At 74.1% G+C, this 41,125-nt stretch carries 38 protein-coding genes; 21 read left to right on the forward strand and 17 right to left on the reverse strand.

Annotated elements, in window-relative coordinates:
* Positions 1 to 171 precede the first annotated feature (171 nt).
* The 4 genes from ACWGN5_RS04070 to ACWGN5_RS04085 all read left to right on the forward strand — a co-directional run bounded on the left by ACWGN5_RS04070 (position 172) and on the right by ACWGN5_RS04085 (position 5,128).
* Complete coding sequence (locus ACWGN5_RS04070; protein ID WP_453511081.1) at positions 172 to 849, forward strand: response regulator transcription factor; 678 nt, start codon at positions 172 to 174, stop codon at positions 847 to 849.
* Between the two features lie 6 nt (positions 850 to 855).
* Positions 856 to 2,238, forward strand: a complete 1,383-nt coding sequence (locus tag ACWGN5_RS04075) for a sensor histidine kinase (RefSeq protein ID WP_453511082.1) — start codon at positions 856 to 858, stop codon at positions 2,236 to 2,238.
* Positions 2,239 to 2,313: 75 nt separating this feature from the next.
* Entirely contained in the window at positions 2,314 to 3,684 is a 1,371-nt protein-coding gene (locus ACWGN5_RS04080) for a hypothetical protein (protein ID WP_453511084.1), read from the forward strand.
* Between the two features lie 166 nt (positions 3,685 to 3,850).
* A complete protein-coding gene (locus ACWGN5_RS04085) occupies positions 3,851 to 5,128 on the forward strand; it encodes an FUSC family protein (protein ID WP_453511085.1) in 1,278 nt (425 codons plus the stop codon).
* On the opposite strand, the gene ACWGN5_RS04090 is transcribed toward ACWGN5_RS04085, so the two are convergent.
* From ACWGN5_RS04090 to ACWGN5_RS04100, 3 genes are all read right to left on the reverse strand, one after another.
* The gene (locus tag ACWGN5_RS04090; RefSeq protein ID WP_453511086.1) at positions 5,091 to 6,290 is read right to left on the reverse strand and encodes a lactate 2-monooxygenase; all 1,200 of its coding nucleotides are present in this window, start codon (positions 6,288 to 6,290) and stop codon (positions 5,091 to 5,093) included. The genes ACWGN5_RS04085 and ACWGN5_RS04090 overlap by 38 nt on opposite strands.
* A gap of 408 nt (positions 6,291 to 6,698) precedes the next feature.
* A complete protein-coding gene (locus ACWGN5_RS04095) occupies positions 6,699 to 7,472 on the reverse strand; it encodes an NPP1 family protein (RefSeq protein WP_453511087.1) in 774 nt (257 codons plus the stop codon).
* Positions 7,473 to 7,729: 257 nt separating this feature from the next.
* The gene (locus ACWGN5_RS04100) at positions 7,730 to 8,296 is read right to left on the reverse strand and encodes a TetR/AcrR family transcriptional regulator (RefSeq protein WP_453511088.1); all 567 of its coding nucleotides are present in this window, start codon (positions 8,294 to 8,296) and stop codon (positions 7,730 to 7,732) included.
* 80 nt (positions 8,297 to 8,376) lie between these two features.
* On the opposite strand from ACWGN5_RS04100, the gene ACWGN5_RS04105 reads away from it, so the two are divergent.
* The 7 genes from ACWGN5_RS04105 to ACWGN5_RS04135 all read left to right on the forward strand — a co-directional run bounded on the left by ACWGN5_RS04105 (position 8,377) and on the right by ACWGN5_RS04135 (position 16,151).
* Positions 8,377 to 9,540, forward strand: coding sequence for an FAD-dependent monooxygenase (locus ACWGN5_RS04105; RefSeq protein WP_453511089.1), 1,164 nt, complete (start codon positions 8,377 to 8,379; stop codon positions 9,538 to 9,540).
* Positions 9,541 to 9,583: 43 nt separating this feature from the next.
* Positions 9,584 to 10,810, forward strand: a complete 1,227-nt coding sequence (gene mgt / locus ACWGN5_RS04110; protein WP_453511091.1) for a macrolide-inactivating glycosyltransferase — start codon at positions 9,584 to 9,586, stop codon at positions 10,808 to 10,810.
* A 74-nt stretch (positions 10,811 to 10,884) separates the two neighbouring features.
* Positions 10,885 to 12,390, forward strand: a complete 1,506-nt coding sequence (locus ACWGN5_RS04115) for an ABC transporter substrate-binding protein (RefSeq protein ID WP_453511160.1) — start codon at positions 10,885 to 10,887, stop codon at positions 12,388 to 12,390.
* Entirely contained in the window at positions 12,387 to 14,132 is a 1,746-nt protein-coding gene (locus tag ACWGN5_RS04120) for an ABC transporter permease subunit (RefSeq protein ID WP_453511093.1), read from the forward strand. Before ACWGN5_RS04115 ends, ACWGN5_RS04120 begins: the two co-directional genes overlap by 4 nt.
* On the forward strand, positions 14,113 to 15,051 hold the full coding sequence (locus ACWGN5_RS04125) for an ABC transporter ATP-binding protein (protein ID WP_453511094.1): 939 nt from the start codon (positions 14,113 to 14,115) through the stop codon (positions 15,049 to 15,051). The genes ACWGN5_RS04120 and ACWGN5_RS04125 overlap by 20 nt, the downstream gene beginning before the upstream one ends.
* The gene (locus ACWGN5_RS04130; RefSeq protein ID WP_453511095.1) at positions 15,048 to 15,731 is read left to right on the forward strand and encodes an ABC transporter ATP-binding protein; all 684 of its coding nucleotides are present in this window, start codon (positions 15,048 to 15,050) and stop codon (positions 15,729 to 15,731) included. Before ACWGN5_RS04125 ends, ACWGN5_RS04130 begins: the two co-directional genes overlap by 4 nt.
* Before the next feature lie 21 nt (positions 15,732 to 15,752).
* The gene (locus tag ACWGN5_RS04135; RefSeq protein WP_453511096.1) at positions 15,753 to 16,151 is read left to right on the forward strand and encodes a DUF4440 domain-containing protein; all 399 of its coding nucleotides are present in this window, start codon (positions 15,753 to 15,755) and stop codon (positions 16,149 to 16,151) included.
* A gap of 54 nt (positions 16,152 to 16,205) precedes the next feature.
* Here ACWGN5_RS04135 and secD read toward each other — a convergent pair whose 3' ends face one another.
* Together secD and ACWGN5_RS04145 are read right to left on the reverse strand one after the other, a co-directional pair.
* The gene (gene secD / locus ACWGN5_RS04140; RefSeq protein ID WP_453511098.1) at positions 16,206 to 18,488 is read right to left on the reverse strand and encodes a protein translocase subunit SecD; all 2,283 of its coding nucleotides are present in this window, start codon (positions 18,486 to 18,488) and stop codon (positions 16,206 to 16,208) included.
* A 142-nt stretch (positions 18,489 to 18,630) separates the two neighbouring features.
* Complete coding sequence (locus tag ACWGN5_RS04145) at positions 18,631 to 19,089, reverse strand: hypothetical protein (RefSeq protein WP_453511100.1); 459 nt, start codon at positions 19,087 to 19,089, stop codon at positions 18,631 to 18,633.
* A 173-nt stretch (positions 19,090 to 19,262) separates the two neighbouring features.
* On the opposite strand from ACWGN5_RS04145, the gene ACWGN5_RS04150 reads away from it, so the two are divergent.
* Positions 19,263 to 19,943, forward strand: a complete 681-nt coding sequence (locus ACWGN5_RS04150; RefSeq protein WP_453511102.1) for a lysophospholipid acyltransferase family protein — start codon at positions 19,263 to 19,265, stop codon at positions 19,941 to 19,943.
* Between the two features lie 25 nt (positions 19,944 to 19,968).
* Here ACWGN5_RS04150 and ACWGN5_RS04155 read toward each other — a convergent pair whose 3' ends face one another.
* The 6 genes from ACWGN5_RS04155 to ACWGN5_RS04180 form a co-directional block, all read right to left on the reverse strand.
* Positions 19,969 to 20,898 carry a glutaminase gene (locus ACWGN5_RS04155; protein WP_453511103.1) on the reverse strand — a complete coding sequence of 310 codons (930 nt, stop codon included), beginning with the start codon at positions 20,896 to 20,898 and terminating at the stop codon, positions 19,969 to 19,971.
* Positions 20,895 to 21,959: an enoyl-CoA hydratase/isomerase family protein gene (locus ACWGN5_RS04160; protein ID WP_453511105.1), complete on the reverse strand. Its 1,065-nt coding sequence runs from the start codon at positions 21,957 to 21,959 to the stop codon at positions 20,895 to 20,897. Before ACWGN5_RS04160 ends, ACWGN5_RS04155 begins: the two co-directional genes overlap by 4 nt.
* A 262-nt stretch (positions 21,960 to 22,221) precedes the next feature.
* On the reverse strand, positions 22,222 to 22,905 hold the full coding sequence (locus tag ACWGN5_RS04165) for a GNAT family N-acetyltransferase (protein ID WP_453511107.1): 684 nt from the start codon (positions 22,903 to 22,905) through the stop codon (positions 22,222 to 22,224).
* 287 nt (positions 22,906 to 23,192) lie between these two features.
* The gene (locus ACWGN5_RS04170) at positions 23,193 to 23,894 is read right to left on the reverse strand and encodes a ribonuclease H family protein (RefSeq protein ID WP_453511109.1); all 702 of its coding nucleotides are present in this window, start codon (positions 23,892 to 23,894) and stop codon (positions 23,193 to 23,195) included.
* A gap of 66 nt (positions 23,895 to 23,960) precedes the next feature.
* The gene (locus ACWGN5_RS04175; protein WP_453511111.1) at positions 23,961 to 24,878 is read right to left on the reverse strand and encodes a phosphatase domain-containing protein; all 918 of its coding nucleotides are present in this window, start codon (positions 24,876 to 24,878) and stop codon (positions 23,961 to 23,963) included.
* A gap of 2 nt (positions 24,879 to 24,880) precedes the next feature.
* Positions 24,881 to 26,086, reverse strand: coding sequence for an RNA ligase (locus ACWGN5_RS04180; RefSeq protein WP_453511113.1), 1,206 nt, complete (start codon positions 26,084 to 26,086; stop codon positions 24,881 to 24,883).
* Between the two features lie 191 nt (positions 26,087 to 26,277).
* Between ACWGN5_RS04180 and ACWGN5_RS04185 the strand changes: the two genes are divergently transcribed.
* The 3 genes from ACWGN5_RS04185 (at position 26,278) to ACWGN5_RS04195 (ending at position 28,723) form a co-directional block, all read left to right on the forward strand.
* Positions 26,278 to 26,610 (forward strand): hypothetical protein, encoded by a 333-nt coding sequence (locus ACWGN5_RS04185; RefSeq protein WP_453511115.1) that lies wholly within the window; start codon positions 26,278 to 26,280, stop codon positions 26,608 to 26,610.
* Positions 26,611 to 26,715: 105 nt separating this feature from the next.
* A complete protein-coding gene (locus ACWGN5_RS04190) occupies positions 26,716 to 27,297 on the forward strand; it encodes a dienelactone hydrolase family protein (RefSeq protein ID WP_453511117.1) in 582 nt (193 codons plus the stop codon).
* A 247-nt stretch (positions 27,298 to 27,544) separates the two neighbouring features.
* On the forward strand, positions 27,545 to 28,723 hold the full coding sequence (locus ACWGN5_RS04195; protein ID WP_453511118.1) for a YncE family protein: 1,179 nt from the start codon (positions 27,545 to 27,547) through the stop codon (positions 28,721 to 28,723).
* Positions 28,724 to 28,735: 12 nt separating this feature from the next.
* Here the strand turns inward: ACWGN5_RS04195 and ACWGN5_RS04200 are convergent, their stop codons facing one another.
* Positions 28,736 to 29,308, reverse strand: coding sequence for an NADPH-dependent FMN reductase (locus tag ACWGN5_RS04200; protein ID WP_453511120.1), 573 nt, complete (start codon positions 29,306 to 29,308; stop codon positions 28,736 to 28,738).
* A 124-nt stretch (positions 29,309 to 29,432) separates the two neighbouring features.
* Between ACWGN5_RS04200 and ACWGN5_RS04205 the strand changes: the two genes are divergently transcribed.
* The gene (locus ACWGN5_RS04205) at positions 29,433 to 30,815 is read left to right on the forward strand and encodes an NAD(P)/FAD-dependent oxidoreductase (RefSeq protein WP_453511122.1); all 1,383 of its coding nucleotides are present in this window, start codon (positions 29,433 to 29,435) and stop codon (positions 30,813 to 30,815) included.
* A gap of 52 nt (positions 30,816 to 30,867) precedes the next feature.
* Here ACWGN5_RS04205 and ACWGN5_RS04210 read toward each other — a convergent pair whose 3' ends face one another.
* Positions 30,868 to 31,665: a hypothetical protein gene (locus ACWGN5_RS04210; RefSeq protein WP_453511124.1), complete on the reverse strand. Its 798-nt coding sequence runs from the start codon at positions 31,663 to 31,665 to the stop codon at positions 30,868 to 30,870.
* Positions 31,666 to 31,818: 153 nt separating this feature from the next.
* Here ACWGN5_RS04210 and ACWGN5_RS04215 point away from each other — a divergent pair, with 153 nt between their 5' ends.
* The 3 genes from ACWGN5_RS04215 to ACWGN5_RS04225 all read left to right on the forward strand — a co-directional run bounded on the left by ACWGN5_RS04215 (position 31,819) and on the right by ACWGN5_RS04225 (position 33,905).
* Positions 31,819 to 32,259: a GNAT family N-acetyltransferase gene (locus ACWGN5_RS04215; protein ID WP_453511125.1), complete on the forward strand. Its 441-nt coding sequence runs from the start codon at positions 31,819 to 31,821 to the stop codon at positions 32,257 to 32,259.
* A gap of 81 nt (positions 32,260 to 32,340) precedes the next feature.
* Entirely contained in the window at positions 32,341 to 33,420 is a 1,080-nt protein-coding gene (locus tag ACWGN5_RS04220; protein ID WP_453511127.1) for an NAD(P)H-dependent amine dehydrogenase family protein, read from the forward strand.
* Positions 33,417 to 33,905, forward strand: a complete 489-nt coding sequence (locus tag ACWGN5_RS04225; RefSeq protein WP_369142370.1) for a carboxymuconolactone decarboxylase family protein — start codon at positions 33,417 to 33,419, stop codon at positions 33,903 to 33,905. Before ACWGN5_RS04220 ends, ACWGN5_RS04225 begins: the two co-directional genes overlap by 4 nt.
* Before the next feature lie 55 nt (positions 33,906 to 33,960).
* Here the strand turns inward: ACWGN5_RS04225 and ACWGN5_RS04230 are convergent, their stop codons facing one another.
* The 4 genes from ACWGN5_RS04230 to ACWGN5_RS04245 all read right to left on the reverse strand — a co-directional run bounded on the left by ACWGN5_RS04230 (position 33,961) and on the right by ACWGN5_RS04245 (position 39,421).
* Positions 33,961 to 35,610, reverse strand: coding sequence for a GMC oxidoreductase (locus ACWGN5_RS04230; protein ID WP_453511128.1), 1,650 nt, complete (start codon positions 35,608 to 35,610; stop codon positions 33,961 to 33,963).
* 82 nt (positions 35,611 to 35,692) lie between these two features.
* A complete protein-coding gene (locus ACWGN5_RS04235; protein WP_453511129.1) occupies positions 35,693 to 36,484 on the reverse strand; it encodes an aminoglycoside adenylyltransferase family protein in 792 nt (263 codons plus the stop codon).
* 56 nt (positions 36,485 to 36,540) lie between these two features.
* The gene (locus ACWGN5_RS04240; protein WP_453511131.1) at positions 36,541 to 37,974 is read right to left on the reverse strand and encodes an aspartate ammonia-lyase; all 1,434 of its coding nucleotides are present in this window, start codon (positions 37,972 to 37,974) and stop codon (positions 36,541 to 36,543) included.
* Between the two features lie 325 nt (positions 37,975 to 38,299).
* On the reverse strand, positions 38,300 to 39,421 hold the full coding sequence (locus tag ACWGN5_RS04245; protein WP_453511132.1) for an asparaginase: 1,122 nt from the start codon (positions 39,419 to 39,421) through the stop codon (positions 38,300 to 38,302).
* A 118-nt stretch (positions 39,422 to 39,539) separates the two neighbouring features.
* Between ACWGN5_RS04245 and ACWGN5_RS04250 the strand changes: the two genes are divergently transcribed.
* Together ACWGN5_RS04250 and ACWGN5_RS04255 are read left to right on the forward strand one after the other, a co-directional pair.
* Positions 39,540 to 40,004 carry an Lrp/AsnC family transcriptional regulator gene (locus tag ACWGN5_RS04250; protein WP_024757018.1) on the forward strand — a complete coding sequence of 155 codons (465 nt, stop codon included), beginning with the start codon at positions 39,540 to 39,542 and terminating at the stop codon, positions 40,002 to 40,004.
* A 174-nt stretch (positions 40,005 to 40,178) separates the two neighbouring features.
* The gene (locus tag ACWGN5_RS04255) at positions 40,179 to 40,982 is read left to right on the forward strand and encodes an endonuclease I family protein (protein WP_453511134.1); all 804 of its coding nucleotides are present in this window, start codon (positions 40,179 to 40,181) and stop codon (positions 40,980 to 40,982) included.
* The last annotated feature ends 143 nt before the right edge of the window (positions 40,983 to 41,125 follow it).

Genomic DNA, 41,125 nt, shown 5'->3' on the forward strand with positions numbered 1-41,125 from the left:
CGTCCCCCCCCGCTGGTGCCGGCCCCCCCCCCGCCGGGGGCCCCCGGGCGGGGCCGGGGGCCCGGGCCCGCCCGTTTCACCCCCCCCGCCGGGGGGGCCGCCCCCCCGGGGGGGGGCCGGCACCGCGCGCCCTTCAGCCCGGGTTCAGGTGACGCGGGTCACAATCGGGACATGCGGGTTCTGATCGTGGACGACGAGGAGCGCTTCGCCGAGGGTCTCCGCAACGGTCTGGAGGCGGAGGGCTTCGCCGTCGACGTCGCCGCGGACGGCACGGACGGCCTGTGGCGGGCGCGCGAGCACGCCTACGACGCGATCGTCCTCGACATCATGCTCCCCGGCCTGAACGGCTACCGCGTCTGTGCCACCCTGCGCGCCGAGGGGAACTGGACCCCGATCCTCATGCTCACCGCCAAGGAGGGCGAGTGGGACGAGGTGGAGGGGCTCGACGCCGGCGCCGACGACTACCTGACGAAGCCCTTCTCGTACGCCGTGCTGCTGGCCCGGCTGCGGGCGCTGCTGCGCCGCGAACCGCGCGAGCGGCCCGCCGCCCTCACCGCCGGCGACCTGCGGCTCGACCCGGCGGCCAAGGAGGTGACACGGGGCGGGGTACGGGTCGAGCTGACCGCCCGCGAGCTGGCGCTGCTCGAGTTCCTGCTGCGCCGGCGCGGCGAGACCGTGTCGAAGCGCGAGATCCTCGCGCACGTCTGGGACGACGCCTTCGAGGGCGACCCGAACATCGTCGAGGTCTACGTCCGGCACCTCAGGAACAAGCTGGACCGGCCCTTCGGCCGGACGTCCATCGAGACCGTACGGGGCTGCGGCTACCGCCTGGCCCCCGACGGAGGGTAGGCGGCCATGGGCGTACGGTTCCGGTCGACCGTCGCGGCCGTCCTCGTCGTCGCGGTGGGCGTGGTCGCCGGGGCGGTGGCCCTGGTCGCGCTCCTGCGCGCCGAACTCACCGACGACGTACGGCAGGCGGCGCGGGCCCGGGCCGAGCAGGTGTCGGCCGTCATCGAGGCGGGGCGCGGGGTGCCGTCGCTGGCAGTGAGCGAGCCGGACGAGGAGTTCGTCCAGGTCCTGGATGCCAGGGGAGACGTGGTCGCGGGCAGCCAGAACATCAAGAACCTGCCGGCCCTGGCCGACCCGCGACAGGGCTCCGAGTCCACCGTCGCCACGCCGCTGGACGAGGAGCGGTTCCTGGTGGTGGCGGTGACCGCCGAAGGGCCGGACGGGGACCGGACCGTACTGGTGGGGCGGACGGTGATCGCGGTCGCCGAGTCGGCCCGGATCCTCACACGGTTGCTGCTCGTGGGGCTGCCGCTGCTGATGCTGGTGGTGGCCGGCACGACCTGGATGGCGGTCGGGCGGGCGCTGGCGCCGGTGGCGGCCATCCGGAGGGAGGTGGAGGCGATCTCGGCGGCGGAGCTGCACCGCAGGGTGCCGCTGCCGCCGGGCCGCGACGAGATCGGACGCCTCGCCGCCACGATGAACCGCATGCTGGACCGGCTCGAACGGGCGCAGGGCGCCCAGCGCCGGTTCATCTCCGACGCCTCGCACGAGCTGCGGTCCCCGGTGGCGTCCATCCGCCAGCACGTCGAGGTCGCGCTCGCGCACCCCGAGCGGCTGACGGACCGGGCGGCGAGCGAACGGCTGGCCAGGACCGTGCTCGCCGAGGACCTGCGGATCCAGCGGCTCGTCGAGGACCTGCTGCTGCTCGCCCGCGCCGACGAGGACGCGCTGCGCCCCCGGCTGCGGCCGGTGGACCTCGACGATCTGGTCCTGGACGAGGCGCGCCGGCTGCGGGGGGCGGCGCCGGGGCTGCGGATCGGGACGGCCGGGGTGTCGGCGGCGCGGCGGCACGCGGACCCCCGGGGCCTGGGCAGGGTGGTGCGCAACCTGGGCGAGAACGCGGCCCGGCACGCGCGCTCGGAGGTCGCCTTCGACCTGGCCGAGCTGCCGGACGGCCGGGTGGTGCTCGGCGTGGAGGACGACGGTCCCGGGGTGCCGCCTGCGGACCGCGAGCGGGTCTTCGAACGGTTCGTACGTCTCGACGAGGCGCGGTCCCGTTCGGCGGCCGACCGCGGGGATCTCGGCGAGGCCGTCGGCGGCGGTCTCGGGCTCGCCATCGTCGCCGAACTGGTCGCGGCGCACGGCGGCACGGCGAAGGTGACCGATGGGCGCCTCGGCGGCGCCCGCTTCGAGGTGGTGCTTCCGGCGGACCCCGGGCCGGGGTCCTGAAGGCCGGTTCAGGTCCGTTCAGGCTCCCTTCAGGACCCGCGTGGCAGCGTCGGAGTCGGGGCCGAGGAGGCAGCCATGAGGAACAGACATCCGGCGGCCGCGACGAGCGCGGTCCTGGTCGCGGCCCTCGCGACCGGCCTCTGCACCGCGTGCACCGCCGGTGCCGTCGGCGGCCGGGCCGCGAGCGGGGTGCCCTCGTCGAACGGCGACTGCATCCGGGCCGTGGACACCGAGACCGGCAAGAAGGCCGGTGGGTGCCTGCCGCTGGCCCCGGAGCAGGACCGGGTCGACCGGGTCACGCCGGTGTTCAGCCGGTCGACCGAGATCACCAACCCGCTCCACGCCAGTTCGCAGCTCCAGCAGGTGATCTACGGCGGTCAGGTCGACGGGAAGCCCTTCCGGACCGAGCTCACGCTGCTGCCCGACATCAAGACCATCACCGTGAACGGCGAGCAGGTCCGGGCACGCACGCTCCAGTACCTGTCCTTCTCGGACGGGCGGATCAAGGAGTTCGCGCACGACTGGTTCGCGCAGGCGGACGACGGATCGGTCTGGTACCTCGGCGAGGACGTCTTCAACTACGAGGACGGCGTGGTCGCGGACACCGGCGGCACGTGGCGGTCCGGGACGTCGGGGCCGGCCGCGATGATCATGCCCGCGCATCCGAAGCCCGGTGATGTGTACCGGCCGGAGAACAGCCCGGGGGTGGTCTTCGAGGAGGTCACCGTCAAGGCGGTCGGGGAGACGGTCTCCGGGCCGTACGGACCCGTCGAGGGCGCGATGCGGACGACCGAGATCCACATGGACGGCACGCACGAGGAGAAGGTCGTGGCCCCCGGGTACGGCGAGTTCGTCATCGACGATCCGGGCCCCGACCTGGAGGCGGTCGAGCTGGCCGTCCCGACCGACGTCACCCGGGGGCCCGTACCGGCCGAGCTCGCGGCCCTCTCGGCGGCCGTCCGCGCGGCGCACACCGGGGCGACCGAGGCGAACGTGGCGAAGGTGCGCGCCGCCTGGGACGCGTACCGGGCCGCCGACCGGGTGCCCGAGCTGCTCGTCCGGCAGATGGACCGGGATCTCGACTCGCTGACCACGGCCGTCAAGGCACGCGATGCCGACCTCGTCCGCGGCGCGGTGCTCCGGGTCGCCCAGAACGATCTCGACCTGCATCTGCGCCACGAGCCGCTCGCGACGGTCGAGGCCGCCCGGATGGGGCTGTGGGCGCGCCAGTCGGCGCTGGACGGCGCCGCCCGGGACGCGGGTGCGATCGCCGGTGACGTGTCCAGCCTCGAACTCACCTGGGACCGCGTCAAGCACGGCACGGATCCCGCCCGCGCGGACCGGATCGCCGCCTCGCTGCGGGCCCTGCGCGACGCGGCCGACCGCGAGGACACGACCGTCGCCCAGCAGGCGGTGGACCGGCTCACGTCCGCCCTGTCGGGCTGACCCCGGAGGACCGATCGACCCCGGCATCCGGATGACCTGAACCCCGTGGCGCCGGGGTCTTCGGCGCGTCGGCACGCCTGCGGCCGCGGCAGCACGGAGCATCGCGGTTCGATGGCGTGGGGCGGGCACGCGCACCCGCAGGTCCCCGACCGCCGGAGGAGGATCCATGCCGCACGGCTCCGTCCGACACGTCCTTCCGCGCCCGTGGCGCCGCTGGAGGTGGTGGCAGCGGTGGCGGCGGGACCCGGTGGTGGTGCAGACGGTGCGGTCCACGGCCGCGGCGACGATCTCGTACGTCGTGGCCCTCCAGCTCAGTACGGAACCGGCGCCGCTGACCGCTCCGCTCACCGCGCTGCTCGTCGTCCAGGTGACGCTGTACTCGACGCTCACGACGAGCCTGCGGCGGGTGAACTCCGTCGTCGTGGGCGTGCTGATCGCCATCGCCTTCAGCGCGCTCGTCGGACTCAGCTGGTGGAGCCTCGCCCTGGTCATCCTGGCGTCCCTCGTGGTGGGCCGGTTCGTGCGGGTGGAGGAGTTCGTGCCCGAGGTGGCCATCAGCGCGATGCTGGTCCTCGGTGTCACCCAGGTCGCCGACACCGCCTGGGACCGCGTCCTCGAGACGCTGATCGGTGCCGTGGTGGGCCTGCTCTTCAACGTGGTGCTCGTCCCGCCGGTCTGGGTGGACACCGCCGGGGACTCGATCGTGGACCTGGCCCGGCGGATGCGCCACCTGCTCCTGGACGTCGGCGACGAGCTCGCCGACCCGGACGCGGGGACCGAACCGGCCCCGGTTCCGGAGGCGGCCTCCTCCCCCGCTCCGGTGGAGCGCGCGGCGGCACGGCTGCACGAGGCGCGGCGCCTCGACAACGACGTCGCCGACGTCGACGCGGCCCTGCGGCAGGCCGAGGACAGCCTCCGGCTCAACCCGCGGGTCAAGGAGGGGCTGCTGCACCGGATCGTGCTGCGCACGGGCCTGGACACCCTGGAGATCTGCGCGGTCGTGCTCCGCGTCCTCACCCGCTCCCTGACCGACCTCGCGAAGGAACGGCGCGGGGCCGCCCTCGTACGCCGGGAGACGGGTGCCGCGCTGCGGGAGACCCTGCAGCACCTCGGGGACACCCTCGTGAGCTTCGCCGTCCTCGTGTCCTCGCCTTCGAGCGCGGGGGCGGAGACGGCGGAGGGCCGCCTCGGCGAGGAGCTCGGGGCGGCCCGCGCCGCCCGTGGCCACGCCGCGCGGCTGCTGAGGGAGGAGGCGGCGCACGATCCGGAGAGCTGGCAGCTGTACGGCGCGGTGCTCGCCGAGATCGACCGCGTCCTCGACGAACTCGAACCGGATCACCGCGGCCGCCGCCTCATGGAGGAGCTGGACCGGCACACGCGCGCGCGTGAGGAGCGGCGCCGCCGCGTCACCTCCCTCGCGGGCCGGGCGCGCCGTACGGCGTGACGGGGCGCAGGGCACCGTCCGCGCGGAGGTCGTCGAGGGTCGGATAGCCGTCGACGGCCATGATCAGATCGGTCTCGGCGAGCAGGGAGCGCAGGACGTGGACGATGCCGTCCTCTCCGCCGAGGGCGAGGCCGTACGCGTACGGGCGGCCGATGCCGACCGCCGTGGCCCCGAGGGCCAGGGCCTTCACGATGTCGGCGCCGGTGCGGACGCCGGAGTCGAACAGCACGGGCAGGCCCTCGGCCGCGGCGACCACGCCGGGTAGGGCGTCGAGGGCGGGCAGGCCGCCGTTGGCCTGGCGTCCGCCGTGGTTGGAGCAGTAGATGCCGTCGACGCCGCCGTCCCGGGCGCGGCGGACGTCCTCCGGGTGGCAGATGCCCTTGAGGAGGATCGGCAGGTCGGTGAGGGAGCGCAGCCAGGCGAGGTGTTCCCACCGGAGCGGCTTGCCGAAGATCCCCGCCCATTCCGCGACGGCGGCGCGCGGGTCCTCCTCGGGGGCCTTGGCGAGGCGCGCGCGGAAGACCGGGTCGGAGGTGTAGTTGGCCAGGCAGTGTCCGCGCAGCTGCGGGAAGTTGCCGGTGGCGAGGTCCCGGGGGCGCCAGCCGGTGATCCAGGTGTCGAGGGTGACGACGATGCCCCGGAAGCCGGCCGCCTCGGCGCGGTGGACGAGGCTCTCGGCGAGGGCGCGGTCGGTGGGGGTGTAGAGCTGGAAGAAGCCGGGGGTGTCCCCGTACGCGGCGGCGACGTCTTCCATGGGGTCGACGGTGAGGGTGGAGGCGATCATGGGGATGCCGGTACGGGCGGCGGCCCGGGCCGTGGCGAGGTCGCCGTGTCCGTCCTGGGCGCAGAGCCCGACCACTCCGACAGGCGCCATGAACAGCGGGGACGGCAGGGTGAGGCCGAAGAGGTCGACGGAGAGGTCGCGTTCGGCGGCGCCGACCATCATGCGCGGGACGAGCCCCCACTGCCGGAAAGCGGTGACGTTGGCCTCCTGGGTGTGCTCGTCGCCCGCGCCGCCGGCCACGTACGACCAGAGCGACGGCGGCAGCGCGGCGCGTGCCTTCGCCTCCAGGTCGGCGAAGGTCATCGGCAGGGTGGGGGTGACGCCGAAGAGCCCGTTCAGGTAGATCTCGTTCTGGTAGTCGCCGTACTGCTGGGGCATGAGGGGCGTCGTCCCTTCCGGTGGCCGGGTGCTGTCCGGGCCACCCTGCCCCAGCACGCGCGCGCGTGACCAGGTGCTGTGCCCGGGTCGCCGCAGGCGGGTCAGGGGCGGCCCCGGGCGATGACCACGATCTCGTCCTCCGGGTGCCAGTACCGGACGTGTGCCTTGGGCGGGTTGAGGCGCAGGCCGTGGTCCGGGGCGGTCGTGGCGCGGTAGCCGAGGGGGCCGGCGGGGCGATGAGCCGGTTGCGGTCGTCGCTCATCTCGGTCACCGCGGGGAGACGCAGGCCGTTCGCCCGCTCTCCGGCCCGCAGGTGGAGCAGGGTGACGAGCGTCCGGTCGTCCGGGTCGGCGTGCCGCCCCGCCGTCGGCGGCGGGGCGGCATCGGGGCATGTTCATCCCTTCGTGATCAGGCGTAGGGATCGAAGGGGATTCCGGCCGGCTTCGCCTTGGCGAGGTGGGAGGCGAGGTTCCCGTCCTTGAGGCCGAAGACCGCGCTGCCGAAGTCGGCCTGGGTGAGCTTCTCGCGGATGCCCGCGGGGTAGCCGTTCCAGCCGACCAGGGCCGGGAACTGCCAGGTGTGCTGATGGTTCTCGGGCGGTTCGTCGTTGGTGTTCGCCGGGCGGAAGCAGTGGGTGCCGATGCCGTCCTTGTGGTAGACGATCTTCGGGTGGGTGCCGTCCCAGCGGATCCGGTCGCGCGCGTAGATGTCGAAGTCGCCGTGGGCGGAGGTGGAGACGTACTGCGCCTGGTCGTTCTGCACCCAGACGACGACGTGTTCCCAGTCGTGGCGGTGTCCGCCGAGGCTGCTGCCGGCCACGGCCTGGTCCTTCTCGAAATAGAGCCCGTAGATGACGGCGCACCAGCCGTTGTTGCACTTCGCGCGCGCGTACCCGTTGGTGTTGGTGAGGTCCCAGGCGTCGCGGCACTGGCCGTTGAGGGCGCCGGAGGGGTTGAGGCCGCCGTTGAGCGTCCCGTCGGGGCCGATCGCGGGGGTGGGGTAGCAGCCGTCCGTGTCGTAGTCGTAGGCCGGCTGGAAGGTCTGCTCCAGGCCGTCGGCGTTGGCGGGCAGGGCGGTGGGCGGTGCGGCGAGCGCGCTGCCCGGCAGGGCGATGATCAGCGCGAGGGCGCCCCTGGTGGCGTACGCGGGTGTCTTCACTGCGTCCCCTGGGTCGGTGGGCATGGACCGACCCGCATCCTGGCATGCACATCACAAGCACGCGAGGGTGCCCGAGCCGCCCGGGCAAGCTTTCACCCCGCCGCCACCTCCGGTTGGTCACCCTCGCGCGGCCCTGCCTCAGCGTTGGCGACCCTCGCGTGCGGTCCTGCCTGAGCGGTGGTCACCCTCGCGCGCGGTCCTACCTCAGCGTTGGCCACCCTCGCGCGCGGCCCTACCTCATCGCAGCCTCACCTCGGCGCGGCCTTGACCTCAGTGCGGCCTCACCTCAGCGCGGCCGCCACCAGGCGGCGGATCTCCTCGGCGGGGACGGTTCCGCCGTTGACCAGGCGGTCGAAGACCAGGCCGTCCACGCAGGTGAGCAGGGTGACCGTGCGCGCGGGGGCGTCCGCGAGCCCCCGGGCGGCGAGGAAGTCCTCGACGGACCGCCGGGCCGCGTTGTCCCGCGGCACGAGGATCTCCCGCAACTCGGGGTGGTGGACGCCCTCCAGGGCGCACGCGTAGCGCGCGAGGGAACGGCGGCGGCCTTCCCCGGTGAGCCGGAGCCCGGCGAACGCGGTGAGTCCGGCGACGAGTTCCTCGGCGTCGCGCGGCGCACCGGCCCGCTGCCCGGCCTCCTGGATCTCCGCCTGGTCGCGCTCGACGAGCCGGCGGACCAGCGCGGTCAGGAGCGACTGACGGGTGCGGTGGTACGCGGACGTGGTGCCCGGCGGCAGGCCGGCGGCCCGGTCGACCGCGCGGTGGGTGAGCCCGCGCATGCCGTGCTCGGCGAGCACGTCGATGGCGGTGTCGGCGAGGAGGGTGCGTCGGGCGGTGGCGTCGGCGGGCATCCCCCCTTTCTACACCTGTAGAGGCGAGGAGTACGGTTCTTCTACAGCTGTAGAAGAACCGTGAGAGGGAGGTGCCCGGCATGGACGGCGGGAACGCGGTGGTGGTCGGCGGCGGGATCGGTGGCCTCGCGGCGGCGACAGGACTGCGGAGGATCGACTGGGAGGTGATCGTCCTCGAACGCGCCGCCGCCCTCGGTGACGCCGGCGCGGGGATCTCCCTCCACGCCAACGGCATCCGCGCCCTGGACGCGCTGGGTGTCGGCGCGGGCGTACGGGAGGCCGCCCGGCCCCAGTACACCGGCGGCACCCGCGTCCCGGGCGGCGGCTGGCTGGCCCGGATGGACGGAGCCGCCCTGGAGCGGGCGCTCGGCACCCCGATCGTCGGGATCCCGCGCGCCGACCTGCACCGACTGCTCCGCGCGGCGCTGCCCGACGGGTGCCTGACCGTCGGGGCCGAGGTGACCTCGCTGGATCCGACGGGGCCGGACCGGGTGGGGGTGGTCACCGGGGACGGGGTACGGGAAGCGGATCTGGTGGTCGCCGCGGACGGCGTGAACAGCGGCCTGCGCAGGCTGCTCCTCCCCGGCCACCCGGCTCCGGCGTACAGCGGATCGACGGTCCTGCGCGCCCTCACCGACTCCCCCGTGACCCTGGTGTCCGACTTCGAGCTGACCTGGGGCCGGGGCGCCGAGTTCGGGCACATCGCCCTCGCCGACGGGCGGGCCGAGTGGCACGCCGTGCTCAACTCCCCGCCGGGAGTGCGCCATCCGGATCCACTGGAGGTGCTGCGGCGGCGCTTCCGGGACTGGCACCGGCCGATCCCGGACCTGCTCGCGGCCACCCGCCCCGAGGCCGTGCTGCACCACGACATCCACGAACTGGCCACCCCCCTGCCGACGTTCGTCGCCGGACGGGTCGCCCTGCTCGGCGACGCCGCCCACGCCATGACCCCGAACCTCGGCCAGGGCGCCTGCCAGGCCCTCGAGGACGCGGTGTCACTGGCCGCCGCGCTCGCCGCCGCACCCGACATCGAGACGGCGCTCTCCCGGTACGACACCGAGCGCCGCCCGCGCAGCCAGTCCGTCGCCCGCGCCGCCCGCCGGGCCGGCCGGATGGGCCAGCAGCTCGCACATCCCGTCGCCGTCGCCGTACGCAACACGGCCATGCGGGCGGCGCCGGACGGTGTGACCCTGCGCGCCATCCTGCGGCACGCCGACTGGACGCCGCCGAGCCTGCACCCGTGAAAATACGTAGACGATACGTATCGTCTCGCCTAGGGTGGTCGTCATGACCACCCCCGCACACATCGCCATGTTCTCCATCGCCGCCCACGGTCACGTGAACCCGAGCCTGGAAGTCATCCGCGAGCTCGTCGCCCGTGGCCACCGCGTCAGCTACGCCGTCCCCGCGTCCTTCGCCGAGAAGGTCGCGGAGACGGGGGCGACGCCGGTCGTCTACACCTCCACCCTGCCGACCGACGACGACCCGGACGCCTGGGGCACCGAGCTGATCGACAACCTGGAACCGTTCCTCGCCGACGCGACGCAGGCGCTTCCGCAGCTCGCCGAGGCCTTCAACGGGGACCGGCCGGACCTGGTGCTCCACGACATCACCTCCTATCCGGCCCCCGTCCTCGCCCACGGCTGGGGCGTGCCCGCCGTCTCGCTCTGGCCGAACCTGGTGCCGTGGGAGGGGTACGAGGAGGAGGTCGCCGAGCCGATGTTCGCCCAGCTCAAGGCCTCGCCGCGCGGCAAGGCCTACCACGCGCGCTTCGAGGAGTGGCTCGGCGCGCACGGGATCGACACCGACCCGGACCGTTTCGTCGCCCGCCCGCGCCGCGCGATCGTCCTCATCCCCCGGGCCCTCCAGCCACAGGCCGACCGGGTCGACGAGTCCGTCTACACCTTCGTCGGCGCCTGCCAGGGCTCCCGCGCCGAACAGGGCGAGTGGCGGCGGCCGGCGGAGGCGGAGAAGGTGGTCCTGGTCTCGCTCGGCTCCTCGTTCACCAAGCAGCCCGGCTTCTACCGCGACTGCGTGGAGGCCTTCGCCGGCCTGCCGGGCTGGCACGTCGTCCTGCAGATCGGCAAGTTCGTCGACCCCGAGGAACTCGGCGAACTGCCGGAGAACGTCGAAGTGCACTGCTGGGTCCCCCAGTTGGCGATCCTTCGACAGGCCGACGCCTTCGTCACCCACGCGGGCGCGGGCGGCAGCCAGGAGGGGCTCGCGACCGCCACCCCGATGGTCGCCGTGCCGCAGGCCGTCGACCAGTTCGGGAACGCCGACACGCTCAAGGCCTTGGGCGTGGCGCGGCATCTGCCGATGGAGGAGGTCACCCCCGAGCGACTGCGGGAGGCAGTGCTCACGCTCGTCGACGACCCCGAGGTGGCGCGCCGCGCACGGGAGATCCAGGCGTCGATGGCGCGCGAGGGCGGCACGCTCCGCGCCGCCGACCTGATCGAGGCGGAGCTCTGCCGAAGCACCCGAGGGACCCGAGGGACCCGAGGGACCCTCTAAATGAAAACGATTGTCATGATGCTAGGGTCGGGGCGTCCCCGCACGTCGCTCCCCTGAGGACCCCTGTGTCGCACCTGCCCCCGCACCCTCCCCGCCGCTCCCGGCGCGGGCCGCTGTCCGTCGTCGCCGTGATCTCCGCGACCGCCCTGCTCGGCGGCTGCTTCGCCGGGAGCGGGGCGGGAGGTGACGACGCGAGCGGGCGGATACGGGTCGCGATGATGCAGCCGCCCCGGTCCGGGCTCTCCCCGCTGTCCGACGACGCCTTCAAGCTGTCGCGCTGGTCCACCGCCGAGACCCTGGTCCGGCTCGACCGCGACGGGAACGCGACCCCGTCCCTGGCCACGGGGTGGCGGCAGGCCGGGCACACCTGGACGTTCACCCTGCGCGAGGGGGTGACCTTCCACGACGGGACGCCCCTGACCGCCGAGGCCGTCGTCCGCTCCCTCACCGCCGCCGTAAGGGCCTCGCCGAAGCCCCGCATCCTCGACGGGGTCGACCTCACCGTCCGCGCGGCCGGCCCCCGTACGGTCACCGTCACGACGGGCGCCGCCGACCCCCTCGTACCGCAGCGGCTCAGCTCGCCCCAGCTCGCGATCCTCGCCGCCAAGGCGTACGCGGGACGGACGGTGAACCCCGTCGGCGCCGGGACGGGACCCTTCGTCCTCGTCCGGGCCGACGGGACCTCGTCGGCGACCCTCGACCGGTACGAGGGGTACTGGGGCGGCCGCGCCAAGGCCACCGGCATCGACGTCCGGTACGTCCCCGACGGCACCGCCCGGGCCGCCGCCCTGCGCACCGGTGAGGCCGACATCGTCGAGGCGGTCCCGGTCGCGCAGGCCCGGCTGCTCGACCAGGAGCTGCTCACCGAAGTGCCGATGCCCCGCACCAACACCCTCTACCTGAACACCCGGCGCGGCCCGTTCAAGGACCCGGGTCTGCGGGCCGCCGCCCGGGCCGCCGTCGACGCGCGCGGTCTCGTCACCGGGGTGTACGAGGGCCGGGCGGATCTCGCCACCGGGCTCCTCGGCCCCGCCCTGCCGTGGGCGGCGCCCCTGCGCGCACCCGTACGGCGCGCGCCCGCGGCCGACCCGAAGGGCGCCGCGATCACGATCGGCACGTTCACCGACCGGGCCGAGCTGCCCGAGGTCGCGCAGCTGCTCCAACAGCAGCTGGAGAAGGCCGGGTTCAGGGTGCGGCTCGACGTGCGGGAGTACGCCGCCGTCGAGGCGGACGCACTGGCCGGGAAGTTCGACGCGTTCGTCCTGTCGCGGGCCACCGTCCTGGACTCCGGCGACCCCGCCGCCTACCTGTACAGCGACTTCGCGAGCGACGGCTCCTTCCACCTCTCCCAGCTCGCCGACCCGGGCGTCGACCGGGCGCTCGCCACCGCGTCGGCGGCCCCCGTCGGCGAGGTCCGCCGCCGGGCGATCGTCGCGGCGGAGGCCGCCGTGCTCGCCACCGACGCGGCCGTGCCGATGCTGCACGAGCGGGTCGTCCAGGGCGACGCCGCCGATGTCGTGGGCGCCGCGCACGACCCGCGCGAACGCGAACTCGTCACCCTCGACACGTACGTACGGTGAAGGCCCTCGTCATCAGGGCAGGAGCGGTCCTCGGCGTCCTGGCCCTGGTCGGGCTGCTGCCGCTGCTCTCCGGCGAGGACCCCGCGCTCCGGGTGCTGCGCGCCCGGTCCGCCGAGCAGGAGCCGACCGCCGAGGCACTGGCCGCGATCCGCGCCGACCTCGGCCTCGGCTCCGGTCCCTGGGCGCTGCTCGGCGACTGGGCCGGCGGGCTGCCGCGCGGCGACCTCGGGACCTCCTGGGTGTCGGGCGCCGAGGTGCTGCCGTCGGTGACGGCGGGGCTCGGCGTGTCGCTGACCCTGATGGGGGCGGCGCTGCTCGTCGCGCTGATCGTCGGCGCGCTGTTCGCCGCCCCGGTGCTGCTGCGGGGGCGGGCCACGGGCGGCGCGGTGGCGGCGGTGCTGACCTCGGTGCCGGAGTTCCTGCTGGCCCTGGCGCTGCTGATCGTCGTCGGGGTGTGGCTCGGGTCGCTGCCCACCTCGGGCTGGGCGGACCCGGCCCACGTGGTGCTGCCCGCGCTCGCCCTCGGCCTCCCGGCGGGCGCGCTCCTCGGCCGGCTCGTCGCCGACGCGCTCCCCGCCGTCCTGGCGGAGCGCTGGGTCGAGCTGTGGCGCGGGGCGGGCACCGGCACGGTCCGGATCCGGGCGGCCGCGCTCCGGCGGACGCTGCCCGCGCTCGCCGGCCAGTTCGGCATGGTCGTCGTCGGTCTGACCGGCGGGGCCGTCGCCGTGGAGACCGTCTTCGCCGTGCCGGGCATCGGGCGCACGGCGCTCGGCGCGGCCCGGTCGCAGGACCTGCCACTGCTCCAGGGCTGCGTCCTCGTGCTCCTCGCACTCGGCCTGCTCGCGGGCGGGCTCGCCTCACTGGTGCGGCGCGTGCTGCTCGGGCCCGCGCTGCGGGAGGCGGGCCTCGCTCCGCCGCCGCCCCGGCCCCGGCGGATCCCCGTCGCCGTACCGGTGGCGCTCGCCGCCGTGCTCGCCGGGGTGATCGGCTGGGGGCTGCTGCGCGATCCGTACGCCGTCGACCTCGGCGCGCGACTCGCCGGGCCCTCGGCCGAACGACCCCTGGGCGCGGACGCGTTGGGCCGCGACGTGCTGGCCCGCCTCGGGCACGGCGCGGCGGCCACGGTCGGCACCGCCGCCGCCGTGACCCTCGCCGCGCTGGTGGTCGCACTCGTCCTCGGACTCCTTCCGGGGCCCGCGGCGGCGCTCGCGGACGTCGCCAACGCGCTGCCGCCGGTCGTCCTCGGGCTCCTGGTGGCCGCCGCGACCGGGCCCGGCGCGGAAGCGGCCGCGCTCGCCGTGACGCTCGGCGCCTGGCCGCCGCTCGCCTCCCACACGGCGGCGCTCGTCCAGGAGGTACGGGCCTCCGGCTTCCTCGTCGCGCAGCGGGCGCTCGGCGCGGGGCCGTGGTGGGTGTGGACCCGGCACGTCCTGCCGTCGGTGGCCGGTCCGGTCGCCCGGAACGCGGTGCTGCGGCTGCCCGGGGTGGCCCTGGCAGTCGCCTCGCTCGGCTTCCTGGGGCTCGGCGCACAGCCGCCGTCGCCCGAGTGGGGGCTGCTCCTGGACGAGTCGGCCGACTACGTGGAGCGGGCGCCGGTGGCGGCGCTCGCCCCGGCCGTGGCCCTCGCCCTGCTCGCCGCGCTCGCCGTCTCCCTGTCGCAGGGCTCCCCGGGGCTCCGGCCCGCCCGCCCCCGTACCCGTACTGCCCGAAAGGTCTCGTCCGTTGCCGCTCCCTCCCTCTGAACCCCTGCTCGCCGTCGAGGGACTGCGCGTGTCCTTCGCGGGCGTCGAGGCCGTGCGCGGGGTCTCCTTCGACGTCCACCCGGGTGAGGTCCTGGCGCTGGTCGGCGAGTCCGGCGCGGGCAAGTCCCTGACGGGCCGGGCCCTCCTCGGCCTCGCGCCGCACGGGGCCACCGTCTCCGGCCGGGTGCTGCTGCGCGGCGCCCCGGTCGCTCCGGCCGATCTGGGGCGGCGGGTCGCGTGGATCCCGCAGGACGCGATGGCCTCCCTCTCCCCCGTCCACCTGGTCGACGCCCAACTGGGCTTCGCGGCCCGGACTTCGGCGGGGAGGCGGCGCGGTGCGGCCCTGGCGGTCGCGCGGCGGGCCCTCGCGGAGGTCGGGCTGGAGGGCGATGCGGCGTCCGCGTATCCGCATGCCCTGTCGGGCGGGATGCGGCAGCGTGCGGTGATCGCGATGGCGCTGGTCAACGGGCCGGACCTGGTGGTGGCCGACGAGCCGACGACCGCGCTCGACGCCGAGCGGCGGGATCAGGTCCTCGGGCTGCTGCGGGAGCGCTGCGCGGCGGCCGGGGCGGCGCTGCTGCTCGTGAGCCACGACCTGGAGTCCGTACGCCGGCACGCCGGCCGGATCGCGGTGATGCACCTGGGACGGATCGTCGAACTCGGTGCGGCCGGAGTCGTGTTGGGGCGTCCGGCCGCTCCGTACACCCGGGCCCTGCTCGCCTCCCTGCCGACGGCCGGGTTGCCGCACCGCTCGCGGCTCCCCTCGTTCGAGGGTGTTCCGCGGCCCTCCGCCGTGGGGTGCGCCTTCGCCCCTCGGTGTCCGCGTGCGGACGCCCTGTGCCGGTCCGAGGATCCCGGACCGAGGGCGTACGGGGACCGGCTGGTGGCCTGCCATCACCCGGGGGAGGTGGCGGCGTGAGCGCCCTGCTCGACGTGCGGGACCTCGTGGTCCGGCGCGGGGCACGGACGGTCCTGGACGGGGTGTCGTTCACGGTGGCGGCCGGGGAGACCGTCGGGCTGGTGGGCCCCTCGGGGTGCGGGAAGTCGACGACGGTCGCGGCCGTGCTCGGACTGCTGCGGCCGGACGCCGGTTCGGTCCGCTTCGACGGGGTCGAGCTGACGGCGCTGCGGGAGCGGGAACTCCGGCCGCCGCGGCGCCGGTTCCAGCCGGTGTTCCAGGATCCGTACGGTTCGCTCTCCCCCCGGCGCCCGATCCGCGGGCAGCTCGCCGAGGCCCTGCGCCTGCACGGCCTGTGGTCGGCCGCGGAGGGGCCCGCGCGGGTCGCCGAGCTCCTCGGGCTCGTGGGCCTCGACCCGGCGCTCGGGGAGCGGCTGCCGCACGAGCTGTCCGGCGGCCAGTGCCAGCGGGTGGGCATCGCCCGGGCCCTGGCCGGCCGGCCGGAACTGCTTGTGCTCGACGAGCCGACCTCGGCCCTGGACCCCACGGTGCGTGCGGGCGTCCTCAATCTGCTGATGGACCTTCAGGACGACCTGGGGATCGGCATGTTGTTCATCTCCCATGACACGGCGACCGTGCGGCACCTGTGCCACCGCGTGCTCACCCTGCGCGGAGGACGGATCTCCGCCGAGGGGCGGTGAGCCGCGGCGTAGGGTCGTGTCATGTCCAAGTCCGAGATTGACCAGGTGACCGCCGAGTTCTACGGCGCGTTCGACAACCGGGGCGGCAAGGCACCCGATGTGGACCGGATCCGGCGGCTCGTCCTGCCCCAGGGGGTCATCGTCTGCACGGCGCCCACGTTCACCGCGTACTCCGTGGAGGAGTTCGTCGTGCCGCGCGAGCGGCTGCTCTCAGACGGGCGGCTCGTCGAGTTCTCCGAGTGGGAGACCTCCGAGGAGACGCGGATCGAGGGCGACATCGCCGCGCGGTTCGGCACCTACCGCAAGTCCGGGGTCTTCGACGGGAAGCCCTACGAGGGCGAGGGCACCAAGACGATCCAGTTCGTCCGGACGCCGGACGGCTGGCGGATCGCGGCCCTCTCCTGGTTCGACCACCCCTGACCGGGACGCCGGCCCGCCGCCCCCCTGTACGAGGAGGGCGACGGGCCGGCTCCGTCAGACCATGGCGCCCGCGCGCCGGCGCGGCGCGGTCGCGGCGGGCGCCGGGTTGCGGGTCTCCAGGCCGACGGCCAGCGGCATCGCCGTGAACACCGTGGACGCCATGCCGAGGACGACGCCCGCCAGGAGTGCGACGGAGAAGTCCGTGAGCGAGTCCCCGCCCAGGGCCGCGAGCGCCACCAGGACGAAGAGCGCCCCCATGCCGGTGTTGACCGTACGGGGCAGGGTCTGGGCGACGGCCCGGTCGGCGAGGTCCGCGAGCGGCACGCCCCCGCCCCTGCGGCGCAGCTCCCGCAGCCGGTCGAGGACGACGACGGAGTCGTTGACCGAGTAGCCGACGACGGTGAGCAGCGCGGCGAGGAACACGCTGTCCACGGGCTTGCCCAGCCACGCGAACAGGCCGACCACCAGCAGGACGTCCTGTGCCATCGCCGCCACGGCCGCCGTGGCGTACGTCCAGCGGAACCGCACCGTCAGGTACAGGAGTTGGGCCGCCACCGCCAGGCCGAGCGCGAGGAGGGCGTGGGTGCGGAGCTCGCCGCCGAGGCTCGGGCCGATCAGGTCGTCGCGCTCGACCTCCACCGGGCCGGCGACCCGGGTGAGCGCCTCCCTGATCTCCCGCTGCTCGCCGTCCCCGGCCTCCCGGACCCGCACCGAGACGTCGGTGTCGCCGGTCGTCTGCACGAGGGCGTCGGGGAAGCCGGCGGCCGCGACGGCCGCACGGGCCGTGTCGGCGTCCACCGGGCGTTCGGCGGTGTACTGGACGACCCGGCCGCCGGTGAACTCGACGCCGAACTCCACTCCGCGCACGCCGATTCCGGCGAGGGCCACGAGCAGCAGCCCGGCGCAGCCGGTCAGCCAGCGGCGGCGGTGCGCCATCAGGCGCGGCACGCGGCGGGTCAGCCGGGTCCGCAGCCTGCCGAGCGCGGCCATGCCGGTCACGGCCGGGCGCCTGCGGACGGCGGGCAGGCCCAGCGTCAGGTCGGCGAGGAGCCGGGTGACCACCATCGCGGTGATCAGCGAGGTGAGGACGCCGATCGCGAGCGTCACGCCGAAGCCCTTGACGGGTCCCGTGGCGAAGACGAACAGCAGTCCGGCGGCGAGCAGGGTGGTGATGTGGGAGTCCGCGACCGCGCTCCACACCTTGCCGAACGCCGTCGCGACCGGCCGCCGCAGGTCCCGCCCGGCGGACCGGCCGAGCAGGGCGTACTCCTCCCGGGCCCGTTCGAAGACCAGGACGTTCGCGTCGACGGCGATGCCGATGGCCAGGACGAAGCCGGCGAGACCGGGCAGGGTGAGGGTGGCTCCCACGGCGACGACCGCGGCGTATGAGATCAGTCCGTACAACAGGAGCGCGACCGTGGCGAGGACGCCGAGGAGCCGGTAGACCACCATCACGAAGAGTCCCGTGCAGGCCAGGCCGATGGCGGCGGCCAGGGCGCTGGCGCGGATCGCCTCGGCGCCGAGCGTCGGGCCCACCGTGGACTGCTCGACCGTCGTCACCGGCACGGGCAGCGCGCCGCCCTGCACGAGCGCCGCGAGGTCGCGCGCCTCCTGGGCGGAGAACCCGCCGGTGATCTGCGCGGAGCCGCCGCCGATGCCCGCCCCGCAGGGGACGCCGGCCTGCATGCCGGGTGCGGAGACGATCCGGTCGTCCAGGACGATCGCGACGCGGCGCGCCGGGTCCGTCGGGGCGGCGCAGGCGGCGTCGCCGGTCAGCTTGGCCCAGCCGTCGGCGGCCCGGTCGCGGAAGACGAGGTCGACGGTCCAGCCGCGGCCGGTCGCCGGGTCGAGGACGGCCTCGGCGCTCTTCACGCCGTCGCCGGTGAGGGCGGGTGCCGCGAGGGCGAGGAAACTGCCGGGGGCGTCCGGGTCGGCCAGGACGCGCGTCCCGTCGGCGGCCGCCGGTCCCGCCGGTCCCCGCACGGTGCTTGTGACGGCGTGGAAGGTGAGCTGCGCCGTACGGCCGATGGTCTCGGCGGCCTGGCGCGGGTCGCGGAGGCCGGGCAGTTCGACGACGATGCGGCGCTCGCCGGAGCGGGCGAGGGAGGGTTCCGCGACGCCGAGGCCGTCCACGCGTTTGCGGAGCACCTCCAGGGCGCGGTCGGTGGCGGTGGCGTCGGCGCGGGTGGTGGGTCCGTCCTCGGTCTGCAGGACGATGCGGGTGCCGCCGCGGAGGTCGAGTCCGAGGCGGGGCGGGGTGGTCAGGGTGATCCAGAGGGAGAGCGCGACGACGGCGAGCGCGAGGAGCGCGCGCCGGAGCGAGGCACGAGAGGACATGGGTTCTCCACGGGCGTGCGCACGGCCGGGCGGGCGCCGCCTCGGTGAGGGGCGCCCGCTGTCCGTGCGGGGCGTGCGGTCGGATACGCGTCGGGGGCCGGGCCGTGGACATGCCGAGGGGCCGGGCGGCGACGCGGGGACGTCAGCTGTGCCGGGTGGAGGGTGGTCCGCGCGACTCGCGCGGGGCGTGGGGGCCGCCGGGCGGCGCGCGCTCACGGCGCGGGTCGCCTTCGAGGAGGCCACGCGCCGGTACGGAGAGGTCGACGGGCGCGGCGGGCGGGGCGGCGGGTGCCGCGGGGAACCGCACGGGGTTCTCGACGGCGGCCGGAAGCCCCACGACGGCGGCGGGCGCGAGACGCGGCTCGGCCACGTCGGCGCGCGGGACGCCGGACGCCGGGACGCCCTGCACGAGGGCGGCAGTTGCCAGGAGGCCCTGCGGGGCGGCCTGCGCCTGCGCGGATGCCGCGAGTCCCTGCGGTGCGGCCGTCGACGTCGGGGCGGCCTGCGCCGGCGCCGCGGAGGGCGGGACCAGCAGGAAGGACCAGAGGACGCACAGGATCGCGGGCACGAGGGTCGCGAGCCGACGCACCGGACTCCCCACCGTCCCCTCCCCCACCCCTGGTCGCCACCCTGTCAGGCCCCAGCGTAGACGGGGCTCATGACGAGGCGGTACCCGGTACGCACGGCAGTTGAGTACGGATGCTCATGTCCGCTCCCCGGCGTCCCCGGACGATGGTTCCGTCACCGTTCCTCCTCGGCTCCAGGGGGCCTCCCGTGCTCAGCCGTCTCGCCGCCCACGTCGTCCCGTTCTTCGGACGGCTGACCGTCACCTCGGACCCCGGTGCCCGGGTCGAGCCGGGCAGCATCCTCGTCGTGAACCACACCTCGCTCGCCGACCCGGCGCTCGTGCTGGCCGCGCTCCGCAGGCGACTCGCCGTCGAGCCGGTCCTCCTCGCCACCTCGGGGCTCTGGCGGATCCCGCTGCTCGGCCGGGCGCTGACCCGCGAGGGCCATGTGCCGGTCCACCGCAACTCGGCGCGCGCCGCGGCGGCCCTGGACCACGCGGCGGTCGCGCTCGCCTCGGGGCGGCACGTGATGCTGTACGCGGAGGGGCGCATCCCGCCGCGCCGGGACGCCGCCGAGAACCCGCCGGAGATGTTCCGTACCGGACTCGCGCGGCTCGCGCGGGCGACGGGTGCGCCGGTCGTGCCGATCGGTCAGGCGGGGGCCCGGCGGATCACCTCGGGCGGGCGGGCGAAGCAGCTCGCCGGAGTGCTCACCGCGCCCGTCCGCCGGCCGGGCCTGCACGTCCACATCGGTGCGCCGCTGTACCTGCCCGAGGACGTGGCGGCCGCGACGGAGCTGGCGCACGGCGCCGTGACCGAGGCCTGGCGGACGGCGGCGGGCGCCCTGGGCGAACCGGCGGCCCTCGGCGGCGGGGGGACGGCCGGCTGACCACGGGGCGCGCCCGTGCCGCCCGTCAGAAGACCGAGAGGCCCGTGATCGTGGTGAACCGGTCGAGTGCCGTCACACCGGCCACCGAGTTGCCCCGGCTGTCCAGGCCGGGGCTCCACACGCACAGGGTGCAGCGGCCCGGGACGACGGCGACGACCGCCCCGCCGACGCCGCTCTTGCCGGGGAGCCCCACGCGGTAGGCGAAGTCCCCGGCCGCGTCGTAGGTGCCGCAGGTGAGCATGACGGCGTTGACCTGCTTGGCCTGACTGCGGGTCAGCAGGCGGCTGCCGTCGGCGCGGAGGCCGTGCCGGGCCAGGAAGCCGGTGGCGAGGGCCAGGTCGGCGCAGGAGGCCTCCAGGGAGCACTGGCGGAAGTACTCGCGCAGCAGGTCGGGGACGGGGCCCGTGATGTTGCCGTAGGAGGCCATGAAGTGGGCGAGGGCCGCGTTGCGGTCGCCGTGGGACGCTTCGGAGGCGGCGACGTCGGCGTCGAAGGCGAGGTCCGGGTTGCCGCTCTCGGCCCGCAGGAATTCGAGCAGGCTCCCGGAGGCGTCGCCGGTCAGGCGGTGCAGCCGGTCGGTGACCACGAGGGCGCCCGCGTTGATGAAGGGGTTGCGCGGGATGCCGTGCTCGTACTCCAGCTGGACGAGGGAGTTGAACGGGTCGCCGGACGGTTCCCGGCCGACGTGCGCCCACAGCGCGTCGCCCTCCCCGGCGAGGGCGAGGGCGAGGGTGAAGACCTTCGTGACGGACTGCGTGGAGAACGGGCGCCGCCAGTCCCCCACTCCGTAGACCGTGCCGTCGAGTTCCGCCACGGCCATGCCGAAGTCGCGCGGGTCGCCCGCCGCGAGGGCCGGGATGTAGTCGGCCGGGGTGCCCCGGTCGGTGAGGTCCGCGATCTCCTCGGCGATGCGGTCCAGGACGGGCTGGAACTGGAAGGTGGTGCTGGTGGTCACACGCCACCCCGTGCCGCGAGGCCGAGGTCGCCGCCGTCCGGCACGGCGAAGTAGCGGGCGACGTCGGCCTCCGTGACCTCGGCCAGGGTCGCCGGGGTCCAGTGGGGGTCGCGGTCCTTGTCGACGACCTGGGCGCGGATGCCCTCGACCAGGTCGGGGGTGGTGAGGGCCGCGCAGGAGACGCGGTACTCCAGGTCGAGGACCTCCTCCAGGCCGGGGAGGGCGCGGGAGCGGCGGAGGGTGGCCAGGGTCGCCTTGAGGGCGGCCGGGGACCGCGTGAGGAGGGTTTCGGCGGTCTCCTTGGCGGCGGGCACTCCGGTGTCGAAGAGCCGCTCGACGATCTCCTCGACGGTCGGGGCGGTGTAGCAGGCGTCGATCCACTCGCGCTGCTCGGCGAGGACGCCCTCGGGCGGCGCGACGGCGTGGCGGGCGAGGGCCTCCCCGGCCGGCAGCTCCGTCAGATCACGGACCAGGGCGAGGAGTTCGGCGGAGGGTACGAAGGCGTCGGCGAGGCCCGTGAGGATCGCGTCGGCGGCACCGACGGGGGCTCCGGTGAGGGCCAGGTGGGTGCCGAGCTCGCCGGGGGCGCGGCCGAGGAGATACGTTCCGCCGACGTCGGGGACGAAGCCGATGCCGGTCTCGGGCATGGCGACCCGGGAGTGTTCGGTGACGACGCGGACGGAGCCGTGCGCGGAGACGCCGACGCCGCCGCCCATCACGATGCCGTCCATGAGGGCGACGTAGGGCTTCGGGTAGCGGGAGATGCGGGCGTTGAGCCGGTACTCGTCCCGCCAGAACGCCGCGGAGGCGGAGCCGCCCGCGCGCGCGTCGTCGTGGATGGCGCGGATGTCGCCGCCGGCGCAGAGGCCTCGTTCGCCCGCGCCTTCGATGACGACGGTGGTGACGGCCGGATCCTGCTCCCAGGCGGTCAAGGCTTCGTCGGCCGCGAGGACCATGGCATGGGTGAGCGCGTTGATGGCGCGGGGCCGGTTCAGGGTGATGAACCCGGCGCGGCCCTCCGTCCGGAGGAGCACGTCGGGGGTTCCGGTCGGCACGGTCACTCGGTCCCTTCGGGTGGCACGACTCTGTGTCCCGGCCACCGTACCGGGACGCGTCGCACCCTCCGGAGCGGGGTGGAGGGGCGGGAAGGACTCATCCGCTTCTCGCGGATCCTGATTGCACGGTGCGCGGTCCGGTGACGGCCGCTACTCCGCGTCCTCACACCGAGTCCTTCCCGTCACCTCCATGGAACCACCGGTGGGACGGCGGCGCGAGCGCCGGTCACGGGACGTGGTCAACGGGTGACCACGTCCCGTCCGGGTCTCAGGCCGGCAGCAGGTCCTGCGGGATGCGCACCTGCCGGGGGGTGGAGAGACGCAGCTCGATGATGTCCCGGACGGTGGGCCATTCCTCGTCGAGGATCGAGTAGAAGGCCGTGTCCCGGACGGCGCCGTCGAGGCCGCGGGAGTGGGCGCGCCGGATGCCCTCGCAGGTCGCTCCGAGGCGCTCGATGGCGATTCTGGAGCGGGTGTTGCGGGCGTCGGCGCGCATGGTGATGCGGCGGACGCCCCAGGCCTCGAAGGCGTGCCGGAGCATGAGGTACTTGGCCTCGGTGTTGATGCCGGTACCCCGGGCGTCGCCGGCGATCCAGGTGTTCCCGATCTCGGCGGCGTCCGGGACGGCGGTCAGCGGATCGCCGTGGGGCATGCCGGGGACGGGAGGCCAGATCAGCGGGCCCCGCCAGTAGTCGAGTTCGAGGAAGCGGGTCGAGCCGATGACTCGTTCGTCGGCCGTACTGACCAGGGCGAAGGGCAGGCACCGGCCTGCCGCCTGATCGGTGAGGGCGCGGGCGATGTAGTCGAGGGCCGATTCGAGGCCGTCGGGTACGGGGGTGAAGGCGTAGGCCGATCGGTCCGCCCCGCCGGCCCGGGCGAGGGCTTCGGCGTGCCGCATCGCCAGCGGCTCCAGGCGCACGGAGCGCCCGGTCAGGAGAACAGGTACTGGCACGGAACCTCGGGTCTTTCACGGGCAGGGACGACTACCGCCGCGGGGTGGCCGCGGCGGCAGCAGGAGGGGGTTCTCGCCCGGTGCCGGAGGTGTCGTGAGAACGACAAATGAGCAGGTAAAACGGTTCGCCACCGGGTGCGAGGAGGATCAGTATGCAGCCACAACCGCTCCGAGAACAGAACCCGGGGAGAACCTGCGTCCACGCGGGGGTGAAGCCTGCCGTACGTCCGGTCCGGACGGTCTCACGGGCCGGACGGGGCCGCCCGCCAGTCGGACGGCCCCATGGTTCAGACGCAGGTGGGATGGCCCCAGCCGTCGGAGTTCTTCGCGATGGTCTCGCCCTTGTCGTAGGCACGACCACACCGGCAGCGGCCCGGGAATTTGGCGTTGAGGGTGCCGCCGGACGGGCGATTCCTGCGGGCGGATCCCCCTCCCGCGCTCGCGGAGCCCGTACGGGGCGCAGAGGAGCGTGCCCGGGGCGTGGAGGCGCGCGAGGCGGGCTCGGCCGGGGGCAGTTCGGCGCCGGCGGCGGAGGCCAGGGGCTCCTGCGTACGGGCGGAGTGGCTGGCCGCGCGGTCGGCGGCGTCGTTGAGGGGGTCGCCGTCGACCTGGTGCGCGGGCACGTACACGAAGTCGACGTCCCGGCCGGTGAGCAGCGCGTCGATCCGTACGACCAGGTCCTTGTTGGCGACGGGGGTGCCCGCGGCGGTCTTCCAGCCCTTGCGGCGCCAGCCGGGGAGCCAGGTCGTGACGGCCTTCATGGCGTACTGCGAGTCCATGCGGACCTCGGCGGGCACGGCGGCGTCGAGGGCCTCCAGGAGGCGTTCCAGGGCCGTGAGTTCGGCCACGTTGTTGGTCGCCCGGCCGAGGGGGCCCGCCTCCCAGCGGTCGATCGCTCCGTCGGCGCGGCCGATGACCCATGCCCAGGCCGCGGGGCCGGGGTTTCCCTTCGACGCGCCGTCGCACGCCGCGATGATCTTCTCCACCATCCCACGATCCTGACACGCCGACGGGGGTGGGCGGTCCCACCCCCGTCGGCGCCCGGCCGGGACGGGTCAGAAGGCCCCGTAGTTGACCTGCCAGGTGGGCAGGCCCATGCGGCGCCAGAGGGCGACGACCCGGTCGCGGTCGTCCAGGGAGACCCGGACCGCGTACCGGTGGCGGACATGGGCGTCGAAGAGCTCCGCCTTCACGAGGTCGTCGCCGCGGCCGTCGCCGGAGGCGCGCATCCACAGCTCGTCGTAGGGCACCTCGTGGTGGGCGAGCCAGCTCTCGGTGAGGGCGCGGTGGTCCTCGCTGCGCCCGGAGAGCAGCACGATCCTGTCCCGCTCGCTGTGCCGGAAGGCCCGCAGGGCGTCGCGCACGGAGGGGTTGATCAGGTCGCGGTCGCAGCGGCTGAAGTCGTACGGGCCCCGGTCCACGCGCAGCGCGAGGGTGCCGTCGATGTCGCACATGACGGCGGTGGGGAGCGCCGGGTCGGGGACGTAGGGCGCGCCGACGCTCGGGCGGTCGTTGAGCCAGTCCGCGGTGAGCCGCCAGCCGCCCCGGGTGGCCTTGGCGTGCTTCTCGGCGAGGATGCGGATGATCTCCTCGCCGACGGGCCGGTCGCGGGCGGCGTCGCGGCGGACGCATTCGTCGACGGGCACGTCGGTGAAGTCGTGGACGGCGAAGGTGGCCAGGCCGCCGACGGCCGCCTTGAGCCGCTTGGGGACGTGCGGGGTCAGGTGCGTGTTGTCGACGACGACGTCGAAGCCGTCGTCGACGGCGGCGCGGACGGCGGCGTCCTGGATGCCGAGCACGGTCTTCTCGTGCTGGTGGGACCGGCCGCGCTCCGGCGCGGGGACGTCGAGCATGGCGCGGAGGTCGTCGAGGTTGACGCGGCGCATCCGCCCTTCGGCCGCGGCCTGGAGGGCGCGCGCGGCCGTCGTTTTCCCGGAGGCCGGGAGGCCGGTCATGAGATGGACGATGGGCACGGTCAGTTCTCCTGGTCGTGGGCGAAGGGGTCGGTGGCCTCGGGGCGCAGCTGACGCCAGACGAGGAGGTCGGTGGGGCGCCCGTCGAGGCGCAGGAAGAGCAGGGCGCGCAGGGCCCGGTCGCCGAGGCCCGAGGCGGCGCGGGCGAAGGCGGCCCGGTCGCCGGCGAGGTGGGCCAGCCCCGCGTAGGCCTCGTCGACGGCCCGCTCGCGGTCCGCCGCGGCCGTTTCGAGCCGGTCGATCACCTCGCGGACCCAGGCGTCGAACTCGTCCGGAACCTGATCGAGGAGGGCGTCGAGGGGCTTGCCGCCGGAGGCCTCCACGTCGGTGACGGCGCAGCCGAGGCCCTTGGCCAGTGCGCCGGCGAGGCCGGCGAAGCGCTGGATGCCGTGGCTGCGCCAGATGTCCCGCTCGGTGACGCCGGTGAGCACCTTGTGCAGGCGCACGTACTCGCTGAGCTTGGCCTTGGCGCGCAGGCCGGAGGCGAAGCGCAGGACGAAGCCCTCGGCGTCGGTGCCGGTGGCCCGGTGGCCGCCGGGGAGGGTGTTGGACTCGGTGAGGGCGACGAGCTCGTCGACGCCCATGGCGGGCCAGGTGCGGACGACGGAGCCCAGGGGCCCCCACCCCTCGGCGGCCTCGGCGAGGGGGATCTCGGTGCCGTCCGGGCCGAAGGCCGCGAGCAGCACGAGGTCGCGGCGCTCGCCGTAGTTCACGACGATCCGGTTGCCGGGGTAGAGCATCTCGGCGAGGTAGGTGACGCCGGGGGTCAGGCCGGTGGTGTCGGCGGCGTCGAGGCGGCGCTGGGCCCAGGTGGCCTGGGAGCTGGTGAAGGAGCCCTTGGAGGCGACGTGCCAGCGGCCGTCGTAGTGGAAGAGGACGGCGAGGCTGCCGTCGACCTTGTCGTAGACCTCGAAGGGCTCGTCGGGCAGCGGGGGCGCGTAGGGGCGGCCTCCGGCGTGCTCGGAGAGGTTGAAGAACTTGGGGAGGGGGAGCGCGACGATCCGCCCGGTGGTGTCGTCGGCGACGAGCCCGCGGCACCGGGTGGTGGCCCGGTTCCAGTGCTGGGCGTACTGGCACGCGCGCGTGTACGTGTAGATCGACAGCGGCAGCTCGGGGTGCTGCTTGCGTGTGACGTGTCCGTCGGCGAGTGCGGCGGCGAGCTCGTCGGACGGCATCAGGTCATGGAGAGTCAGGGTCGCCTGGCTCATGGGGTCCCTCCCGTGTGTTCGATGGTCCATGATCGGGCGGGAGCTCCGCGGAGGACAACGCATTTCGCAGGGCGGGCACGCGCGCGGGGGTGCCGACCGGGCTCCCGAGCCCGGTCGTGTCGGTGGCGCCCCGTAGACTCGCCGTCTGCCCGTCGGTGACGGATCCGGCGCAGTCACAGGAAGCGAGTCCCATGAACCACGCGGACGGCACGGCACCGATCTATGCCGAGCTCATACGGGAGCGGGGGGACGTTCCCGGTGACGTCCGCCAGGTCGCCGAGGAGGTTCTGCGGGACCTGAGCCGTGTGATCCAGATGCCTCCGCAGGGGATCCCCGCGGCGCCGCAGGGCGCCGTCGCGCACGCCGGTGCCGGCGCTCCGATGGGTGCGCCCGGGCCGATGGGTGCGCCCGGACCGATGGGGGCCGCCGGACCGATGGGGGCCGCCGGTCCCATGGGCGTCGGCGGGCCCGGGGGCATGGTGGGCCAGGCGGGCGCCGTCGTCCCGCACCGGCCGATGCTCTGACCTCGTCCTCGGCGCCGTTGTCAGTGGCGTCCGTCATGCTGCCTTCCGCAGTGGTCCGTTCCGCGACGCGGGCGGGCCTGGTACGGCGACACAGGGGATGACGACATGGCCGAGGTACTGCTCTTCCACCACGCGCTCGGGCTGACCGAAGGCGTCGGCGCGTTCGCCGACGGGCTGCGGCGGGCCGGGCACACGGTGCACGTGCCCGATCTGTACGAGGGGCGTACGTTCGACGACCTGGAGGCCGGCGTCGGGTACGCCCAGGAGGTCGGCTTCGACACCCTCACCGCCCGGGGCGAGAAGGCGGCCGAGGGGCTCCCCGAGGAGATCGTGTACGCCGGTTTCTCGCTGGGCGTGGTGCCCGCGCAGAAGCTGGCGCAGACCCGGCCGGGCGCCGCGGGCGCCCTGCTGCTGAGCGCCTGCCTGCCGGCGACCGCCTTCGGCCCGGCCTGGCCGGAGGGCGTGCCCGTGCAGGTGCACGGCATGGACGCCGATCCGTACTTCGTCGGCGACGGGGACCTGGCGGCGGCCCGCGAGCTGGTCGCGGGCGCCCGGGAGCGGGAGCTGTTCCTGTACCCGGGGACGGCCCACCTGTTCGCCGAGCCGGGGACGCCGGAGTACGCGCCGGAGGCGGCCGCGCTGTGTGCCGAGCGGGTGCTGTGCTTCCTGGACGGCCTCAAGGGATAGGTCCCTCGGGGACGGCCTCAAGGGATAGGTCCCTCGGGGACGGCCTCAAGGGGTACGTCCCTCGTGGACGGCCTCAAGCGGTAGGTCGATCGGGTCAGCCGATCGGTGGACCCCCGGGTCGGCCGTCCCGCCGTCCGGGAGGGGCCGGGCGGCCGAACGGCCGGGGGCGGCGGCGGGCGGAGGATCGGGGCAGGGCGCGGACCCCCGGCGGGGCCGTCCGCGCGGTCGCCGTACCGAGGAGTCCGTCATGCCGAAGTTCCGCCGTTCGTCCCGTGCCGCCCGGGTGCTCGTGCCCGGGGCGGTGGCCGTGGTGCTGCTCACGGGCTGCGCCCGGGGCTCCGGGGACACGGCCTCCGCGACCGGTACGGGGACGCCCGCCGGGACTTCCCCGTCGGCCGGATCGCCCACCCCCGGCTCCCCCGTCACCGTGGCGCCGGATCCGGCCGGCACGGTCGCCCCTGGCACCCTGCTCGTCACGGACTTCGGCTCCGACACGGTCACCTTCGTCGACCCCGCGCGCGGCGCCACCGGCTCCGTGCGGGTCGGCACCGCGCCGTACGGTCTGGTCGTCGGCGCCGACGGCCGCGCATGGGTGGCGACCGCCGAGGGCGTGGCGGTCGTGGACACGGCGAGCCGCGAGCGCCTCGCGCTGATTCCGTACCGGACCGACACCGGCCCGCTGGCCACGGACGAGTACCGGGGCGGCGGCATGGGCATCGCGCTCGCGCCCGACGGGCGGCGGGTGTACGTGGGGGTCAACGTGCCCGGGGGGAACGGCACCCTGGAGGTCGTCGACACGGCGTCGCTGAAGGTCACGGACGTCGTCCCGGTCGGCCGGCGGCCGTTCGACGTGGACGTCTCGAAGGACGGCGCCGAGGTGTACGCGACGAACCACGACTCCTTCGACGTCACGGTCGTCACGGCGGGGACGCTGGAGCCGCGCCGGATCGAGGTCGCCCCGTACGGCACGGAGGGCGGGCTCGGTTCCTGGCTCAAGCCGCACTACACGGCCGTGCGGCCCTCGGACGGGAAGCTGCTGCTGCCCTTCGAGGGCGAGCGGCTCGCGGTGGTCGACCCCCGGACGGGCCGGACGACGATCGAGCCGATGACCGCGAACACCCATCAGCACGGCACGACGGTGACCGCCGACGGGACGCTCCTGACCGTGGGCACCGGGCCGATCGACCCGGACGTGGACGAGGGGCCCTCCCTGACGGTGCGCACGCCCGGCGGGGCCGAGCGGGTCTACCCGCTGGAGGGCCCGCACGAGAACGTGGCGGTGTCCCGGGACGGCCGCACCGCCTATGTGACGGGCGGCTTCACCCGGGACGGGTACTGGGACGGTCTGACCGTCGTCGACCTCGGCACCGGCGACACCCGCCGTCTTCCGGCCGGCTCGCGGCCGCTGGGGATCGCGGTCCTCTGACGCGCGCGGGGCTCAGCGCTGGGGCGGCAGGACGGTGAGGACGCGCTCCACGAAGGCCTTGAAGTCGGCCATGAAGTCGCTCAGGAACTGCTGGGTCGTCGGATCGGTGACCTCGCCGTCCTCGTCGAACAGCCCCGGGGTGAACTGGATGTACGCCTCCGGGGCGTTCATCTGCGGGGAGTTGCAGAAGGAGAGCACCGACCGGAGGCTCTGCTGGGCGACGGCCGTGCCGATCTTGCCGGGCGAGGCGCCGATGACCGCGGACGGCTTGTGGGTGAAGGAGTTCGTGCCCCAGGGGCGGCTGGCCCAGTCGATGGCGTTCTTGAGGGCGCCGGGGATGGAGCGGTTGTACTCCGGTGTCACGAAGAGGACCGCGTCGACGGCCGCGATGGCCTCCTTGAGGGCCCTGCCCTCGGGCGGGTAGTCGGCGTCGAAATCGTGGTTGTAGAGCGGGAGGTCCTTGATGGGGATCTCCTGGAAGTCCAGGCCGGGGGGCGCCACGCGGAGGAGGGCGCGGGACAGGATCCGGTTGATGGACTTCTCCGACAGGCTGCCGATGAAGTAGCCGACCTTGTACGGGGTCATGCGCGCTGTTCCGCCTTCCCTGGGGGGTCCGTGGGATCTCCTTCGGCAACGTAACCCGAAGGGCGATACGTCACCAATCACGATAGAAAGGGTGAAACGACGCTCCTAGGGAAGGGCGGACAGCGTGACGCGACCGAGGATTCTCGTGGTGGGCGCCGGTTTCGCCGGAGTGGGCTGTGTGCGGCGGCTCGAACGGCGCCTCGCGGCACGGGAGGCGGTGATCACGCTCCTCTCGCCGTTCTCGTACCAGCTGTACCTGCCGCTGCTCCCCCAGGTGGCCGCGGGCGTGCTGACCCCCCAGTCGGTCGCGCTGTCGCTGCGGCGCAGCAAGCGGCACCGGACCCGGATCGTGCCGGGCGGTGTGGTCGGGATCGACACGGCGGCGAAGGTCTGCGTGGTACGGACGATCTCCGGCGAGTTCGTGACGGAGCCGTACGACCATCTCGTCCTCGCGCCCGGCAGTGTCACCCGCACCTTCGACATCCCCGGACTCGCCGAGTACGCGCGCGGGATGAAGACGCTCGCGGAGGCCGTCTACATCCGGGACCACGTCATCGCCCAGCTGGACCTGGCGGACGCGAGCGACGACGAGGAGGAACGGGCCGCGCGGCTGCGGTTCGTCGTGGTCGGCGGCGGTTACGCCGGGACGGAGACGGCGGCCTGCCTCCAGCTGCTCACGGCGAACGCGGTCAAGCGGTATCCCCGGCTCGACCCCGACCTCATCAAGTGGCATCTGGTGGACATCGCGCCCAAGCTGATGCCCGAACTGGGCGAGAAGCTGGGCGCCGCCGCCCTGGACATCCTGACGAAGCGCGGCATCGAGGTGTCCCTCGGCGTGTCGGTGGCCTCGGTGGACGAGGAGACGGTGACCCTCACGGACGGGCGGGTGCTGCCGAGCCGGACGCTGATCTGGACGGCCGGTGTGGCCGCGAGCCCGCTGATCGGCACGCTCGGCGCGGAGACCCTCCGGGGCCGGCTCGTGGTCTCGGCCGAGATGGACGTGCCGGGCCTCGACGGGGTGTGGGCGCTCGGCGACGCGGCGGCGGTCCCGGACCTCGCCAAGGGCGAGGAGGGGGCGATCTGCCCGCCGACCGCGCAGCACGCGATGCGGCAGGGCAAGGCCGTCGCCGACAACCTGGTGGCGAGGCTGCGGGGCGAGGCGACCCATCCGTACACCCACAAGGACCTGGGGCTCGTGGTGGACCTGGGCGGGATGGACGGGGTGTCGAAGCCGCTCGGCGTGGAACTGCACGGGGCGCCCGCCCAGGCCGTGGCCCGCGGCTACCACTGGGCGGCGCTGCGGACGAACGTGGCCAAAACCCGGGTGATGACGAACTGGCTGCTCAACGCGGTCGCCGGCGACGACTACGTACGGACCGGGTTCCTGGCCGCGAAGGCGGGGACGCTGCGCGACTTCGAGTACACGGACGCGTATCTGACGCCGGAGCAGGTCCGCGAGCACACGGCCTCGTTCCGCGGGGCGGTCGGCTCGAACGGCGGGAGGTGACTCCGTACGGCGCCGGGAATCGGGCGGTGGACTCCCGGCGCCGCACAGGCCGTCAGCGGGCGAGTACCGGCGCCGGGCCCATGACGACGACGGGTTCCGCGACCGGGTTCAGGGCGCGCAGGAGTTCACGCATCGCCCCCCGGTCCACGGCGATGCAGGCCTGGGTCGGGCCGCCGTGGTCGACGTGGATCCAGACACCACCGCCCTTCTCCTCGCCCAGGGGGCGTTCCTTGTCGAGCGGGGAGCGGCCCGGCACCCGGTTGTAGTCGATGGCGATCACATGGTCGAAGGAGCCTTCGAGGGGTTCGCCGGAGAGGCCGGTGCCGCTGATCTCGAACAGCTCGTCCTGGTCGTACGGGAGCCGCGCACCGGGGTCGGGCAGCAGACCGCCCGCGTCGCCGAGCCGGAAGACCCCGATGGGGCTGCGGAGGTCACCGGCGGTGTGGTCCTCGGTCCAGCCTTCGAGGGCGTTGTGGGCGGGCCAGGGCCCGGCGGCCTGGGTCCACCGGCCGGCCCGGTCGCGCGCGTAGAGGGTGACGGTGGCCCTGTTGGAGTCGGCGGTGGCGCCGGTGGCGACGAGGACCTGAGTGGTGCCGTCGGGCACGAGCGCGTGGGTGGCGGGGCCGATGCCGGGAATCCGGGATGTGGGGACCGGGGCGGAGGCGAGGTCGTTGGCGGCCCTGCCGGGCGGGCCCGGGGCGGGGCGGCTGTCGCCCGCCGCGGGCGCGGACGACGAGGGGACGGGTGTTGCGGGTGCGGGCGGTGCGGGGCTCGCGCAGCCGCTGAGCAACAGGGCCGCGCACAGTGTGCCGGCGCTCAGCAGCGCGGGGGCGCCCTTGCGGACGGGCATGGGACGGCATCCTCCTGGCCGGGGGCAGTGCAGCGATCCGTACCCGCTCGGCGGGCGGCGCTGCCGCCGCGACCGCGCCCTCACCCGGTCGGACGCGCTCGCGCCGGCGGGAAAGCGGTTGACCCGGCGCCGCGGTCGCGCTTTTCTGCGGGGATGAGTGATCTTCGTATCGAACCGGCGCGGTCCGAGCAGCAGCTCGCCGACTGGCGGGCCGTGCACAACACGATCATCCCGACGGCGGTGCTCTCCCCCGAGGAGGTGCGGGAGCGGGCCGGCCGGAACCGGCTGGACGTCGCCTACCTCGGGGACGTGGCCGTGGGCTGTTCGACGGTGCGTCCGCCGGACGAGGAGACCCCGGCGGCGACCGTGATCGCACGGACGCTGCCCGGGTACCGGGGGCGGGGTTTCGGGACCGCGCTGTACGAGCGGGGGCTCGCGCACGCGCGGACGCTGAGCGACGAGGGCGTGGAGACGGTGGTCCTCGCCTCGAACGAGGAGGGGCTGCGGTTCGCGCTCGCGCGCGGCTTCGTGGAGGTGGAGCGGTATGTGCTCCCGGGCGACACGATCCCGTTCGTGGCGCTGCGTCTGGCCTGACGGACGACCATTTCTGACACTCCGTCAGAACATTGTGTCACGGGTCTGGGAACCTTCGGGGCCCGGCGCTACCCTCCGCGCATGATTCGGACGGTGGTGTGGGGTACCGGAAATGTCGGGCGCGCGGCCATTCGCGCCGTGGACGCCCATCCAGGCCTCGAGCTCACGGCCGTGCTCGTGTCCGATCCGGCGAAGGTGGGCCGGGACGCGGGCCGGCTCGCGGGGCTCGGCCGCGATCTCGGGGTGGCGGCCAGCGACGACGTCGGGGCGGTGCTCGGCGGGCGGCCGGGGGCGGTGGTGTACGCGGCCTCCGGCGACACCCGGCCCGACGGGGCGCTCGCCGACGTGGCGCGGGCGGTGGCGGCGGGCGCGGTGGTGGTGACACCCGCCCTGTATCCGCTGTACGACCAGCGCAACGCGCCGCCCGAGTTCCGGGACCCGGTGCTCGCGGCGGTCGCGGAGGGCGGCGGTTCGCTCTTCGTGTCGGGCGTCGACCCGGGCTGGGGCAACGACGTGCTGCCGCTCCTGGTGAGCGGCCTCGCCGCCACGGTGGACGTGATCCGTTGTCAGGAGATCTTCGACTACTCGACGTACGAGCAGGAGGAGTCGGTCCGCGAGCTGGTGGGGATGGGCCGGCCGATGGAGTACGAGCCTCCCATGCTGTGGCCCTCGGTGCCGACGATGGTCTGGGGCGGGCAGATACGGCTGATGGCCCGGGCGCTCGGGGCCGAGCTCGACGAGATCCGCGAGACGCTTGAGCGGCGCCCCCTGGAGTCCACGGTGAAGACGCGGACGATGGGCGTGTTCGAGGCGGGGACGCAGGGCGCGGTCCGCTTCGAGGTGCAGGGGATCGTGGGCGGGGAGCCCCGCATCGTGATCGAGCACGTCACCCGCATCCACTCCTCCTGCGCGCCGGACTGGCCGGTGCCGCCGGACGGGGCGGGGGCGCACCGGGTGATCGTCGAGGGGAGTCCCCGGATCGAGGTGACGGTGGCGGCCACCGACGAGGGCGAGAACCGTTCGGCGGGCGGGAACGCCACGGCGGTGGGCCGGCTCGTCGGGGCGATCGAGTGGCTGGCGGCGGCGGAGCCGGGACTGTACGACGCGCTGGACGTGCCGCTGCGGCCGGCGGTCGGGAAGCTGGGAAGGAGACCACGGTGATCATCGACATTCCCGAGGGCCAGGAGCCGATCGGGTACGTGTGGGGCGACATGGTCCCGGAGATCGGGACGGCGGCGGCGAACTTCTCGCTGTCGGTGTACGCGCACACGACCCTGGGGCTGCGCGAGTTCGAGGCGGCGCGGCTGCGGATCGCGCAGATCAACGGCTGCGGCTTCTGTCTGGACTGGCGTACCGACCGGGACGGGGAGAAGGTCGAGGAGGGCTTCGACGAGCTCGTCGCGGCGTGGCGCGAGACGGAGGTCTCGGAGGCCTTCGACGAGCGGACGCGGCTCGCGGCGGAGTACGCGGAGCGGTACGCGCTCGACCACCACGGCCTCGACGAGGAGTTCTGGGCGCGGATGACGGCCCGGTACAGCCAGGCGGAGATCGTGGAGCTGACGATGAGCCTGGGGTCGTGGCTGGCGTTCGGGCGGCTCAACCGGGTGCTCGGCCTCGACGAGGTGTGCGTGCTGCCGACGCACTGAGGACGGCGTGCGGAAGGGCCGGCCGGGGGTCTCCGGGCGGCCCTTCCGCGTGCCGTCAGAAGTCCTCGGCGACGATCCGTTCGATGTTGCGTTCGGCGAGGGCCGTGATGGTGACGAACGGGTTGACGCTGGTGTTGCCGGGGATCAGGGACCCGTCGATGGCGTAGAGGCCGGAGTAGCCGTGGAGCCGCCCGTAGTTGTCGGTCGCCCGACCCAGGACCGCGCCGCCGAGCGGGTGGTAGGTGAGGTGGTCGCCCCAGATCTTGTACGCGCCGAAGAGGTCGGTGCGGTAGATCGTGCCCTCCTTGCTGTTGATCTTGTCGAAGATGGACTTGGCCATGTCGATGGACGTCTGCTTCCAGGCCCGGTCCCAGCTCAGGTCGACCCTGCCGGTCGACGGGTTCCAGGAGAACTCGGCGCGGCGCGGGGTGCGGGTGATGGAGAGGTAGAAGGAGGCGTAGGTCTCGATGCCGGTGGGCAGCGGGGCGACCTCGGCGAAGGCCCCGCCGGCGTCCCAGTTGTCGATGCCCGCGGTGGGCATGGAGGACTGGAGGGTCCCGGTGGGGTCCCACATGTGGTTGGCGCGCCCGCACATGACGTTGCCGTTGTCGCCCCAGCCCTTGCCGATCTCGTCGTTGAGGGCGGGCAGGGCGCCGGTGGCCTTGAGCCGGGTGAGGAGCTTGCTGGTGCCGACGCTGCCGGCGGCGAAGAAGACCCGGTCCGCGCGGACGGTCTTGGTGACGAGGGTGGCGCCGGTGGTGTCGATCTGGTCGATGACCACGGTGTAGCCGCCCGCGGCCGCGGGGCTGACGGAGGTCACCCGGTGGAGCGGGGAGACGCTCACGCGGCCGGTGGCGGCGGCCTGGGCGAGGTACGTCTTCTGGAGGCTCTTCTTGCCCGCGTTGTTGCCGTAGATGACCTCCCCCGCCAGGGCGGACTTCTGGACCGTCCCGGCGGCCTCCTGCTTCATGTAGTCCCAGTCGTAGACGTTGGGCACGAAGACGAAGGGGAAGCCGGAACGCTCGGCGTGCTTGCGGCCCACGCGCGCGTACTGGTAACAGTCCTGGCTCTCCCACCAGTTCACGTCCACCGAGGTGACACCGAGGCCCGCGTTGGCGCGCGGGTAGTAGGTGGAGTACATCTCGGCCGGGTCGACGGTGGGGAGGATCGCCGGGAAGCGCTCCCGGAGCGGGGTGACGGCCATGCCGCCGTTGACGAGGGAGCCGCCGCCGACACCACGCCCCTGGTAGACGGTGATGCCGGCGAAGTCCTCCGCGTCGAGGATGCCGGTGTGCAGCGGCACGTCCTTGTCGAGCGGGAAGCCGAGGAACTGGCTCAGCGGCTGCTTGGTGCGGGTCCGCAGCCAGAAGGAGCGGTAGTCGGGCTTGGTGGTGTTGGCGAAGATCTTGCCGTCGGGTCCCGGGGTGTCCCAGGCCTTGCCCATCTCGATCATATGGACGTCGACGCCGGCGCGGGCGAGCCGCAGGGCGGCGACGGAGCCGCCGTAGCCGCTGCCGATGACGAGGGCGCGCACCTGGGAGCCGTCGGCGATGGGGGTGCAGTTCAGGCCGGGGACTTCGGCGCGGGCGGGGGCCGTGATCGTGCCGGCGAGGGCGGCGGCACCGAGAACAGAACCTGTTCCCGCGAGAAAGCGGCGGCGGCTGACCCCGTGAATTCCCTGGGTGGACGAGGGGTGTTCACTCATGTGATCTTCCTCACTCGCGAGTGAATGGGAACATGTTCTACGGCCGCTCATCGTGGAAGTCACGAGAAACTGCCGGGTAACTTCAGGCCGGAGACGCCCTCTTGATCGCCTGTGCTACGTACGCGGCGTGGGCCCGCGCCGCGGGCAGCAGCGCGTCCCATTCCCCGTACTCCCCCGCCAGGTACTGGTCCCGGGCGGTGGCAAGGACCGGCCGGTGCTCCTCGGGCAGCTCGCCGAGGAGCCGGTCCGCCGCCCCGTCCTTCGAACGGATCCGGCCGGTCCGCAGGGTGGTGAGGATGCGGGCCAGGGTGAGCAGCACGTTGCGGGTGTCGCCGTCGAGGTCGGCGAGCAGTCCGGGGACGCCGGCGACGATCGCGGCCCGCAGATCGGCCTCCGGAACGGGATCGAAGAGCACGGACGGACGGGGGCCGTACAGGGAGAGGTCACCGGCGCGGGCCATGGTGAGGAGCGGGGCGAGGTCGGGGCAGGGGGCGGGTGCGGGTGTGAGGCCTCGCTCGAAGTCCTCGCGGAGCCACTCCCCGTACAGGTACTCGCAGACCGGCGGGTGGCGCCAGGGCCGCACCTCGGTGTGGACGACCAGGCTCAGCTCGACGGGCCGCGCGGGGCCCTCGTACGCCCGCTCGCCCGAGACGGCGAGCAGGGCGTCGGTGAGGGCGCGGCGCTCGCCCTCGGTGGTGGGGCGGGTCAGGGCGACGAGGACGTCCACGTCGCTGGTGGGCCGCAGCCCGCCGAGGACGGCGGAACCGTGCAGGCAGGCGCCGAGGACCGCGTCCGTGCCGAGCGTCTCACGGACGATCCGCACGACGCGGCGGGCGCTCTCGTGGTCGGTGTCCTCGCGGGCGTGGGCGGGCATGCGGCGGCTCCTGGTGGGTGACGGGCGCGGGGCCCGTCACCGTACCGGATGCCGCGTCAGACCGTGGCGGGCCCCGGGGCGCCGGTGAGGCGCTCGGGGGTGAGGAGTTCGGCGAGGCGGTGGGCGGGCAGCAGGCCCTTCTCCACGGTGAGTTCGACGACCCCGCGGCCGGTGGCGAGCGCCTCCTGGGCGATGGCGGTGGCGGCGGTGTAGCCGAGGTGCGGGTTGAGCGCGGTCGCGAGGCCGATGGAGTTCTCCACGGCCGCGCGCAGCGCCTCGGTGTTGGCGGTGATGCCGTCGACGCAGCGCTCGGCGAGGGTGAGGCAGGCGGCGCGCAGGGAGAGCAGGCTCTTCGAGAGGGCGTGGAAGATGACCGGCTCGAAGGCGTTGAGCTGGAGCTGACCCGCCTCGGCCGCCATGGTGATGGTGATGTCGTTGCCGATCACCTCGAAGGCGACCTGGTTGACGACCTCGGGGATCACCGGGTTGACCTTGCCGGGCATGATGCTGGAACCGGCCTGCACCGGCGGCAGGTTGATCTCGCCGAGGCCCGCGCGCGGCCCCGAGGAGAGCAGCCGCAGGTCGTTGCAGGTCTTGGAGAGCTTGACCGCGATCCGCTTGAGGACGCCGGAGAGCTGGACGAAGGCGCCGCAGTCCTGGGTGGCCTCGATGAGGTTGGCGGAGGTCACGAGCGGCAGACCGGTCAGCTCGGCGAGGTTGCGGCGGGCGGTCTCGGCGTAGCCGGGGGCGGCGTTGAGGCCGGTGCCGATGGCGGTGGCCCCGAGGTTGATCTCGTGGATGAGTTCGATCGCCTCGGCGAGCCGGCCGCGGTCCTCCTCCAGCATCACGGCGTACGTGGAGAACTCCTGGCCCAGCGTCATGGGCACCGCGTCCTGGAGCTGGGTGCGGCCCATCTTCACGACCGCGCGGAACTCCAGGGCCTTGGCGGCGAAGGCGTCCTGGAGGACGGCCATGGCCTTCAGGAGCTCGCGGGCGGCGCCGATCGCCGCGATGCGGATCGCGGTCGGGTAGACGTCGTTGGTGGACTGGCCGAGGTTGACGTCCTCGTTGGGGTGGAGGTGGCTGTACTCGCCCTTGGCGTGGCCGAGGAGCTCCAGGGCCCGGTTGGCGACGACCTCGTTGGCGTTCATGTTGGTGGAGGTGCCGGCGCCGCCCTGGACGACGTCCACCACGAACTGGTCGTGGAGCCGTCCCGTACGGATCTCCCGGCAGGCTCCGGCGATGGCGTCGGCCTTGTCGGCGGGGAGCAGGCCGAGCTCCTCGTTGGCGCGGGCGGCGGCTTCCTTGACGGCGGCGAGCGCGTCGATCAGGAGCGGGTAGACCGAGATGGGCGTACCGGTGATGGCGAAGTTCTCGGTGGCACGCAGCGTGTGGACGCCCCAGTAGGCGTCGGCGGGGACGTCCCGGTCGCCGAGCAGATCGTGCTCGCGACGGACGGGGAGGTCGTGCGGGACCGGTGCGGGAGCCATGAAGGGCCGTCCTTGGGGAGGGAGGGGAGGTGGGGAGGGTGCTGGTGGTGGCCGGTAGGCCTTTTTCCGGCGTCCACGCGGGTGCGTGCGAGCCTCGGCAGGTGTCCACGCGGGTGCGTGCGCACCTCGGCGGTGGGCACGCGGGCGCGTACCGGCCTCATCGGCTCCGCACGCGCTCGCGTACGGAGCCGGCGGCCGTTTCCGGGCACGGCGGAGCCCGCCGGGCGGGCCCGGCGGGCGCGGGGCGCCGGTGGAGGGGGTTGATTCCGGCTCGCGGGCGGGCGGGGGGAGGCGCCGTCCGCGAGCCGGGGTTCTGGGGGCGTCGTCAGACGCGGGCGGCGACCGCGGAGGCGGACCGCGAGTGGCCGGTGGCGAGGGCCGGTTCGTCGCGGACCGGCCCTTCGAGGAGGCGGCGCAGGAGGGCGGTGCTGCGGGCGGGGGCGCCCGTGGCGCCGGTGCCGTCGGCGAGGAGCGTGGCGAGCAGGGCGATCCGGGCCTGGCCGGCCCGGAGGGTGCCGGTGAGGAGGGCTCCGGCGGCGACGAGGTCGACCGCGCCGCCGCCGGTGTATATCTCGGCGAGCGGCCCCGCGGGGACCCGGGTGGTGACGGCGACGAGGACGCCCTGGGCGACCGCGTCCGCGACGGCGGCGGCGATCTCCGGGGTGGCGTTGCCCGCGCCGGTGGCGACGAGGACGATGCCGCGGGCGCCGGCGGAGACGGCGGCGTTCAGGAGGAAGGGGTCGCCGTCGGAGTGGTGGGTGATGATGTCGACCCGCGGCAGCGGGGTGGCGTCGGGGCCGGTGGCCCCGGGGTTCGCGGTCCGCGCGGCGGCCGGCAGGGGCAGCGGGGCGGGGCGCTCCGGCTGCCGCTCGATGTCGACGCGGGAGAACCCGACGCGGCCGAGGCGCTCGGCGGAGGGGTCGGAGAAGGCGTCGGCGGCGAGGGTCTGGGTCTTCACCGTGCCGCGCGCGGCGTGGACGCGCCCGTCGAAGACGACGAGGACGCCGAGGTCGCGGACGCTGGAGGCGACCTGGAGCGCGTCGTAGAGGTTGCCGGGGCCGTCGCCGTCGCCGGTGCCGAAGGGGCGCTGGGCGCCGGTGAGGACGACCGGGCGCGAGTCGGCGTGGTGGAGGTCCAGGAGGAAGGCCGTCTCCTCCAGGGTGTCGGTGCCGTGGGTGACGACGATGCCGTCGACGCCGGGGTCGGCGAAGGTCTCGTGGACGGTGCGGAGCAGGGCGAGCTGATGGGCCGCGGTCATGCGGGAGCTGTTCACGTTGAACAGGTCGACGACCTCGACGGTGACGCCCTCGGGCAGGGGGGCGGTGGCCAGGACGTCGTTCCCGGAGGCGTCGGCCGCGTAGCCGGTGCCCTGCCAGCGGCTGGCGATCGTGCCGCCGGTGCTGATGACGACGATCCGGCGTGCTCCCCCGTCGTGCGTCCGCTTCATGCCTGCCGTCCTTACTCCGTACCCATATCTCCTGCGTCCGCAACGATAGGACAGGAGGCGCGCAAGACGATTGCGAAATCCGCCCCTGTTCTGTTGCAGCGTGGTAGATAATTGCGCCATGGACCGGATCGATCTCCACATCTTGCGCGAGCTCCAGAACGACGGCCGGCTGAGCAACCAGGAGCTGGCCCAGCGGGTCGGCCTCAGCCCCTCCCCCTGTCTGCGCCGGGTGCGCCAGCTGGAGCAGGACGGGGTGATCCAGGGCTACCGGGCGATCATCGACCCGGAGGCGGTGGGGCGCGGCTTCGAGGTCCTGGTCTCGGTGGAGGTGCGGCGGGACCGGGAGACGGTGGAGGCCTTCGAGGAGGCGCTCCAGGACGTGCCGGACGTGATCGAGGCGTACCGGCTGTTCGGGAGCCCCGGCTGCCTGCTGCGGATCGCGGTGGCGGACCTGGCGGCGTACGAACGGCTGTGGATCGAGCGGCTGACGACACTGGCCGGGGTCACCGAGGTCAATTCGCAGATCATCATGAAGCGGATCAAGGAGCCCAAGGGGATGCCGGTGGACGTCCGGGGCGCCTGAGGCTCCCGGTTCCGCCGTATGCGAGAACGTCATGGAACAGCCCCCTGCCCGTTACATGACAGGTACCTGACGCGTGCCACCCTCCCGGTGACACGTAGTCAACACGCGTAGACCGCAGGGACGTCGAGCCGCGCCCCCGGTCCCACGCGTGCCGTCCCCGGGAAAGGGCCCCCCATGTCCGTTGTGCGGATCGGCAGATGGAAGGTGTGGGCGGCGGCCGTCGCCACCGCCCTCGTCGGCATCACGCTCCCCGCGGTCACCGCGACTCCCGCGAGCGCCACGACCACCGCGTACGACTCCACGTACTACAAGAACGCGATCGGCAAGACCGGCACGAGCCTCAAGTCCTCGCTGCACACCATCATCAGCAGCCAGAGCAAGATCTCGTACGACGCGGTCTGGAACGCGCTGAAGGTCACCGACCAGGACCCGAACAACACCGGTAACGTGATCCTGCTCTACAGCGGCGTCTCGCGCAGCAAGTCCCTCAACGGCGGCTCCGTGGGCGACTGGAACCGCGAGCACACCTGGGCCCAGTCCCACGGCAACTTCGGCACCTCGGCCGGCCCCGGCACCGACCTGCACCACCTGCGCGCCTGTGACGTGCAGGTCAACAGCACCCGCGGCAACAAGGACTGGGACAACGGCGGCAGCGCGGTCAGCGGCGCCCCGGGCAGCTACACGGACAGCGACTCCTTCGAGCCGCGCGACGCGGACAAGGGCGACGTGGCCCGCATGATCCTGTACATGGCCGTCCGTTACGAGGGCGACGACGGCTGGCCGAACCTGGAGCCCAACGAGTCCACCAGCAACGGCAGCGTGCCCTTCCACGGCCGCCTCGCGATCCTGAAGCAGTGGAACGAGCAGGACCCGCCGAGCGCCTTCGAGGAGCGTCGCAACGACGTCATCTACAACACCTACCAGCACAACCGGAACCCGTTCATCGACCACCCGGAGTGGATCGAGGCGATCTGGTAGCCCACGCGCCACCGCAGTGACGAGAGCCGGGGCGGGGGGCTGGCACCCCGCCCCGGGCCCCCGGTGCGGCGCCGGCAAAAGCGGAAAACCCGGTGGTAGAAGCAGATTGAGTGATAACAAAAAAACACCCCGAGGGGGTAACC

Source organism: Streptomyces sp. NPDC055815 (assembly GCF_053616475.1).

Bases quoted from the DNA above. Each gene is read 5' to 3' on its own strand.
- ACWGN5_RS04255 (WP_453511134.1), top strand. From the start codon at position 40,179: ATGTCCGTTGTGCGGATCGGCAGATGGAAGGTGTGGGCGGCGGCCGTC.
- ACWGN5_RS04240 (WP_453511131.1), bottom strand. From the start codon at position 37,974: ATGGCTCCCGCACCGGTCCCGCACGACCTCCCCGTCCGTCGCGAGCAC.
- secD (WP_453511098.1), bottom strand. From the start codon at position 18,488: ATGTCCTCTCGTGCCTCGCTCCGGCGCGCGCTCCTCGCGCTCGCCGTC.
- ACWGN5_RS04075 (WP_453511082.1), top strand. From the start codon at position 856: ATGGGCGTACGGTTCCGGTCGACCGTCGCGGCCGTCCTCGTCGTCGCG.
- ACWGN5_RS04215 (WP_453511125.1), top strand. From the start codon at position 31,819: ATGAGTGATCTTCGTATCGAACCGGCGCGGTCCGAGCAGCAGCTCGCC.
- ACWGN5_RS04230 (WP_453511128.1), bottom strand. From the start codon at position 35,610: ATGAGTGAACACCCCTCGTCCACCCAGGGAATTCACGGGGTCAGCCGC.
- ACWGN5_RS04210 (WP_453511124.1), bottom strand. From the start codon at position 31,665: ATGCCCGTCCGCAAGGGCGCCCCCGCGCTGCTGAGCGCCGGCACACTG.
- ACWGN5_RS04090 (WP_453511086.1), bottom strand. From the start codon at position 6,290: ATGCCCCAGCAGTACGGCGACTACCAGAACGAGATCTACCTGAACGGG.
- ACWGN5_RS04105 (WP_453511089.1), top strand. From the start codon at position 8,377: ATGGACGGCGGGAACGCGGTGGTGGTCGGCGGCGGGATCGGTGGCCTC.
- ACWGN5_RS04095 (WP_453511087.1), bottom strand. From the start codon at position 7,472: ATGCCCACCGACCCAGGGGACGCAGTGAAGACACCCGCGTACGCCACC.
- ACWGN5_RS04235 (WP_453511129.1), bottom strand. From the start codon at position 36,484: ATGCCCGCCCACGCCCGCGAGGACACCGACCACGAGAGCGCCCGCCGC.
- ACWGN5_RS04070 (WP_453511081.1), top strand. From the start codon at position 172: ATGCGGGTTCTGATCGTGGACGACGAGGAGCGCTTCGCCGAGGGTCTC.
- ACWGN5_RS04200 (WP_453511120.1), bottom strand. From the start codon at position 29,308: ATGACCCCGTACAAGGTCGGCTACTTCATCGGCAGCCTGTCGGAGAAG.
- ACWGN5_RS04220 (WP_453511127.1), top strand. From the start codon at position 32,341: ATGATTCGGACGGTGGTGTGGGGTACCGGAAATGTCGGGCGCGCGGCC.
- mgt (WP_453511091.1), top strand. From the start codon at position 9,584: ATGACCACCCCCGCACACATCGCCATGTTCTCCATCGCCGCCCACGGT.
- ACWGN5_RS04100 (WP_453511088.1), bottom strand. From the start codon at position 8,296: ATGCCCGCCGACGCCACCGCCCGACGCACCCTCCTCGCCGACACCGCC.
- ACWGN5_RS04250 (WP_024757018.1), top strand. From the start codon at position 39,540: ATGGACCGGATCGATCTCCACATCTTGCGCGAGCTCCAGAACGACGGC.
- ACWGN5_RS04135 (WP_453511096.1), top strand. From the start codon at position 15,753: ATGTCCAAGTCCGAGATTGACCAGGTGACCGCCGAGTTCTACGGCGCG.
- ACWGN5_RS04085 (WP_453511085.1), top strand. From the start codon at position 3,851: ATGCCGCACGGCTCCGTCCGACACGTCCTTCCGCGCCCGTGGCGCCGC.
- ACWGN5_RS04195 (WP_453511118.1), top strand. From the start codon at position 27,545: ATGCCGAAGTTCCGCCGTTCGTCCCGTGCCGCCCGGGTGCTCGTGCCC.
- ACWGN5_RS04170 (WP_453511109.1), bottom strand. From the start codon at position 23,894: ATGGTGGAGAAGATCATCGCGGCGTGCGACGGCGCGTCGAAGGGAAAC.
- ACWGN5_RS04180 (WP_453511113.1), bottom strand. From the start codon at position 26,086: ATGAGCCAGGCGACCCTGACTCTCCATGACCTGATGCCGTCCGACGAG.
- ACWGN5_RS04080 (WP_453511084.1), top strand. From the start codon at position 2,314: ATGAGGAACAGACATCCGGCGGCCGCGACGAGCGCGGTCCTGGTCGCG.
- ACWGN5_RS04185 (WP_453511115.1), top strand. From the start codon at position 26,278: ATGAACCACGCGGACGGCACGGCACCGATCTATGCCGAGCTCATACGG.
- ACWGN5_RS04245 (WP_453511132.1), bottom strand. From the start codon at position 39,421: ATGAAGCGGACGCACGACGGGGGAGCACGCCGGATCGTCGTCATCAGC.
- ACWGN5_RS04190 (WP_453511117.1), top strand. From the start codon at position 26,716: ATGGCCGAGGTACTGCTCTTCCACCACGCGCTCGGGCTGACCGAAGGC.